A 56,447-nucleotide genomic window follows, 5' to 3' on the forward strand; every position below is an offset into this window, starting at 1 on the left:
GGCTCGGCGCTTCAACGCTGACGGACAGAAAACCGATGAAACATGCGACATCTGTATTTAGCTGGCGCTACGACATCTGAATCCGGGTATGACAGAATTGCGGTTCAGTGATGAGGCCCTAAAATTGGTTGTAAGGCCCATGTCGCACCATGTCCAACCCGGATGGAAATCCAGGATTTTTCGCGCCGTGTAAAGCGACCGGCCGCCGGGTGTCCGGCGCCGGACGCTGCGCTCGCTGCAACGGATCGAACGCCGGATTGTTGATTCCGCGCCGATACCGACCGCCGAAGGTTTGTGATGTTCCTAGCCGGATTCGAATACCCGCTGCCCAACCTTCCGCGACCCGCTCAAATCGCAACTTCCGGCGGTGCCTGGCGGAACAGGCGCGTAATCCAGCACAGATACACCAGCCCGAGCACGAACCACGCGACGCCGAGCACGAGTGCGGCCTTCTCGAGGCTCACGAGCAGCCAGAGATCGGAAACCGCGCCGATCGCGGGAAAAATGAGTCCGCCGATCACGCCAATCCGGCGTTCGCCTGACTGCCCCCGCAGGTACACGCGAATCACGCACAGATTGACCGCTGTAAAGGCAAGAAACGCGCCGAAGTTGATGAACGACGTGGACGTGGCGACATCCAGCTTCAGCGCGATCAACCCGACGCTGCCGGCCAGCACGATATTGATCGCGGGCGTCTTGAAACGCGGATGGATGAACCCGAAGATCCGCTTCGGCAGGATTTCGTCGCGGCCCATCGCATAGAGCAACCTGCCGACACTCGCTTGCGCGGAGATGCCCGACGCGAACTGAGCGAGGATCAGGCCGGCGAGGAACACCGTGACGAACAGATCGCCGCCGATCATCTTCGCCACTTCGAACGCGGCCGAATCCGTATCCTTGAATTCGACTCCCGGGTGCGCGAGCTGCATCGTGTACGCCGCGATCACGAAGATCGCTCCGCCGATCAGTGCGATCAGCAGGATCGCGCGCGGCATGTTCTTTTTCGGATCGATCGTCTCTTCAGTCAGCGTCGAGACCGCGTCGAAGCCGAGGTACGAATAGGCGGCAATCGCGGCGCCTGCCATCGTCGCGCCGAACGGCACGTGCGGCTTGAAGAGCGGCTGCGCCATGGCAATACCGCCCGCGCCTGCCGCAGCCGACGCATAGTGCACGCACAGCACGACGAACATCGCGACGACCGCCAGTTGCACGACCATCAGCACGATGTTGAACCGCGCGGCCAGATCGATGCCGACGATGTTCAGGCCGCTCGTCGATACGATGAACGCCACGATCCAGATCCAGGTCGGCACGTGCGGAAATGCCGCGTTCAGATACGCCGCGCCGATCAGCCAGATGACCATCGGCAGAAAGAAGTAATCGAGCAGCGTTGCCCAGCCGATCATGAAACCCAGATGCGGGTTGAACGTCTTGCGCGTGTACGTATAAGCCGAGCCCGCGGCCGGATGGAGCCGCGCGAGCTTGCCGTAGCTGAGCGCGGTGAAGGCGATGGCGACCAGCGCGAGCAGATAGGCCAGCGCGGCCGTGTCGTCGCTGGCCTTGGCCAGCACGCCGTAAGTACCGTAGACGATCAGCGGTGCCATGTAGGCGAGCCCGAACAGCAGCACGGACGGCAGGCCGAGTGTCCGCTTCAGGCGTGCGGGTTCATGGGGTGATGATGACGCTTGCATGTTGTCTCCTGGGCCTCGGCGGCCGATACGAATGGCTGTATGCCGTCTGGCCGGCATTTCAATGGGAGGGGCGAGCACGTGCAGGGCATTGCGCCCTGCCCCATGCGTCGAATGGACCGTGGATTCCGGCTATTCGGTGCGAGGACGGCGCGGTTCGATCGTGACCGCGCGGTTCCCGCCCGCCCGTTCGACGGGCGACAGACCGAGCGCCACACGGGCATCGTGCAGATAGTTGTAGTGCTCGCGACTCGCTTCGAGACGCGTCGGATCGACGCTCGCATGCACGACCGCCTCGTCCCGGCCCAGTTCGATCACCGTGTCGCCAAAGGGATCGACGAGCGTGGAAAGGCCGGCGAACGTCAGGTTGTCGTCGCCGGCACCGCAGCGGTTCACCATGACCGCGAACATCTGGTTTTCCATCGCGCGCGCGGCGATCGCACGGCGATGCACCGGACCGAACGGGTCCATGTTGCCGTTCGTGACGATCAGCAGATCGGCATCGAGCGCACCGACGGCGCGTGCCGTCTCGGGGAATTCGATGTCGTAGCAGATCAGCAGGCCGACCGTCAGACCGTTCCAGCGGCAGGTCGCGAAGCGGTCGCCCGGTGTGAAGACACCGACATCCGACGCCCAAAGATGCGTCTTGCGATAGCGCAGCACGATATCGCCCTGCTCGTCGACGAGCACCGTGGTGTTGTAGAACTGCCCGCCGTCGCGTTCGGCGAGGCCCACGGCCACGGCAACGCCCTTTTGCCGCGCCGCGTCGCGCACCGCGGACAATGCCGGGCCATCGAGCGGCTGCGCGACGTCGGCGACCGTGTCCCGCGTCGGAAAGCCGGACAGCGTCGTTTCGGGGAACACGATCAGCCGGGTACCGCCTGCGCTGTCGACGTGTTCGATCGTATCGATCACCTTGCGCGTGTTGTGCACGACGTCGCCGTCGACGAGCGTCAGTTGCGCGAGTTCCACCTGCATGAAGTCATCTCCTTCCAATCGCCTTTCAGTTGCACGTCTGATGCCACGCGCGCCGAGCAAAGCGCCGCATGGTCTGCTGCGTGACGAAGTGAGGCTGATTATCAGGTTATTATTTTTGACCTGAAATTCCCCGCCAGGGTTACCCTCACCGGAGGACACGATGGACTTCGAATGGCGAGATCTCGCTTTTCACCGGGAGATTGGTTCGGCCATCGATGCCCTCGATGGCCCGCATTTCTGGGCGCGCCTCACGCGGGTGCTCGAACGGCACGTCGCTTTCGACAACTGGGTCGCGCTGTGTTTCGCGCGCGACGCCGCCCCACTCGTGCTCGCCGAACAGGCGATGCCCGACGGCAAGATCGACCTGATGTTTCAGGACTATCTGGCCGCGCTCTATCAGCTCGATCCGTTCTATCTCGCCGCGTTCGAAACGCAGGCGCCCGGCTTCTATACCCTTGCCGACGTCGCGCCGGACAACTTCCGGATGACCGAGTACTACGAGCGGTACTTCAAGAAGAATATCGTCGGCGACGAAGTGCATTTCAACGTCGTGATCGATCGCGATCACACGCTCGGCTTCTCGCTCGGCAAGACGAGCAAGTACGACGAGCGTGAGATGGCACTGCTCACGCTGTACACACCATGGGTGCTGTCGCTGATGCAGCAGCGCTTGCGGTTCGAAACGTTCGCGGTCAAAGGCGCGTCGCGCCCGGCGGAAATCGACGCGCCCGATCCGCATGCGCGCTTCGGCATGCTGACCGGAAAGAACGGGCGCGGCGCATTGACGACGCGCGAAATCGAAGTCGCAATGCTGTCGTTGAGCGGATTCTCGTCACGCGCGATCGGGGAGAAGCTGTCGATCTCGTTCGAGACCGTGCGTGCGCATAAAAAGCACATCTACGCGAAGCTCGGCGTCGGATCGCAATCCGAGCTGTTTGCCATGTTCTACGATCGGGCGCGAACGGACGAGCGCGGGTGATGTCCGTTGTGGCGGTCGGGGACGGGCGATACGTGTGAACCGGGGCCGGTGATCGTCAACCCCCTGCTGCTCCGTTACTACAGAATGGCCGGCATTCAGATCCGGGCGGTGGTTTGTCTCCGGCGCTGCCCCGAGATTGGCGAACCGCGTAAGTCTGGCTGACCGCACCAGCGCGGATCGTCGCGGTCGCCGCCACTGTCCGTCGGCGGCCGACGAGAATTCACCAGATCGACGCAGACCGTCACGGGTGTTATCGCCGGATCTGCGGTCCTGCGAATCCCACGCGGGCCGACAGTCGTTGGCCCCGAAACTACCACTACTGCCAGTACCTCCGCTGTCCGTGCCCACTTAATCTTGTCGGCATCGCAGGCGCGCCATCGAAGGCTGCGCCGACTCGATCGGAGACAAGACAGATGCCATTCGACTGGACGCAGGAACAGCACGCGACGCTCGCGCGCTTTCGCGAAATCGGCGCGGAAATCGCAGCCGCCGCGGATCGCGACGGCCACGCGCCCGCCGGATTCGACGATGCCGGGTGGGCACGACTCGGACAGGAAGGACTGTGGGACATGATCGTGCCGGAAACGTACGGCGGCGACGGCCATGGCTGGTGGCACTTTTCCGCTGCGCTCGAGGGGCTCGCATCGGCGGTCCGCCGCCCGGCGCTGCTGTTGTCGGTGATCGCGCAGGCCGGCATGGTCCGCGCGCTCGAACGATACGGCAGCGCTAGGCAGCAGGACCGCTATTTCGGCGCAATCCTGCGTGGCGAGCTGAGTGCGACTGCGATTGCCGAGCCGGGCACCGGCACCGACGTGCGCAGCATCGCGACGAAGCTGGTCGAGCACGGTAACGGCTATCTGCTGGCCGGCAGCAAATTCAATATCGCGCATGCGCCGCTCGCGCGCTTCGTCCTGGTCGTCACGCGCATCGAAACGCAGGACCGGCGCAATACCGCGCTCGTGATCGTCGATCACGACCAGCCGGGCATGACCATCGCCGCGCCCGACCGCAAGCTCGGCCTGGACGACCTGCCGACCGGCGCGCTGCATTTCGACGACTGCCCGATTGCGCGCGACCAGCTGCTCGGCGACCCCGGTGCGGGGCTCGGCAACCTGATCGACATCATTTCGCTCGGCCGCCTCTACTACGGCCTCGTCGCCGCACAGGTGACGGTGCCGTATCTGCGCGACGCGATCGGCTACTGCCGCAACCGGCGCAGCTTCGACAGCACGATCGATGCTCACCAGTACGTGCAACGGCGTCTCGTCGACCTGCAGATTGGTATCGAACGCGGTACGTGGCTCGCGCGCGGCGCCCTCGCGCAATTGCTGACGAATCACCCGCAAGCTCTGATGACGTGCTCGATCGCGAAGCTGGTCGGCGCACAGGATCTCGTCGACGGCGCGCTCGGCCTCGTGCGGTTGTACGGCAGCCTCGGCTATCAGGCCGGGCCGGTGGCGGCTTTTGCATCGGATGCGCTGGGTTTCATGAGCGTCGGCGGAACCGAGGAAATGCACCGCAAGAACATCTTCAACCAGATGATGCGTGCCGGCTGAACGCCCGCGTCATCGATATGCGCACCACGCGCGTTACAGGAAATCCAGCATGACATCGACGAACCGACGCCCTTCCCGCTTGCGCCGCTCCTGGCTATTCCTCGCCGGTGCGGATCACGACGCGCTCGTTGCCGGTGCCGCGAGCGGCGCAGACGTCCTGATCCAGGAGCTCGAAACCTTCACGCCGCCCGAGCGCCGTCCGGCCGCGCGCGAGCTCAGCGAACGCGTGCTGGCCGGCTGGCGCGACGCCGGCGTGCTGGCGGCCGTGCGCGTGAATCCGCTCGATGCGGGCGGAATCGATGACTTGCGTGCCGCGATGCGCGGCCGCCCGGACATCGTGATGATGTCCTACGTTGCGACACCCGAGCAGGCCGCCGCGCTCGACGAAGCGGTGACGCGTTTCGAGCACGAATATGAGATCGCGCCCGGCTCGACTGAACTGGTGCCGAACGTCGAGACGACGCTCGGTCTCGTGAACACGATGGCGATCGCCCGTTCGAGCCCGCGCGTGTCGGCCGTGCTCGTCGCGACCGAGGACATGGTGGCCGACATGAGTGCCGAACGCACGCGCGCGGGCCGCGAACTCGACTACGTTCGCTCGCGCTTTCGCGTCGAGTGTGCGGCGGTCGGCGTCACCGCGATCGACTGCCCGTACAGTTATGCCGACAACGAGGGCGCGGAACGCGACATGCATGTATCGCGCGGCCTCGGTTACCAGGCGAAAGCGATCGTCAACGCGCAGTTCGTGCCGGTCGTCAATCGTGTGCTCACGCCGACGTCCGACGAAGTCGCCCTCGCCCGCCGCGTGATTGACGCGTTCGATACCGCTCGGCGCGAAGCCGGCGGGCGCCGCGTTGCAGCGGCCGTCGTCGACGGCTTTCTCGCGGAAGTTCCCGACTATCTCGCCGCGCATCGGCTGATTGCCCGCGCAACGCAATTCGGTATCGCATGAGCCACGCCATGGACACGATCGCAATGCGTCTGAAGGCGCTGAAAACACTCGCACATGCCGCGCCCCATGTTGCCCCGCACGACTGGCCCGACACGCCGCATGCGCAATTCGAGCGCTGGCTCGGCGAGGCCGTGACGGCAGGCGCGCTTGAACCGCAGGTGATGACGCTGTCGACGGTCCGCCCAGACGGGCGGCCCGATGCGCGCGCCGTCGTGCTGCTGAACGTCGATGTGCGCGGCTGGCATTTCGCGGCGAATGCACGCAGTCCCAAGGGGTGTCAACTCGAACACCGGCCGTACGCCGCGCTGACGTTCTACTGGCCGGCGATCGCCAGTCAGGTCCGGCTCAGCGGCCCGGTCGAGCGGCTACCGGCCGCGGCCGGCCGAGCCGATTTCGCAAGCCGCCCGGAACGCTCGCGCGCGAGCATTCTGGCCGGCCGGCAAAGCGAACGGCTCGATGATCCGGCCGACCTCACGCGCGCAATCGATGCGCAGCTGGCGCGGCTGGCCGCCGATCCGGATCTGGCATCGGACGACTGGCACCTGTACGCGCTCGCGCCGGACGAAGCCGAATTCTGGCGTGCCGACAGTGCGCGGCGTTTTGCGCGGCAGGCATACCGCCGCGCCGGCCAGCGCTGGGACCGGTGCGCGCTATGGCCGTGACGCCTGCCAAACGCCGATCGCAGCCGTGCGACGATCTGTACGGCGGGATGCACGACGACACGCAACTCGTGCATGCGGGCCGCGACAGCGCGGCATGGCACGGCTTCGTGAACCCGCCCGTCTACCACGCGTCGACCGTGCTCAGCCCGACCGTGTCGGATCTGCTGAACCGCACGCAACCATATATCTACGGCCGGCGCGGCACGCCGACTACGGAAGCGCTCGAGCAGGCGATAACGAGTCTCGAAGGTGGCGCCGGTACGGTGCTGTGTCCGTCCGGGTTGTCCGCGTGCACGCTCGCGCTGCTATCGTGTCTGAAACCGGGAGACCACCTGCTGATGACCGCATCGGTGTATGGTCCGGTGCGCCACGCATGCGAAGGCGTGCTCGCGCGGCTCGGCGTCGAGACGAGCTGGTACGACGCCGATACGCCCGTTGCGGCCGCATTCCGGCCGAACACGCGCGCGGTGTATGTCGAAGTTCCGGGATCCTACACGTTCGACATGCACGATGTGCGTGCACTCGTCCGGCTCGCGCACGCGCACGGTGCGCTGGTCATCGCGGACAACAGCTGGGCGACGCCGCTGTTCTTCCGGCCGCATGCACTCGGTATCGATCTGTCGATCCAGGCCGGCACGAAGTATCTGGTCGGGCATTCCGACGCGATGCTCGGCGTCGTCTCGGCGAACGAGCGCGCGTGGTCCGCGTTGAAGCAATTGCATGGCGACCTCGGGCTATGTGTCGGCCCGGACGACGTCTATCTCGCGCTGCGCGGCTTGCGCACGCTGGGCGTGCGGTTGCGGCAGCACCAGCGCAATGCGCTCGCGGTCGCGACCTGGCTGACGACGCGCGCGCAAGTGCAGCGCGTGTTGTATCCCGCGTTGCCCGGCGATGATGGACACGCACTGTGGCGCCGCGATTTCCGCGGCGCGTCCGGGCTGTTCTCGATCGTGTTGCAGCCCGCACCGCGGCAGGCGGTCGACGCGTTTCTCGATCACTTGACGCTGTTCGGGCTCGGCTACTCGTGGGGCGGCTACGAGAGCCTCGCACTGCCCTTCGACCTGGATGCGCATCGTCTCGCGCAGCGCTGGCCACCGGGCAGCCGCGGCGTGCGGCTGCATATCGGACTCGAGGATGCGGACGACCTGATCGCCGATCTGGCCGCCGGCCTCGACCGCTACGCTGCATTCGCGCGCACCGGTAGCTGCGAGGATGCCGCGCGATGCTGACCGTCTGGGGGCGCCGCACGTCGTTCAACGTGCAGAAGGTGCTATGGCTCGTCGGCGAGCTGCGACTGCCGTACCGGCACATCCCGGCCGGCGGCGAATACGGTTCGCTGCAGACGCCCGCATTCGCGGCGCTGAATCCTGCCTGCCGGATTCCGGTGATCGACTGGGACGGCGACGTCGTATGGGAATCGCACACGATCCTGCGTTATCTCGCCGCGCGCGTGCCGAACAATCCGTTCTGGTGCCGCGACACGTTCGCCCGTTCGCGCGCAGAGCGCTGGATGGACTGGTCGCAGACCGCGCTCGAACCCGATGTGATGACCGGGCTATTCTGGGCGTTGGTCCGAACGCCGTCGGCACAACGCGACGATGCGATCGTGCGGGACAAAACCGCACGCTGCGCCATGCATTACCGGCTGCTCGACCGGTTGCTGTCGACGCAGCCGTTTCTCGGTGGCGCGACGCCGGGCCTGGCCGACATTCCGGCCGGTGCGACGCTGTTCCGCTATTTCTCGCTCGACGTCGAGCGGCCGCGGTTGCCGCATGTCGAGGCCTGGTACGCTCGCCTATGCCGTCGATCCGCCTATCGCGAACACGTGATGGTGTCGTTCGACGCGCTGCGCGGCCAGCCGGGTTGATCCTCCATCCGTCCACACAAGATGACGCACTCCACACTTCGCCCGATCCTGATCGTGCTGCATCGCGAACAATCGAGCCCCGGCCGGATCGGGCGCCTGCTGGCCGCGCGTGGTCATCCGCTCGACATTCGCCGTCCGCCGCTCGGAGATCCGTTGCCGGCGACGCTCGCCGGGCATGCCGGTGCCGTGGTGTTCGGCGGGCCGATGAGCGCCAACGACGACGATCTGTGGATTCGCGACGAGATCGACTGGATCGGCGTGCCGCTGCGCGAACGCGCGCCGTTTCTCGGTGTGTGCCTCGGCGCGCAGATGATGATTCGCCATCTGGGTGGCCGCGTGAGCGCGCATCGGGACGGGCGCGCGGAAATCGGCTATTGGCCGATTGCCGCGACACCCGCCGGGCGGCGGCTCGGTTCATGGCCGTCGCATGTCTATCAATGGCATCGCGAGGGCTTCGAACGTGTCGCGGGGCTCGAGGTCCTCGCGACCGGCGAGCATTTCGAGAACCAGGCGGTTCGCTACGGACCGTGCGCATATGGCGTCCAGTTTCATCCGGAAGTGAGCTATCCGATGATGCGACGCTGGAGCACGGCCGCCGCACACAAGCTGTCGGCACCCGGCGCGCAGGATCTCGCGACGCAGAATCGCGAGGGTCGGCGGCACGATCGCGCGACGGCAGCGTGGCTCAGCGCGTTTCTGGACCGCTGGGTCGCTGGTGAGCCCGCTGCGGCACTAGCCGGGCACCGTCACGTCGGAGATGCTGATCAGCCCCCACTCGACCGCGCGCAGCACGGCTTCGTGTCGACGTGACACGTTGAACTTGCGACGGATGTTCATGAAGTGGAAATTGATGCACGACTCGGTCACATTCAGGATGTGGCCGATCTCCCACGAGGTCTTGCCGGCCGCATGCCATCGCAGGCATTCGACTTCCCGTCGGCTGAGCCGCGGCACGCTGTCGGGCGGGGCATGGCAGGGCGTGCCGGCAATCGCTTCGCACGCGACGTCGCGCAGCAGCGTCAGCACCGCCAGATGGCGGTTACAGCGCGCACGCGTCGTGGTGATGTCGTCCACGCTCGCGCACGACAGCATGCCGACCTCCCCTTTCGCGCCGCGTGCCGGCAGCACGACCCCCGTACGCATGCCGTACGCGGACGCCGCTTCGTAACACCGCCGCTGCTCAGGCAGCGCGAACAGCTCGCCGTCCCATACGAGCGGCAGCGCCGAACGAAAGCAATGCCGCAGCATCGGGTCGACGCGGTCGAACTGGCGCTGTCGGTACAGTGCCGTCCAGCCGGGCACACCGCTGCTCCATTTACGCGCGAGATCGAACGATGCGCCGGCAAACGGCAAGACGATCAGCACGACCTTGTCGAACCCCATTCCGGCGGCCGCGTCGGTCATCCGCTGCCATGACGCGTTCGTGTCGCCGGGTACCAACCAATTCAGACATTCCAGTCCATTCATACAAGCCACCCCGTTTATTCGTTGGAATCTGCATTCAGGCGGACTTGCGCAACCGGTTCGAGGCGTTGCGCGCGCACGGCCCGCGCTAGACCGCCTCAGTCAGGCGTCGCCGGCCTGCCTGCCTTGCATCGTCGAGCGAAGCCGCCACGTCGAACGGAACGCCGAATGCCTTTTCGATTCCAGCCCCGTTTGCGACGGCCGCGTCACGTTCCTTCGGGTCCGGTTCGACGGTGATCAGTGCACGGCAGACCGTGGCGAGCGCGGCACGGTTCTCCTTGAGCCACTTGCCGCGTTGCTTGCGATCGTCGTGCGCTTCGTCCGGGCGGGCCGGCGGAAAGATCATGACAAACGGCTCGCCGTGCCGCAGCAGCACATCCATGTCGTCGAGCCAGCGCTGCGCATAGCCGTCGGAAGCGATCGCGTCGTTGCGTACGACGACGAGCGGAAAGTCGGTGACATCGAATACGGCGAGCGTCGCCAGTGCGGACGACATCTTTCCAGCGTGTTGGGTATGCATCAGGTCGATCTCCTTCGAGTTGAACAGCATGGGTCGAAACGGGCCGCGCGGCGCCCGTTTCATCGTTTCGCGCCGGCACGGGGGCCGAACGGCGGGCGGGCGAGCCATACCACCGCCATCACGGCGAGATAGACGCAGCCGAGCGCGAATGAAACGTCGTTGAACGAAATCTGATAGGCCTGCGCGTCGACCAGATTGCCCAGTAGCGCGGCGGCCCGTTGCGGGTCGCCGCCGCCGAGCCGCGCGACCTCGGCGCGCACGGCCGGATCGAACGCGCTCAGGTGCTCGCTGAGTTGCGCGTGGTGCACGACGGCGCGCCGATCCCACAGGAACGACGTGATCGATACCGCGAAGCTCGCGCCGAGCGTGCGCAGGAAGGTCGACAGGCCGGACCCGGCGGCGATCTCGTCGGGTTTCAGGTCGGACAGCAGGATGCTGTTGATCGGCATGATGAACAGCGCGAGGCCGAGCCCCTGCAGCAGCTGGATCAGCGCGATGTGCGTGAAGTCGACGTCGGGCACGAAGCCTGCGCGCAGGAAGGACGACGCACCGAGGATCGCGAATGCGCAGCACACGAGCGCGCGCATGTTGAAGCGCGGCGCGTACTTGCCCATGAACGGCGTCGTCAGCACCGGAATCACGCCCATCGGTGCGACGGCAAGCCCGGCCCAGAACGCCGTGTAGCCGAGCGTGCGCTGCAACCATTGCGGGACGATCACGTTGACCGCGAAGAACGCCGAGTATGCGAGCACGAGCGTCAGCGTGCCTGCCGCGAAGTTGCGATGGGCGAAGAGCCGCAGGTTCACGATCGGATTCGGTTCGTTGAGTTCCCAGATCAGGAACAGCGCGATGCCGAATGCGGCGACCACCGACATCACGACGATGAACGTGGAGTTGAACCAGTCGGCCTCGTTGCCCTTGTCGAGCACGATCTGCAGTGCGCCGACGCCGACCACGAGCGCGGCGAGGCCGACATAGTCGACGCGCGCGGCGACGGTCGTTTCGACGCGCGCACGCATCTGCGCGAAGATGCAGAGCGCGGCGAACACGCCGATCGGCAGATTGATCAGGAACGCCCAGCGCCACGAGTAATGCTCGGTGATCCAGCCGCCGAATACGGGGCCCGCGATCGGCGCGACGACGGTGACCATCGCGATCATCGACAGCGCGAAGCCGCGTCGCTGCGGCGGATAGATCGACAGCATCAACGCTTGCGTGGTGGGGATCATCGGCCCGGCTACCAGGCCCTGCAGCGCGCGAAACGCGACGAGCTGCGGCAGGTTTTGCGCGAGGCCGCACAGGAGCGACGCGAACGTGAAGGCGAGCGTGGCCCACACGAACAGCCGGACCTGCCCGATGCGCTTGACGAGAAACCCGGTCAGCGGCAGCGCGATTGCATTGCTGACCGAGAACGTGGTGACGACCCATGCGCTCTGCGTCGTGCTCACGCCGAAATTGCCGGCGATCGTCGGCAGCGATACGTTCGCGACAGTGCCGTCGAGCACCTGCATGAAGACCGCGAGCGCGAGACCGAACGTCGTCAGCGCGACGCTCGGCGGGCGAAAGCCGCCATCGGCGGCCGGCATCGGCCCGCTCATCGCACACGCTCCGCGCGCGCCGTCGCGGGCAGGTTTGCATGCAGGACATCGGCGATCAGCCCGTCGGCGCGCGCGAGCTCCTCACGGTATACATCGGTGCGGAACACGGGATCTCGCTGCGCGCGTTGCGACAGCATTGCGCCGCTGCGATCGTGCTGATCGACGCTTGCGTGCATCGACAGGCCGATGCGCAGCGGATGCGCGTCGAGCTGTGCCGGGTCCGTCAATTCGATACGAACCGGCAGCCGCTGCACGATCTTGATCCAGTTGCCGGTCGCATTCTGGGCGGGCAGCAGCGAGAATGCGCTGCCGGTGCCCACCCCGAGGCTCTGCACGCGGCCGCTGTAACGTACGTTGCTGCCGTATAGGTCGGCCGTCAGTTCGACAGGCTGGCCGATCCGCATGTGGTCGAGCTGCTTCTCGGTGAAGTTGGCATCGACCCACAACTCGCGCAACGGCACGACCGCGAGCAGCGGCACACCCGGCGAGACGCGCTGGCCGACCTGTACCGTGCGCTTCGCGACATAGCCGGTAACGGGGGCGACGATATCGGTGCGAGTGCGCGCCAGGTAGGCGGCACGCAGGCGTGACGCCGCGGCCTGAACGTCGGGATGAGAGGCGACGGCGGTGTCGTCGACCAGTGCCTTGCTCGTCTGATGCTGTTCGCTCAACGTGGCGAGCGCACTTTGTGCGGCTGCATACGCGCTTTGCGCGGATGTCAATGTATCGCGTGCATGAGCGAGCTCCTCGTGCGAAATCGCGCCGGAGCGGCCGAGATCCTCGCGGCGCCGGTAGTCGGCCTTCGCCTTGTCGAGCGCGGTGCGGCGCGCGGCGAGTTCGGCGCGCGCGCCGTCAATGCTGTTCGCGAGCCCGCGCTCGTTGCTGTACAGGCCGCGCACCTTCCGCACCGTTGCCGCGAGATCGGCCTGTGCGGCCGCGAGCGCGACCTGCGCGTCGCTCGGGTCGAGGCGCACAAGCGGCGTGCCTGCATGCACGAGGTCGCCGTCGTCCGCGTCGATCGACACGACGGTGCCCGTCACCTGCGGCGTCAGCTCGACGACGTTGCCTTGCGCGTACGCGTTGTCGGTCGTTTCGTACCACCGGCCGACGAGCGCATACCAGGCGCCCCACCCGGCAATACCGAACGCGAACACGGCGACGAGCGCGCGCACCAGATGCTTGCGTCGCGCGGGCGGTGCCGCGGGTACCGTCCCGCCCGCTCCCGGTTGTGCGCGGGGAGCGGTGTCGGCCGGCGAGCGCGATCCGCCCGGATGATCGCCGACGGGATGCTGGCGCGCGCTGGCCGGATCGGCGGCCGCGGGTCGAGGAGGAGTCTGCAGGGTGTTGTCGCTGCTCATGGTTCGATCTCAGGGACGGTGGGAAGGCGTGACGGCGAGTGCGACGTCGTCGGGTTCGGCGCGGAAGCCGCCGCCCAGTGCCGCGACGAGCTGCAGCGATTGATCCGCGCGCTGGGCGCGCAGCGCGGCGACTTCGCGGCTCGCGACCAGTAGCTGCTGGCGCACGACGAGCGCATCGAGGTAGCTGCCGACTCCGGCCCGGTAGCGCGCGTCCGCGAGTCGCCACGCGTCGGTGGCGGAATCGAGCGCACGCTGCTGCGCGTCGGCCTGCAGGGCGAGCGAATCAAGCCGGTGCAGATCGTCGGCCACTTCGCCGATCGCACCGATCAGCGTCTTGTTGTAGCCGGCGACCGCCAGGTCGTATTGCGCGTCGCGCTTGCGCAGCACGCCGCGCCGCTCGCCGCCGTCGAAAATCGGCAGGCTCACGGCCGGACCGATGTTGTAGGTGCGCGACGCGGCCTGGAACAACGATGCGCCGCCGCGTGTCGCCAGCCCGATCAGCGCGGTCAGGCTCACGTTGGGCAGGAAGTCCGCGCGGGCGGCGACGACGTTGCGGCTCGCCGCCTCGACCCGCCAGCGCGCGGCGACGATGTCGGCGCGCCGGCCGAGCAACGCCGCGGGCAGATCGGCCGGCACTGCGAGCGCCGCGATCGGCAATGGCGCGGGACGCGCGAGCGCAAGGCCGCGGTCGGGGCCCGCGCCGAGCAGGATCGCGACGGCGATGCGCGCGCTGCCGATCGCCTGAGCCGCGCGTGCCTGCTCGCGCGCGGCGGCCGCGACCTCGCTTTCCGCCTGGCGCTGTTGCGCGACGTTGTCGATGCCTTTGGCCACACGCTGGCGGGTCAGTGTCAGCGCTTCGTCGGCACGCTCGTATTCGGCACGCGCGACGTCCTGCTGATCGAACGCATACGCGAGGTTCACGTATGCGCGTGCGACGTTGACGGACAGCATGATGCGTGCGGCCCGCGCGTCGACCCGCGCGGCACGCGCTTCGCCGAGCGCGGCTTCCCATGCGGCACGGCGGCCGCCCCACAGATCGAGATCCCAGCTGAAGCCGAGATTCATCTCGCGCGTGTGGCTGAAGAAACCGCCGCCTTCGCCGGGCGAGAACTGCGTGCCGGACGGGCGCTCGCCCTTCGCGCTCGCGCGGCCGACGATGTGCGGCACGCGCGCGGCCTGCGCCTCGATCACCAGCGCCTGCGCTTCACGTGCGCGCGCATCGGCGGTGGCGAGATCGGGATTGCCGGCGAGCGCCTCGTCGATCAGCGCGTTCAGCTCCGGATCGTGCAGCGCACGCCACCAGTCGGCGGCCGGCCAGTCGGCGATCGATGCGTGGGCGAGGCTGCGCGTCGCAGCGAGCGACTCGGCGCCGAGCAGCGTGCCGGCCGGCGTGAGCCCGTCGCGGCTCGCGCACGCGCCGAGCATCGCGAGCGCTGCCGCGATCGCCATTCGCGACACGACGCGCCGCGCGCTGGCATCGTCCGTCCTGGGAGCAAGTGCTGCATGCATCGCATTCCTCTGCTTCGATTCGGTTTGAACACGACATGCATTGTTGGACGCCCAGGGACAAAGCTGATAATGTTGTTTAGACAAAAAATAATGAATTCCGGCCATGCCCATCCGTGAAGCTTCTCCGTCGCGCGCCGTGCAGCGCGCCGACGCCGATCCGAGTGAACGCGAGGACGGTCCGTCGCTGATCGCCGTGTGGGGTGAAGACGACGGCAGGAACGCGTATCAACTCGGCACGCGCGAAGTCGACTGGCACAGCCATTTGCGCGGTCAGGTGTTCTGCGTGGAGAGCGGGTTCGCGCACGTGCGCACGCCGCACGGCTCATGGCTGCTGCCACCGCATCGCGCAGGCTGGATTCCGCCGGGTGAGCAGCACAAGGTCAGCATCAGCGGTGCGTTGAGCGGCTGGAGCGTCGTGATCGCACCGGCCGCGAGCCGGCGGATGCCGGACCGGCCCTGCGTGATTGCGATCACCGAGCTGATGCGCGCGCTCGTGCGTCGTGCCGTGTCCTGGGCCGACCAGGACAGGCTCGATACCGAGCAGGCGCGCATGAGCATCGTGCTGCTCGAGGAGATGCGCCGCGCGCCGCATGAACCGCTGCATTTGCCGATGCCGCGCGATCGCCGGCTGCTGCGGATCGCCAATGCGATCCTCGGCCAGCCGCACGACAGCCGCACGCTCGACGCGTGGGCCGAATGGGCCGGGTTGTCCGCCCGCACGCTGACCAGGCTGTTCGTCGCCGAGACCGGCACGAGCTTCGCGCAATGGCGACAGCAGGCGCGGCTCACGCACGCGCTCGAACGTCTCGCGAACGGCGACAGCGTCGCCAATATCGCGGATGCGCTCGGCTATGCGACGCCGAGCAATTTCATCGCGATGTTTCGCCGTGCATTCGGCGATTCGCCCGCGCATTACTTCGCGAAGCGCAAACAGCCCTAGCAGCACAGGCGCGACGCGGCCCGGTGCGCTTCCCTATCCCCCTGTCAGTCGTGCGCGAGCATCGGTGCGGCTATAGTCGCCGTGTCGCCGGCGATCGGTCGCTCGATGCGTTTTCTGGAAGGGGCCGATGTCGAATGCCGTCGGATCGTTACAACCCGCCGATCGTCTCCGAGCAGCATCTTGTCGCCCGCTGCAAGCCCGCCGGGCTATTCAGGATAGGGGCCGAGCATGAAAAGTTCGTCGCCGCCTGTTACGACGGGCCCTCCGACATCGCTGCCGTGCGCTATCCGTTCTGATAGTGGCGCTCCGATACGTGTTCGATTAATTTTTCGGGTACCTGACTGTAAAGCAGGTTCGAATATATAAATCAACCCAGCCATTCCGGAGAGACATCATGACCAAGCGACATTACGAAACGCCGATTCACGTGAAGTATCGCGATACGGATTCGATGGGGCACGTGAGCAGTCCTGTCTATTACGACTATCTGCAGCATTCTTACCTCTGTTATATGTTCGATCTGCTCGGCCTGCCGCGCAGCGAGAAACTGCCGCACATCATGGTGAAGACGCAGTGCGAATACCTCGCGCCTGCGCAGTTCGGCGACAACCTGACGATCCGGTCGAGCATCGTGCGCTTCGGCAGCAAGAGCTTCGACCTCGAACATCTGATGGAGCGCGATGACCGGACTATCGTTGCGCGCGGCGCGTCGACGCACGTGATGTTCGATTACGCGAGCAATACGACGCTGGCCGTTCCGGACGACTTCAAGGCGCGCGTGCTCGAATTCCAGGGTTCGCTGTAACGCGCACAGGCCGCAGCGGGGGGCGCACGCGAATGCGGCGGTGACGCGCGCACGGCGTCGGATCGATGCGATCGTGGAGCGGCGCGACGATCGCCCCGATCACGCGATCATCATCGTGCGGCTGGGGGACGCGGGCGCCGCCGTTCCGCTCGATGCGGCGCCGCTCGCTCACGATGCGTCGTTGCTCGAGGTTGCAAGCTGGACTAGGCGCTGCGCTATGCCCCGCTTCGTCGCGCCGCGCCGCGAGGATGCCGTGCAGAGCGCGGCGCTGGTCGGCAGTCTCGCCGTCCGTTGGTGCGACCTGCGCCCACGCCCCGGCGACCGAAGTCCCCGTCAGACGCATTCTGGAACGAGCGAGTTCGTGTTTTTAATCGACCTATTGTGATAAGAAAAGTTATCCAGATAGCGTCGATAAATTGGCGAAGTGCCCGCCGTGTTGCGAACAAACCAGCGCCCGGCGTTCGCCTCGTTTGACCGCGCAAACCTCCGCATTCACGACGATTCGACGCGCGTCGTCATCCGATTGCCGGCGCATTGACAATCACGTCGATCCACTTGCGCGAACACCACCGCCGCACCGATCGCCGCTGCAGGCGCCCCGCATTTGTTCCCGCGACGCAAGACTGTTGCTCCATGGTGGGTGTTCGAACTCCGGCCCGACACGCCTAGAGTCTGGTCCATCGGATTCATCGATCCGGTCGGCACTGAAGCCGAAAACCAGTCACCTGTCGAGGCATATCATGAGCACGTCCAAAGTCATCATCGTCACCGGCGCATCGCAAGGCATCGGTGCTGAAACGGTCAACGCATTCCGCGCCCAGGGCCATCGGGTGGTCGCGACGTCCCGTTCGATCGGGCCGTCGAACGATCCCGATCTCGTCACCGTCGCGGGCGACATCGGCGATCCGGCGGTCGCGCGGCGCGTGGTCGACACCGCAATCGAGCGCTTCGGGCAGGTCGACACGCTCGTCAACAACGCCGGCGTGTTCATCGCGAAGCCGTTCACGCAATACACGGCGGACGACTATGCGGCCATCACCCGCGTGAACCTGGACGGCTTCTTCCACGTCACGCAGCGCGCGATCGCGGCGATGCAGCGGCATGGCGGCGGACACGTGGTCAGCATCACGACGAGCCTCGTCGACCACGCGAACAGCAACGTGCCATCGGTACTCGCATCGCTGACGAAAGGCGGGCTCAATGCGGCGACGAAGTCGCTCGCGATCGAGTATGCGAAGGCCGGCATCCGCGTGAACGCGGTGTCGCCCGGCATCATCAACTCGCCGATGCATGCGCCCGACACGCATGCAACGCTCGCAGCGCTGCATCCGGTCGGCCGGATGGGCGAGATGAGCGACATCGTCGGCGCGATCCTGTATCTCGATTCGGCGCCGTTCGTCACCGGCGAGATCCTGCACGTGGACGGCGGCCAGAGCGCCGGGCACTGAGCGGCAAAGTAGTGAGAACGGCCGGCGCGGATGGCGCGCGCCGGCCCGCTACCGGCTCAGCCGCGCCGTCCGCGCACCGGCCGCACGCGGCTAGCGCTTGCGCTTGTCGGGCGCCTGCTCGAGATGTTCGACGAGAAAGTCGACGAAGACGCGCACGCGTGACGACAGATAGCGTGCATGTGGATACAGCAGCATGAACGGCCGCGACCGCCCGCCCTGACCGGACAGCACCTCCGCGAGCGTGCCCTCCCGCAGATCCCGTTCGACGATGAAGCGGTAGGTCTGGAACAGGCCCGCACCGCTGCGCGCGAGCGTGACGCCTGCGAGGACGTCGCCCGACGTGCCGTAACCGCCGGTCGTCGCGATTTCGATTTCTGCCGCGCCGTCGTTGAACAGCCACGGAATCGGCCGGCCGCTGCTCGGGAGCTCGAACTGGATGCATTCGTGCGCGTGCAGATCGTCGACGGCGCGCGGCACGCCGGCGCGCTTCAGGTAGCCGGGCGTCGCAACGACGACGAGTTCGGCGTCCTCGAGCTTGCGCGCGACGAGGCTCGAATCCGCCGGCGCACGGCCGCGGATCGCAAGGTCGAAACCCTCCTCGGCGAAGTCGATGTTGCGGTTGCTCAGGTGCGTTTCGACGCGGACGTCCGGGTAGCGCTCGCGAAACGCGGGCAGCAGCGGCAGCACCCGATAGTGTCCGTACGGCGTCGGCATGCTGATGCGCAGCACGCCCGCCGGCGTTGCCTGCTGGCCCGTTGCCTCGCGCTCCGCGTCGACGAGCTGAGACAGCGCATCACGGCATTGCTCGAAGTAGCGCCGTCCGGAATCGGTCAGGCGGATTTGCCGCGTCGTCCGGACGAACAGGCGTACGCCGAGACGCTCCTCGAGCCGCGCGACCGACCGGCTGACGGCGGCCGGCGTGACGCTCGCGGCCGTCGCGGCGAGCGTGAAGCTGCCGAGTTCGGCTGCCAGGCAGAACAGCTCGATGCTGCCGAGCAGGAGGTCGTCGAATTTTCGTTGCATGAAGCGGCTCCAGCGGTGTCCGGTGCTTGTGTCGCGGGATGTCGAAGCAACGAGTGTGCATGAATCCCCGGCGGCGAACCAGCGAACCAGCGAACACGGCGGGCGGCACCGGGCCGCTTTGCCGGCACGCGTTCGCGCCGTTCGATGCCGCGCGCGATTCGTTACATCGTGTGCCAAATCAATTGCGCGAACGATATTTACCGGCGCCGACCGCCTCACTAGAGTGACTGACAGACCCGTCAATCATCCCCGAAGGAGAACGCGATGACGATCGAACAGAAACTGGCCGGACTCGGCTTTTCGCTACCCGAACCGCCGCAACCGCTCGGCAGCTATACGGCCGTCAGCGAAGCCGGCAACCTGTTGTTCGTGTCCGGGCAACTGCCGCTCGTCGACGGCAAGGTGGCCTATACGGGCCGCGTCGGCGAACAATTGAACGTCGATGACGGTCGGCACGCGGCGCAGCTCGCGGCGCTGAATGTGCTCGCGCAGATCGGCAAGCACCTGGGCGGGTTCGACCGACTGCATCACATCGTGCGGGTCGAGGGCCACGTCGCGTCGGCCGACGGCTTCTACGGCCAGCCGGCCGTGATCGACGGTGCCTCCGACCTGTTCGCCGCGGTGCTGGGCGACAAGGCCGGACACGCTCGCTCGGCCTTTTCCCAGCGCCAGTTGCCTGCGGACGCTGCCGTGATCCTGGTCGTGATCGCCGAAATCCGTCCAGCGTAACGGGGTTTCCGCTGCCAAGTCGATGGCCATTGAGACGCGTGTCTGCCCTGCCCGCCGGCGAATTTTCCCTTCGCATCGCCTTTTCAATATAAGGGATTGATCGCCGAAAAGCCTTGCCCCGCAAGGCCCGAAACGATTCAGATACATTGAAATACAAAATATCGCACGCGATTTAATCGAATCCGCTTGACGTGAGTCGGCGTCTCGACGAAACTGCATCGCATGCGATCGAATCGCATCTGAAAAGACCTTCAAACCTGACGGAGTGAATGATGAGCAAGATCGAAAAAGTGCTGTACACGGGCAAGACGCACACGACTTCCGGCGGCCGCGACGGCGCGGCGCGCAGTTCCGACGGCCGCCTGGACATCCAGCTGTCGTCGCCGGGCAGCGCCGGCACCGGCACCAACCCGGAACAACTGTTCGCGGCCGGCTGGTCGGCCTGCTTCATCGGCGCGATGCAGCTTGCGGCGCGCGAGGCGAAGGTGACGCTGCCGGCCGATCTCGCGGTGGACACCGAAGTGGACCTCGGCATGGGCGGCAACGCGTACTTTCTGCAGGCTCGCCTGAACGTGAGCGTGCCGGGGCTCGATCGCGACGTCGTGCAGCACATCGTCGATACCGCGCATCAGACCTGCCCGTATTCGAAGGCGACGCGCGGCAACATCGATGTCGAGATCCGCATCGTCTGAGCATTGGATCGGGCGGCCAGGCGCCGCCTTCACGAATCACCCACCCTATTCTTGTCGAGGTAAATGATGAAAACCCAACTGATCACTGCCCTTCTCGTTGCCGTGTCCGCCGCCGTTGCCGCTCCGGCCTTTGCCAGTGAAGCCGTCGTGACGCGTGCGCAAGTGCGTGCCGAGCTCGTCCAGTTGCAGCAGGCTGGCTATGCGCCGGGCCGCGCGAACGATCCGCACTATCCGGACGACCTGCAGGCCGCGCTGACGCGTATCCACGCCAACGACGCCGTCGCGGCCGATACGGCGACGTCCGGTTATGGCAGCGACGCCGCAGCCGTCACGCAGTCGGGCAGCCGTTCCGTCACGCGTGTCGCCGAGCGTTCGATCTACTTCGGCCATTGAACGAAACCGCGACCGACATTGATTGCCGGCGTGCCCGGACAACCCTGAATACGCTATTTTCTATCGAGGTGAATGATGAAGACTAAACTGATTGCAGCCCTGCTCGTCGCCGTGTCGGCTTCCGTTGCCGCACCGGTGTTCGCCGCTGAAACCACCGTGACGCGCGCGCAGGTGCGGGCGGAGCTGGCCGCGCTCCAGCAGGCCGGCTATCTGCCGAACCGCCCGAACGATCCGAACTACCCGGACAACCTGCAGGCCGCGCTGAAGCGGGTTCGCGACAATGGCGCGACGGCGGCCGACACGCAGGCAGCCGGTTATGGCAGCAACGCCGACGGCGCGACGCAATCCGGCGGTCGCAGCACGATTCGCATGGCCGAGCGCTCGATCTATTTCGGTCATTGAACGTCACGACGAAATCGGCGATACCGCCCGTCAAATAAAGCGCATGCGATGTAATCGCGTGCGCTTTTGTTCGTCTGCAACCTGCGTGACCGATCGCGTCTATGCTGTGCGGCGGACAGCGTTCAATCAAGGAGCACGCGATGCGGGAAGCAACGGCGGGACACGAAGAAGACGGATCGCACCCGCTCGACAACGCCGTTTGGCATGCGCTCGCCGGCGAGCAGCACCGTTTTGCGCTCGGCGATGCGCGTGCGCGGCGGTTTCCGCCGGCCCTCGCGCCATTTGCCGGCATGGCCGATCGCAGCCCGGCCGCGTTCGACGCGTTGCGCGGAGTGATCGACGCATACGGGCCGGCGGCACTGTTTTCACCGGACGAGATACCGACGCCGGCCGGCCTTTCGGTGGTCCGGCGCGCGACGCTGCATCAGATGATCTGGCAGGGAACGCTCGACGACATGGATCCTTCCGAGCATGTGCCGCTGACCGAAGCCGACGTGCCGGAGATGCTCGCGCTGATCGCGGCGACGGAACCCGGCCCGTTCGGCCCGCGCACGATCGAATTCGGCGGCTATATCGGCGTGCGCAGGCAGGGCCGGCTCGTCGCGATGACCGGTCAGCGGCTGCGGGCCAGCGGTCATGCGGAGATCAGCGCCGTGTGCGTGGATCCGGCGTTTCGGGGCCAGGGGCTCGCGGCCGGACTGATCCGCTCATTGATCGCGACCATCCGTGCGCGGGAGGAAACGCCGTTTCTGCACGTGCTCACGTCGAATCACGTCGCGATCGAGCGCTATCGGGCACTCGGCTTCGTGACGCGCCGCGACATGCATTTGCTGGTGCTTGAGCGTGCGCAGACCCGGACGGGTTAGCAGGAAAGGAGCCGGCCTTGCCTGGTTGCGGCGGTGCGTCGGCCGCGATCGCGGGAGGTGTTCGGAAATTGCGGAAATTTCCGCAATGGCCGGCGGCAGGTGCGCCGCCGGCTCGTGTCTATTCGTGTCTATTCGTCGATCGAATCGATCAGATTGCCGCGCAGCGTGACGATCGCCTTCTGCATCTTCGCGAATTCGTCGGGCTTCAACCCGGTGGCTTCGACGAGATCCATGTCGAGCCCCTTCTCGCGCACGCGGCGGCCGCTTTTCGTCAGGCTCACGAGCACCTGGCGCTCGTCCGACGGATCGCGGTGTCGCTCCAGATAGCCCATCGCCTCGAGTTTCTTCAGGATCGGCGTCAACGTGTTCGATTCGAGGAACAGCTTTTCGCCGAGCTGCCCGACCGTCTGGTTGTCCTCCTCCCATAGCGCAATGATCGTGATGTATTGCGTGTACGTGAGGCCGAGCTCTTCCAGGATCGGCTTGTATGCCTTGCCGAACGCGAGGTTCGTCGAGTAGATCGCAAAGCACAGGAACTCGGACAGTTTCGGCGTGGCTGGCGATGGTGCGTCGGTCGGTTTCATGAGCGTCCTCCCTCGACACGGGATCGTGTCGCAGATGAACCGATTATATATCGCGTGCGATCTTATCGGAAGCATGATTATCGTTTCCGATTGACAGCATGCGATACGCGCCGCGCCCGCCCCGCACTTGTATGTTCAGTACGGGCCGTCGTTCCGACCCCGGCGGGTGCCGACCCGCTGCCGGCTAATCGACAGCAGCGAACACTGCACCGGATGGGCGATTTCGGTCGCGAGGCCGCCCGCGGCGAATAGGAGGATCATCAGCCAGCGTTTCATGCGTCCTCCACGACCGAAAGGCTCGCACCGTTGGCGACCGTGGCTTCGAGCGCGTACGGATCGACACCCTCGAGGCAGCCGAGATTGACGCGCCAGCACGCGGGATCCTTGCGCGTCTGGTGGAACGGGTAGATCCCGCACCGGCTGCAGAAAAAGTGGTGGGCCGTGTGCGTGTTGAACCGGTAGCTGGTCAACGCGCTCTCGCCTGCGACGATCTTCAGTTCGCTTGCATCGAACATCGGGCTCATCAGCGCGCCGCGACGGCGGCAGAGGCTGCAGTTGCAGCGGGTCGCCGGCGCAAGCGCCGTCCGGACTTCGAATTTCACCGCGCCGCAATGGCAGGATCCGTTGAACCATGTTGCAGACATGTCGTGCTCCTCAGGAGGTCATGCCTGCTTTATAGCGGGCCGGGGCCCATGCTTTGTATCGCGTTGTATCCGCGCGGCGCTCGGATACAGAACATTGCAATTTTGTGGCCGGCGCCGTGCGTTGCGTATTGCGCGTTGCGGTGGCATCGCTGCGCATTCGCCCAGCCCGCTGCGCGCGGCGCGGGCCCTGGAATCAGTCCAGCACGTGCTGCAACCGCGCGATGGCCGCTCGCGTCTCGCGCTCGAGCGTCGCGAACAGTTCGGCCGCGGGCAGCGACCGGACGAGGGGCGCCGCCTGCCCGGCCCACTGCGCACCGTAGCCGAACTCGCCTTTCGCCTTCGCGGCCGCATGCAGTGCCTTACCGGCGTCGTACGCGATCGGATAGGCCGGGGTGGCCGGTGCGTGCGGATCGTCGCCGAGCGCGGTCAGCCGGTTCGCGATGCCGCGCGCGAGCCGGCCGGAGATCGCGCTCGTGAACGTCGTGCGGCGCGCCGCGTCGCCGAAGATCGCGTGGCGATAGCCGTCGTCGATCGATGTCTCCGGGCATGCGACGAAGGCGGTGCCGAGCTGCGCGGCCTGCGCGCCGAGCGCGAGCGCCGCGGCGATGCCGTCGCCGTCCATGATGCCGCCGGCGGCGATCACCGGCAGCGCGCATTCGCGCACGATCAGGCGCGTGAGCGCGAACGTGCCGAGCCGATCGTCGTGCGCCGTCGAGTCGAACACGCCCCGGTGCCCGCCGGCCTCGATGCCCTGCGCGACGATCGCATCGATGCCGGCCGCGGCGATCTGCCGGGCTTCGTCGGGATTCGTCGCGGTCGCGAACAGCGTGACGCCCGCGCGCTTCAACATCGCGATTGCCTCGTCGGACGGCAACCCGAAATGAAAGCTCACGACGGCCGGTTTTTCTTCGACCAGCATCGCGAGCATCGCATCGTCCTCGACGAAGCTCGTATAGATCTCCGACAGCGACGCCGGCGGCGTCGCGCCGTGTTCGCGGAATGCGGGCGCGAGCCAGTCGAGCCACGCGCGTTCGACGGCTGCGTCGGCACGGGCCGGCTGGTGGCAGAACAGGTTGATGTTGAACGGCCGGTCGGTCAGCGCGCGCGTGTCGTGGATCATCTTGCGCGCGCCGTCGGCGTTCGTCGCGCCGACGCCGAGCGAGCCGAGCCCGCCCGCGTTCGACACGGCTGCCGCCAGCGCGGGCGTGCTGACGCCGGCCATCGGCGCCTGGATGATTGGGGTGCGGATGCCGAGCGTGCGCAACAGCGTCCGGTTGTCGGTCGAGGGAATCATGTCGTGCGTCTCCTGTGGGCGGCGCGAACACAAACGGGAAGCATGCCGGCGGGCATGCGGGGCGGCCGGCGGGCCGGGGTTTCAGAAATCCAGCGCTCAGGATAGCGGACCTGGAAACCGCCTCCAAGTTGGCCGAACGGCAGATGCCACGTCGCGCCGCTTCGTGAAATACTGCGGCCACGCGTCCTTCCGGAACCCCGAGATGACCGACCTGCCTGCCGTACCCTCGTTCCTTTGCCTGGTCACGCGTTGCGCGCGGACGTTCATCGCCGCGCTGCTGATCGCCGGGCCGGCGACGGCCGCGTTTGCCGCGGACGTGCCGGGCGCGCCCGCGCCGGCGGCCCGCGCGCCGCAGCGCATCCTGTTCGTCGGCGACAGCCTCACACACGGCCGTTACGCGCCCGTGCGTTCGTACGGCGCAATGCGCGCCGGCAGCCAGGGCGTCGCCGGCACCGCGCAGGTCGTCGACGAAAACTTCGGGCGGACCGATGCCCGCGCGGAACGCGAGCCGGGCCCGTGGGGCGGAATTCCGGGTATCTTCGCGCGCCTTGCCGTCGAAGCCGGGCTCGACTACGACGTGCACCTCGAGGCGATGTCGGCGACGAGTCTCGCGAAACATGCCCGCGTGGCATCGGACGTGATCGATCGGCCCACGTGGGATGCGGTCGTTCTGCAGGAGCTGAGCGTCAAGCCGCTGCCGTTCGCGCTCACGCACAGCCGCGCGAGCGATCCGGCCGGTTTCTGTGCGAGCGTCGCAAAGCTGGCCCGCGGCATTCGTGCGGCGGCGCCGCAGGCGCGTGTCTATCTGTATGAAACCTGGCCGCGCGCCGATCTCGCGAAAGCGCTCGCGGGCGAGCCGGGCAGCGATGGTTTTCACGCACGCTACGTCGAGCGTCTCGCCGACATCGTCGCAGCGTATCGCGATGCATTCGATCGCGCGCGCCGCACCGATCCGTCGATCGCCGCGGTCGCGCCGGTCGGCCGCGCGTGGCAGCGTGCATGGGCGACCGGTGTTGCCGATCCCGACCCGTATGTGCCGTCCGGCGCGCCGCTGCTGTGGTACGGCATGCACGCGCGGAACGACCCGCCGATCTCGCGGCCCGATTATCTGCATCCGGGCGTGTCGGGCGCTTATCTGAGCGCGCTCGTGTTGTTCCAGCAGATCGCCGGTGTCGACGTCCGAACCTTCGGCCCGCGCGAGCAAACAGCCGCGCAACTCGGCATCGCGCCCGACCTGGCGGCAAGGTTGCAGGCTGTTGCGTCCGATACGGTCCGGGGTGAACGGGGCGACGCCGGAGGCGATGCTGGCGGCAGTGCCGGTGCGGATGTCAGTGCCGCTGCCGCTCCCGGTGCCGATGCTGATGCTGATGCTGATGCTGATGCGACCGCGACGGCCGGGCGTTCCGATCCGTGCGCGTCGCCATGAGCGGCAACGATGCGCGCCCTATGCGCCCTATGCGCCCTATGCGCCCGGTCGATCGCCGGACGCTGGACGCCGACGAACGCGGGAAACCGAGTTCGCAGCTCTGTTGTGCGCCGCCAGGCCAACCGAGCCGATATCGAACCGCGCGCTACGGCATCACGAAGCGCCAAACACGCGCCACACCACCGATGGTTTTCCCTGCCCTCGTGTTCCCGCAGCGGCCGCCGCACCGTCCGACGCCCGTCCCGCAGCCTTTCTGCGCAGGAAAGGATGCTTGAGGCATCCGCAATTATCGCGCCGCGCAAATTCGCCCACCATGTTTCGGACGATCGGCGCCCCCCGCGCATCCGGACTTTCACGGGCTTGGCGGGCACGTGCGTCGCGTCGTGCGAGCGGGCCCACAGGGCCGGCCGCGAACGGCCGGGCGTCGCGCCACGGCAAATCGATAATCAGGAGACACGATGAACAGCCAATCCCTCGACCTTGGCGGCACCGCGGGTGGACCCGCGTCCGCCGTACCGCCCACGGCCCGGGCCGGTACCGATGCGACGGCCCTGCCCGCCCGCGCCATCACGCTCGGCGAATTCATGGACGACCTGCCGGTCGGTGCGCTGCACCGGTTCGTCGTCTGGGTGATCGGCATCGGGCTGTTCTTCGACATGTACGAGATCTTCCTCGTCAGCACGATCGGTTCCGCGTTGCAGAACGAATACGGGCTGAGCCGGCAAAGCGCCGATTTCAAGCTGCTGCTGGCATCGGCATTCATCGGGATGTTCGTCGGCGCGATGTGTCTCGGCAGCCTCGCGGACCGCATCGGACGGCGCAAGGCGTTCCTGATGACGCTCGTCTGGTACAGCGCGTTTTCGCTGATCGGCGCGTTCTCGGTCAATGCCGACATGCTGGTGGCATGCCGGTTCCTGACGGGCATCGGTGTCGGCGCGATCTACCCGGTCGCCGACAGCTTCCTGTCGGAAATCCTGCCGAAGGAAAAGCGCGGGCGGCTCGCCGCGTGGGCCTATACGACCTCATACGTCGCGGTGCCGCTGGTCGGCTTCCTCGCGCTATGGCTGAACCCGCTTCACGTCGCGGGCGTGGCCGGCTGGCGCATCATCCTCGCGATCGGCAGCCTCGGTGCAGTCTACGTGCTGCTGATCCAGCACCGGCTGCCGGAGAGCCCGCGCTGGCTGCTCGCGCAGGGCCGCACGGCGGAAGCGCATGCCGCGGCGCGGCGCTTCGCGGAGAGCGCCGGCGTGCGCGTGCCCGAGCAGTTCGCGGCGTCGGTCGAACCGCAGCGGCCGCTGAGTCTCGGCGAGCGCATCGCGCTGCTGCGCCACCGGCCCTACGGCGCGCGCTACCTGATGCTCGCGGTGTTCCACCTGCTCCAGGGCTTCGGCTATTACGGCTTCGGCACACTCGCGGGCACGGTCGTCAAGAGCCGCGGTTTCGACGTGACGGACAGCACGCTGTTCATTGCGCTGTCGTTCATCGGTTATCCGATCGGCTCGCTGCTGTCGATTCCGCTGCTGAACTGGATCGAGCGACGCACGCTCGTGATCGTGTCGATCCTGTCGATCGCAGCGTTCGGGCTGTGCTTCGCGTATTCGGGCAATACGGCGCTGATCGTCTGCTTCGGTTTCCTGACGACCTGCGCGTCGAACGTGTTCAGCAACGCCTATCACGTGTACCAGGCGGAGATTTTCCCGGCGCGCGTACGGTCGACTGCGATCGGCAGCACGTACGCCCTGTCGCGCATCGTCAGCGGCGCGCTGCCGTTCGTGCTGCTGCCGGTGCTGGTCGCACACGGCGCGGGTGCGATGTTCGGCGTGATCTCGGTTGCGCTCGGCATCGTCGCCGTCACGTTGCGCGTGCTTGGGCCGCTGACCACGCGGCGCAGCCAGGACGACATCAACCCGGTATGACGCGGTGCGCTGCGCCGGGGCGTGCGCATGCGCGCCCGGGTGCTTCGCGTGCGGCGAGTTCCGCTCGTTCAGCGTGCCGACATGAAATCGAACAGCTTTGCGATGTCGGTGGTCAGCACGGTGCCGGCCTTTACGCCGACCCACAGCGTGCGCGTCGCCCACGCGTCGTCGAGCTTCACGACCCCGAGCCGAGCCGCGCGCTCGCCGGTCACCGCGTCGCGCGGCAGCACGCCGATCCCGAGCCCGGCCTCGATCATCCGGCTCACGCCGTCGAAATTCGATACCTGGATGCGCAGCTTCAGCGAGCGCTCGGCCGCGAACGCGGCGTCGGTCATCCGCGCGAGCAGCGAGCTGCCGTCGCTCAGGCCGACGTAGTCTTCATCGAGTGTATCCGCGAAGCGGATGCTGTCGTGCGCGGCAAAGCGATGCCCGCGCGGCACGAGCAGCACGAGCTCGTCGCGCCGGTACAGCCGCCGTTCGATGCCGGGTGCGGGCACGTTGTCCGCGAACACGCCGAGATCGGCCTTGCCGGAGCCGAGCGCGTCGACGATCTCGTGGCTCAGCCGCTCCTCGAGGCTGACCTTGATGCCGGGGTTGTCGGTGAGGAACGCGGCGAGATCGGCCGGCAGGAACTGGACGATGGCCGACGTGTTGGTCCACACGTGAATGTGGCCGCGCACGCCGGCGACGTAGTCGCTCATCTCGTGCGCCATCCGGTTGACCTGCTCGATGACCTTCGCCGCATGCTCGAGCAGCGCGCGGCCCGCGGGTGTCAGCTCGACGCCGCGCGCATGCCGAACGAACAGCGCGCTGCCGGTCACGCTCTCGAGCTCGGCGATTCGCTTGCTGACCGCGGACAGCGTGAGCTGGCCGTGTTCGGCCGCCTTGGTCAGGCTGCCGTGCTCGGCGACGAGCGCGAACACGCGCAGCGACTGCAGATCGAAATGAAGCGGGTTCACCATGATGAGGTCCTGGGAAAAGCCATGCGGCGCGGACGAACGGCACCGGCCCGGCCGGCCCGATGCCGATCATACGCCCCGCCCCGCGCGGCGCGAACCGGTGCGAACCGGTGTGACTCGGGGGCGAATCCGTGCGGATTCGTACGAATTGGCGCAATACGTCGCGCTCAGCGCGGCGCGATCGCCTGCAACGCGGCGAGCATCGCGCTGTCGGGTGTCGCGAGATCGTCGAGCACCGTGAAATGCTGCATGCCGGGCAGCCACGCGCGCGCGATGCGCTCGCCGGCCGCCTCGCATGCGTGCGCATATTCGTGGGCGTGGCGTACGAGTTCCGGCAACTCGGCCGCGCCGACCGCGACGACGGTCGGCGCGCCGGGCCCGATATGACGCAGCGGGCTGTAAGCGGCGATTTCGTGCGCGGTGAGCTGCAGCCTGTCGTCGAGCACGCACAGCGAGATCGGTTCGAGATCGACGAGCGGGCTGATCGCAAGCGCCGACACGACGGCAGGATGCGCGCGATGCACGGCCGTCAGGTGGCCGCCCGCCGAATGACCGCTCAGGTGGATCGGCCGTCGCGCGGTGCCTATGCCGTCGGGGTCGATCGACAGGTAGTCGAGCAACGCGCCGATCTCGCCGACGATGTCGGTCATCGACGCGGCCGGGGCAAGCGTGTATTCCGCGAACACGACGTCGAAGCCGCGCGCGAGCGGCCCGGCGGCCGCGTACGCGAAATCCTCTTTCGCGCAGTGCTGCCAGTAGCCGCCGTGAATGAACACGAACAGCGGCGCGTCGGGCCGGCCGCAGCGCAGCCAGTCGAAGCGCTGCGCCGGGCGTGCGCCGTAATGGAGGTCGCGGTGCCCGGGCGTCGCGTCGTACAGCGCCCGGCTGCGTGCCTGGCACGATGCGAGCACGGCCGGAAAATCGGCAATGGCTTTCGTGTTGAGGTAGGCGGCGTCGAGCGCCGCGCGGTCCATGCCGCGATAGAGGATCGTCATTCGGAAAGTGTCCGGTCGGATAGGCGGATACGCGGATAGGCGGATAGGCGGATGGCGCGGGACATTCGCGGGGCCCGCGGCGAAGGCACCGGACGGGCCGGCGCCGTTGCACCATTATCCGCAGCGCGACCGGGGCCGGCTATCCGGAATCGGCGGCTGCGGCGTGCGCCTGTCCGCTTTCGGCGGAGGACTGCCGCGCGGCTGGCACGTCGTGCCGCCGCGCGAGCAAGCGAGCAAGCGAGCAAGCCGAGCAAACCGAGCAAACGAGCAAACGAGCAATCGGGCGGACCGGCACGACAAAGCAAACGACCAACCGCCCGACGAGCCCCTCAAATCAATTCAGAGATCTCGATCAAGTTCAAATCCGGGTCGCGCACGTACACCGACCGGATCTTCCGCGTCGCCCCGGTGCGTTCGACGGGCCCTTCGACGATCGGCCATTCGACGCGTCGCAGATGCGCGATCACGTCGTCGAGCGGCACCGACGCGATGAAGCACAGGTCGAGCGCGCCGGGCACCGGCACGTGCGCCTTCGGCTCGAACTCCGCGCCGCGCACGTGCAGGTTGATCTTCTGGTTGCCGAAGCGGAACGCGAGCCGGCCCGCGCCGAAGGTTTCGAGCTGCATCTGCAGCACTTCGGTATAGAAATGCTTCGTCCGCTCCGGATCGACGCAAGTCAGGACGAGATGGTCGAGGTGATCGATCAGCGCCATGTGATTCGCTCCTGTTGACGACTGTTCACGAAAAAGCCCGCTGGGCCGGCATGTCGCCGGCTTCGGCGCGCGGCGCCGGATGCAGATCCGAGCGGCGCCCGGCCTTCAGGATCTGGCTCGGCACGTCATGCCCGATCAGCGCGGGCAGCCGTGCGGCCGCGGCGAGCACGGCCGCGAGGTCGATGCCGGTATCGTAGCCGTCGAGCGCGAGCATGTGCACGAGCTCCTCGGTGCATGCGTTGCCGGAGGCGCCCGGCGCGTACGGACAGCCGCCGAGCCCGCCGAGCGACGCGTCGAAGCGGTCGATGCCGGCGTCGAGCGCGGCGAGCGTGTTCGCGAGCGCCATCCCGCGCGTATTGTGAAAATGCAGCGTGAGCTGCAGCGCGCCGAAGCGTTCGCGCGCGCGTTCGGCCAGCGCGCGCACCTGCGACGGATACGCCATGCCGGTCGTGTCGCACAGCGTGAAACCGTGCACGCCGAGATCCGCGAAGCGCTGCATCCACGCGAGCACGGTTTCGTCGCGCACGTCGCCTTCCATCGGACACCCCATCGCGGTCGACAGCGACACGTTGATCGCGACGCCGGTGCCGCGCACCGCGTCGATCACGTCGCGCAGCTGGGCGAACGACTGCTCGCGGGTCATCCGCAGGTTCGCGCGGTTGTGGCTCTCGCTCATCGACATCACGAGGTTCACCTCGTCGACGCCGCACGACAGCGCGCGCTGCGCGCCGCGCACGTTCGGCACGAGCACCGTATAGACGACGCCCGGCGCGCGCACGATGCCGTGCATCACGGCCTCCGCGTCGCGCAGCGCGGGGATCGCCTTCGGCGACGTGAACGACGTGACCTCGATCTTCGCGTAACCGCAGGCGCTCAATGCGTCGACGAGCGCGATCTTGTCGTCGGTGTCGACGAAAGCCGCTTCATTCTGGAAGCCGTCGCGTGTCGCGACTTCTTGGATATAGAGTCGTTGGGGGTGCTGGCTCATGTCGTCGCTCCGCTGGCCGGTTCAGATCACGCCGCGCGTGCGCCACGCGTCGCGCGTCGCGCCATCGATGCCGATCGATTCGAGTACCGTGTCGGTATCGGCGCCGAGCGCGGGCGCGGGACGCTCGATGCGCCCCGGCGTCGCGCCGAGCTTCGGCACGATGCCCGGCACGAGCACGGGCGTGCCGTCGGGCAGCGCGGCGTCGACGATCATGTCGCGGGCGCGGTAATGCGGATCGGCCGCGATGTCCGCGACGTCGTAGATGCGCCCGGACGGGATGCGCGCGTCGTTCAGCGCGGCGAGCACGTCGTCGAGGTCGTGCCGCGCGCTCCATTCGCCGATCGCCGCGTCGATGCGCGCGACCTGCGCGACGCGCCCGTCGTTGTGCGCGAGCGCCGGATCGCCGCCGAGGTCGGGGCGCCCGATCAGCTCCATCAGGCGCCGGAAGATGCTGTCACCGTTGCCGGCGATCAGTGCGTACTTGCCGTCGCGGCAACGGTACGCGTTGGTCGGCGCGATGCCGGGCAGGCTGCTGCCGGCCGCCTCGCGCACCGCGCCGAAGGCCGAGTATTCGGGCAGCAGGCTTTCCATCATGTTGAAGACGGATTCGTACAGCGCGACGTCGACGACCTGCCCGCTGCCGCCCTGCTGCTCGCGATGCCGCAGCGCGAGCAGGATGCCGATCACGCCGTGCAGCGCCGACAGCGAATCGCCGAGCGACACGCCGACGCGCACCGGCGTGCGGCCTGGCTCACCAGTGAGGTGGCGCAGGCCGCCCATCGCCTCGGCGATCACGCCGAAGCCGGGCCGGTCGCGATACGGGCCGGTCTGCCCGAAGCCCGACACGCGCAGCATCACGAGCCCGGGGTTGATCGCGGACAGCGTCTCCCAACCGAGCCCCCAGCCTTCGAGCGTGCCGGGCCGGAAGTTCTCGATCAGCACGTCGGTCTCGGCGACGAGACGGCGCACGACGTCCTGCCCTTCCGGCGTGCGCAGGTCGAGCGTGAGCGACGTCTTGTTGCGCGACTGCGCGGCCCACCAGACCGACGTGCCGTCGTGCAGCAGCCGCCATTTGCGCAGCGGGTCGCCGACGCCGGGCGGCTCGACCTTGATCACGTCCGCGCCGAATTCGGCGAGCATCCGGCCCGCGAACGGCCCGGCGATCAGTTGGCCGAGTTCCAGCGCGCGGATACCGTCCAGGGGTCGCGTCATGACTGTCTCCGATGAAATCGTGTTGTCGATGACGTTGATCATGACGGCGTTCGCGCCCGGCGAAAATCGATCGATGCTCAACCAGCCTTTCCCGAACGGAAAGGCATGCACGGCGGAGAACCGGCAGAACGCCGCGCCGCCTTTCCGCGCGGGAAAGTGCGCTCGCGCAATGCGCAAGCCCGACGCGCGCCTGGCGTCGGCAGCGACGCGCCGGCTCGGGGGACATCAAGACAGGAAGACAGAAAGACGCAACGCCGCGTTGCGGACAACTCACCGCAGCGGGATAGGCCAATCGGGGAGACGGTATTCAGCCGACGCGCAACCCGAACCGGTGGCGCGGATGCGCGATGCGCGCCGCCGACGCGTGTCGGCCATCGGCCGCGCGTCAGCGGGAATCAGTATGGAGCGGCCAGCAGACGGCCGGGCTTCAGTAAGCGGACATCTCGACGCAAGGATCGACCTTGGACGGCGAGCAGATGACCGAATACTTGGCGCTTTCGCGCATCAGCGCTTCGCCTTCGTGCAGCGCGATCTTGATCTCGGGATGACGCTCGTACGCCAGGAAGGCGGAGCAGACCACCGCGGACATCACGACCAGTGAAAACACAAATTTTTCAAGGGGTTGGAAACGTTCTGGCATGGTTCGACCTTTCTTCTAGGCCGACATTATAACGAAGAATAAGGGTTTTCCCTATATTCGCGGCGGCATACCGAACATCCCCCAGTCGTACCCCTTTTATCGGTCAACCCACCCGCCGCCGCTCAAGTCCGCCCAGGCGCTTGCGCCACGTCGACGGTCCTGACCGGAGACGGATGAATGCCGAGATGGCCCGCGCCGAGGCCCACCCGGCTCTGCAGCGAGCTGTGCTCGAACCGCTGGAACGACTCCGCAATATGCTTGCGCAGCAGCGCGACATCCCACGGCTTGATCAGCAATTTCTGGACGGAGCCGTTGTCGGCCGCATCGGCGAGCGAGTCCCCTTCCCCTTCCCCATAGCCCGACAGCAGGATGCGCACGATGTCCGGGTACAGCGCCTTCACGCGCTGCAGCAGGTCGATGCCGGACAGGCTCGGCATGCGGAAATCAGACACGATCACGCCGACGCGATGCTGCGCGAGCAGGACAAGCGCTTCGTCGGGATCCGTGGTGTCGAGAATCTCGTAGCCGTCGCGGCCGAGCGCCCGCCGGAGCCTGCGCAGCACCTCGCGGTCGTCGTCCACCAGCAGCAGCGTCCGGTGCAGCAGTTCGCGCTGCCGGCAGTGCTCGGGAAGCTGCGAGCCGGCGGACAGCATGTCGGCGATTTCATCGCCGGTGACCGGATGGCTGAAGTAGTAGCCCTGCATCGCATGGCAGCGATGCCGGTTCAGGAACGACAGCTGCGCTTCGGTCTCCACGCCCTCGGCCACCGTCTCCATGTGCAGCGACTCGGCCATCGCGATGATCGAGCGCGTCAGCGAAGCGCCTTCGGCGCTGGTGGTAACGTCGTCGAGGAACGACCGGTCGATCTTCACGACATCGATCGGCAAGTCCTTCAGGTACGACAGGCTCGAATAGCCGGTGCCGAAGTCGTCGAGCGACAGCACGACGCCGAGCGCCTTCAGTTCGCGCAGCGTGTGCGCGATCGCTTCGGTGTCCTGCATCAGCACGCTTTCGGTGAGTTCGAGTTCGAGCGAGTCCGGCGCCAGCCCGGTTTCCTCGAGCGTCGTGCGCACCATGGCGGCCACGTCCTGCTGCCGGAACTGGCGCGCCGACAGGTTGACGGCGATCCGGATCGGCGGATGGCCTTCCCGGCGCCATGCGACGGCCTGCATGCACGCGGTGCGCAACACCCACTCGCCGATCGGCAAGATCAGCCCGCAGTCTTCGGCGATCGGGATGAAGCGGTCGGGCGGAATCACGCCGATCCCCGGCCGCCGCCAGCGAATCAGCGCCTCGACGCCGCTGATCTGGCCGGTCTTGAGATCCACCTTCGGCTGGTAGTACAGCTCGAGCTCGTGGTTCGCGACGGCCTGATGCAGCGCGTTCTCGAGGATCGTCTGCTCCTCGACGCGTGCACCCAGCTCGCGCGTATAGAAGCGGTAGCAGTTGCGCCCGTGTTCCTTCGCCGCATACAGCGCGGCGTCGGCCGTTTTCAGCAGCGTTTCGGCGTTGGTGCCGTCGGTCGGGCACAGGCTCACGCCGACGCTGGTCGTCACGTGCAGGTCGTGTTCGTCGAGCGTGAACGGCTCGATGAAGGTGTCGAGGATCTTGCGGGCGATCACGTCCGCGTCCGCTTGCGTCGCGAGGTTGACCAGCATCACGACGAACTCGTCGCCGCCGAGCCGCGCGACCGTGTCGCCGTCGCGCACGGAGCGCTTCAGCCGCGCGGCGACGACGCGCAGCAGCCCGTCGCCGACCGAGTGGCCGAAGCTGTCGTTGATGTGCTTGAAGCGGTCCAGGTCGAGCACCATCACCGCGACGAGCTGCCCGGTGCGGCGCGCCTGCGACATCGCCTGCTCCATCCGGTCGCTCAGCAGGTTGCGATTGGGCAGCCCGGTGAGGGCATCGTGGTTGGCAAGATATTCGATGCGGCCCTGCTGCATCTTGCGCTCGGTGATGTCCTGCACGATGCCGCGCAGGATGATCGCGTGATTCGGATCGCGCCCCGACTCCGCCTGATGCAGCACGCAGCGCTCGGTGCCGTCCGCGTGAACGAGCCGATGCTCGAGCGAGAACGGCACGCCTTCGGTGCGCAGGCTCGTGAACGACTGCACGAGCAACGGCTGTTCGTCGGCCGGCACGGCCTGCAGCAGCCGCTCGAACGTCGGCGGCGCGAGCGCCGCGTCGAGCCCGAGGATCCGGTACAGCTCCGGCGACCAGTAGCCGTCCGTGCGGCCAGCCTGGAATTCCCAGTTGCCGACATGCGCGAGCGCTTGCGCGTGCGTGAGGCTGACCTCGGTGGTCGCCAGCTTTTCGACCGCCGCGGCCGCGCGCAGCAGATACCGGATCCGGTAGCCGAGCAGCTTCCAGCGCATCGGCTTCGATACGAAATCGGTCGCGCCGGCGTCGAACGCGCTGGCGATCGATGCGTCGTCGTCGTTGCCGGTGAGCATCACGATCGGCACGCGGCGGCCTTCCGGCAACGCGCGCAGCGCGCGGCAACAGTCGAAGCCGTCGCCGCCGGGCATCTCGACATCGAGCAGCACGACGGCGGGACGATGACGCAGGAACGCTTCGATGCCTTCCTGCGGCCCGGTCGCCTCCTCGACGCGAAAACCATCGGGCTCCAGCGTTTCCACGACCAGCATCCGCGTCATCGCGTCGTCATCGATGATCAGAATCGCCGGCAAATCGGCATGTTCGTGGTTCACGACCGTCCTCCTGTTCCTGTATCTGTCGCTTCGCGATCGCGGTGGCGATCGGCCGGCGGCCAGTCAACTTTCGACGCGCTCCGCGACCAGCGCGGCGTGCGCCTGTTCGAATTCCGCATCCGTGCCGGCGACGAGCTCGACGGCCGCGTTCACGTCGGCGGCGCGCGCCAGCCGCTCGATCTCGCGGCAGCGGGCCGACAGCAGATGCGCGCCGACGTTCGCGCTGCTCGACTTCAGCGTATGGGCGGCAAGCTTCAGCGCATCGGCATCGCCCGCTTCGACCGCGGCGTGCATGTCGCGGATCAGCCGCGGCGCGTCCATCGTGAATTGATCGATGATCCGGGTCAGCACGTCCGGGCGGCCGGGCCGCTGGAGCGCGCGCAATGCATCGAGCGCCTTGCGGTCGATCACGTTCGCGTCCTCGTCCGGATCGGCGGCCGCCGCCGCGCTCGTTGCCGCGCTCGTTGCGGGACGCGTTTCGATGCTTGCTTCGAGGTTCGTTTCGATACCGGTCCGGGCCACCGCTTCCGCGTTTTCGCTCGCGGCAGCTGGCACGTGTGCGCCGCCGCGAACATGGCGTGCGAGCGTCTGCAGCAGCGCATCCCGGCGGAACGGCTTGCCGAGATAGTCGTCCATGCCGGCGGCCAGGCAGCGCTCGCGGTCGCCGCTGAGCGCATTGGCCGTCAGGGCGATGACCGGCAGGCGCGGCGCGCCGGCTTCGGCTTCGCGCCGACGCAGCCGCCGCGTCGCCTCGAAGCCGTCCAGCACCGGCATCTGACAGTCCATCAGCACCACGTCGAAAGCGTCTTGCTCGAGCATCTTCAATGCCTGCTCGCCGTCGTCGGCCACGGCGACCCGATAGTCGGTGTCTTCGAGCATCGCGAGCGCGATCTGCTGATTCACCGCGTTGTCCTCCACCAGCAGCACGCGCGCGGCGATCTCGTCGAGCGGCCTGCCCGAGTCCGGCCCGGCTTCATCCGACACCGGCGCGGCCGACGCCAGCCGAGGCGGCATCACGTGCACCGCGGCCGCGATCGCCGTATAGAGATCGTTGCCATGGAGCGGCTTCGTCAGCCGGGCGGCGATGTCGAGTTCGTGCGCGACCTGGATGCTGTCCATCATCTCGAACGCGGTCAGCGTGATGATCCGAAGCGCACGCAGCGCCGGATCGCGGCGGATGTGCTGCACGAGCGAGATGCCGTCCATGCCCGGCATCCGCACGTCGATGATCGCGAGGTCGAACGGCGCACCGTCGGCGACGGCGGCCCGCAACTGCGACAGCGCATCGTCGCCGCCGATCGCCGAGGCGACGCACAGGTGCCATTCGATCGCATGTTCGAGCAGCACGCTGCGATCGGTCTCGCTGTCGTCCACGATCAGCACCCGCAGGCCGGCGAGCGACGGCCTTCCGTGTGCCGCGACGCCGACCTCGCCGGACGCCGGCTCGAACGGCGTCGTCACGGTGAATACCGAGCCCTTGCCGGGCGTCGAGTCGAGCGCGAGCGTGCCGCCCATCATCTCGGCGAGCTGGCGGGAAATCACGAGCCCGAGGCCGGTTCCGCCGTATTTGCGCGCGGTCGAACTGTCGGCCTGCTGGAACGGCCGGAACAACTGCGCGGCGACATCGGGTGCGATGCCGATGCCGCTGTCGGCGATCTGGAACACGATGCGCCCGTCGTCCGAATACGCGGCGCTGAGCCCGACGTGCCCGTGCTCGGTGAACTTGATCGCGTTGCCGAGCAGGTTCGTCAGGATCTGGCGCAGGCGGACCGGGTCGCCGCGCATGCGCTGCGGAACGGAATCGGCACGCTGGTACACGAGCTCGAGCTCCTTGCGTTGGGCATTGGGCTCCATCAGCGCGACGACGTCGTCGAGCAATTGATGCAGGTTGAAATCGATGCGCTCCAGCGTCAGCTTGCCCGCCTCGATCTTCGAAAAATCGAGAATGTCGTCGATGATGACGAGCAGCGTCTGGCCGGACCGATACACAGTGTCGACAAACTTGCGTTGCTTCGACGTCAACCGTGTGCGCTGCAGCAGCTCGGTCATGCCGAGCACGCCATTCATCGGCGTGCGGATCTCGTGGCTCATCCTCGCGAGAAAATCCGATTTCGCGGAATTCGCGGCTTCGGCCGTCGCGATCGCGGCCTGCAGATCGACGTCGCGCCGCTCGATTTCATCGAGCATCATGTTGAAGCCGGCGATCAGCGCCGCGATTTCGTCGCGGCCCTTGTGGGACATGCGCAGCGACAGGTCGCTGCCGCTGCGGATGCGCGCCATCGTGCGCGTCAGGCTCGACAGCGGGCGCGCGATCGACGTGCCGAGCCGATGACTGATTACGAACCCGCCGATCGCGAGCAGGAACGAGACCACCACGATCATCAGGAACGCGCTCGTCACGGCGCGGTACACGTCCGACACGATGCCGCGCTGTTGCAGATCGACGCGCACCGCCTGCTGTTCCGTGTAGGCCGCGAGGCGATTGGCGGTGGTGTCGACGTCCGCGACGATGCGCTGCATCGCCACGTCGTTGGCAAGCATGTCCGACTTCACCGCGACGATGCGGCGCGCGGCGCCGGCGAGTTCCGTGGTGAGCGCAACCACCGCCTGCGCGCGGTTCGCGTTGCCCTGCCCGTCCGTGACGAGGGCGTCGCGCAGGGCGCTCGCGGACTGCGCGAGCGCGCCGGCAAGCTTGTGCAGTTCGGTGTCGGCGTGCTGCAGACGCTCGGCCGTCTCGCTTTGCGCGACCATGCGCAGGTGGAACGCCAGTGCGTTGATGCCGCCGTTCACCGCCGCCGACAGCGACGCAATCCGCGCGGCGCGGCCCCGGAACGCGATCGCTTCGTCGAGGCGCTGGCGCGCAGCGACGATCCGCAACGCGAACGGATCGGCGATTTCCGCGAGCTTCACATCCAGCGCGTCGAGCGCGCGCAGCACCTGGTCCTCTTTCGCGCGGTAGCGCGTCGTGACGGCCGGTTGCGCGAACATGCCGGCGCGCAGCGCGACGAGCCCGTCGTTGCCGTCGAAGATGTCGGCCGCCACGCGCCCGAGCGCGCTCGTGACGCCCTGCGCGGTCGCGGCATCGAGGTTCGGCGCCGCGAGCGCGAGCCCGTTGCGCGCGCCGTCGATGGATGCCTGCATGCGTTCGCGCAGCGGCGCGAGCCGATATCGGTTCGGCGCGACGTCGACGCGGCTGGCGACGGTCGTGACGTCCTTGACGTTCGTCCGGACCTGATCGAGCGCATGAATCGTCCGGTTGTAGGCGTTATTGGCCGCGAGCGCGTCGTTCACGCGGGCATCGGCGTCGGCGCCCAGCCGATCGGTTTCCTTGCCGATCTCGCTCAGCAGCGTGGTGCCGCGTGCCTGCACGCGTTCGATCAGCTGGCGTTCGGCGACGAGTTGCGCGTCGCCCCGCAGGCGCTTGTCGACGCCTTCGTTCATCGATCCGAGCATCGTGCGCAGATCGGCGGACGGCGCGTCGATGCCGCCGTGCCCGTCGATCGCGCGCACGGCCGCCGTGATGCGCGCGATGCGCTGCAATTGCGTGTCGATCTCCGACGATGACTGCTCGCGCTCCGATGCGTCCCGCGCCCGCTCGAGCTGGCCGAAATTCACCGCGAGTTCCGCGTACGCGCGCTGCAGCTCGTTGCTGTGCATCTGCAGCGGCAGCGATTCCGTCGTCAGCGTGCGCACGCCGGATGCGATACCGTGCACGGCGATCAGGCTGGTCATGGCAATCGCCACCGCGCCGAGCAGCATCAGGCTGGTGCTGGTGACGAGCTTCGCCTTGATGTCCATGCAGCCCTCCAGGGTCGGGATGGCCAATCGGACGGCCAGCGCGCGGCCGTCCGGCCGGTTATCTGGCCGATGCGTCGAGCGGCGTGACGCGGCCGTGTGCGATTTCAGTGAGGAACACGTCGTCGAACGCCTGATGATCGTCGGCATTCAGGTCGGCCACCAGGCCGCCCAGGTCGACATGCCGGATCGATTCGAGCGCCTGCTTCAGCGTGGCGCGGGTCGGCGCCGGACCCGCGCGCTCCAGCCCGATCAGCGCGATCTTCGCGTCGAGGCAGCCCTCGATGTGCACCACACCTGCCCGTTCGCCCGGAAAGCGTTGCTCGAACAGCCGGACGCAGTCGCGGATGACGGGGCGCTCATTCTGCGGAAGCGGCACGACCTGCGAGATCAGCGTGCCGTTTCCTTCTTCGCCGAGCAGGCGCAGCAAGTCGTCGGTGCCGACGAACGACACCGCCGCGAGCCGCGCGTTCAGCCCTTCGCGGTGCGCCGCGCGAATGAACGCGGCCACCGGCGTATACGGGCCGACCATGATCACGACGTCCGGCCGCCCCTCGAGCACGGCCGCCAGGCCGGTGTCGACGGCCGTGGTGCCGCGCCGGAACGTTCCTGTCGCGACGACGTCGAGGCCATGGCGCTGCAGCGCGAGCCGTGTGCCCGCCAGCACCGCGAGCCCGAAGCCGTCGTCCTGGTAGAACACCGCGAAACGCTTGGCGTGGTCGTGCGCGCGCAAACGCTCGACCAGGGCGCGCGTTTCGTCTTCGTAGCTGGCGCGGATGTTGAATACCTCCGGCGTGACCGGCCGGCGCAGCGCCATCGCGCCGCTGAACGTGCCGACGAGCGGAATGCCGGCGTCCCGGATGATCGGCAGCACCGCGGTGGTCGTCGGCGTGCCCACATAGCCGAACAGCGCCAGCACGTTGCGCCGCTCGATCATCTCCAGCGTGTCGTCGACGGTCCGCTCGGGCTCGTAGCGATCGTCGGCGACCACGAGCTCGATCTTCCTGCCGTGCACGCCGCCGTGCGCGTTCACATCGTCGAAGACGGCCTGCGCGCCCATCAGCAGCCCGCGTCCGAGCCCGGCGGAATTACCCGACTGCGCGTTGACCATGCCCAGGCGGATCGTGTCGTCGCTCACGCCGGGCTCCGCCGCGATGCACATGGCGTGGCCGGCCATCGCGGCGCAGCATGCGATGAGGGCAAGCGTGCGTCGGTAGCTTGGGCGGGCAAGCTTGTGCAACACGTTCGAAGACGAGGTACCCGAACACATCCGTGCGACAGACTCGCTCTCGTCCATGCTGGGTTCCCCTTCGGCACCCGGTTTTGTCGATTTGATGGTGCGCCGCGCCGTTGCCGTGGTACGCGTCAATTAGTCATATATATAGATTGCATCTATTAGGACTGCAAGGCGACGAGCGAACGATGGGGTTCGTGGCGGGCCTTGCACTGCAGCAATCGAACGCGACCAAGCGGCCGCGGCGGCGCCGGATCGCGCTGGCGGAATTTCGATACGGTCGTCAATGCGGGGCGTTGTTGCCGGAAACGGTTCGAGCGGGCCGGCGCCCGTCGCGGCGGCGAATTGGAAAATTCGGGAGATGGTGCGAGAAGATGCGACCGGGCGCGATGGACGACTTACCGCGGCGCCGATGCGCCGCTGGCCGCATTGCCGGGCCATGCGTTGCCGATCTTGTCGATCAGCGATTTGGCGGCGCCGGTCGCGATGGCGGCGTCGACCCCCGAGGTCTGCCACGCCCCATCGGCGGCCTGCACGAAGGTCAGGTTCGCTCGCGATGGCGCGTAATCGGTGTTGCGCCACGTGACCACGACATCGCACGTGTAAGTGCGCTCGCGGATCTTCCTGCAGTCGCCGTCGGGCTTCGCGGAAATCACGTCGGCAGACACGGGCAGCGGCTGGCCGAACAGCGCGTTCAGGCCGCCGTGGTTTTCCGCTTCGAGCGCGCGTCGCACCGCGGCGTCGACGTCGCTCGAGGCGGGGCCATCGTGGAGCAGGTTGCAGGCGGCGAGCAGCGTGGCCGCACAGCCGAGCGTCAGCAGCGTTGGAAACTTCATGGAACTCCGTGAGTCGGGTGAGCGTCGGGTGGCATGCGGCGATGCCAGTGAACGCATCGCCGGGCCGGTACGCTGCGTAGTCTGCAACGTCGGCGCGTCGTTCGCGGTATCCATTTGTAACGAATTGCACGCAGGCATGCGCAAGCACGGACAGCGCCGCACGGTGCGTCCCGCTGCTTCCTTAGCGTTTACTGCCGCTCCTGCTTCACGCGGCTGACGAGTTGCGTCGGGCTCACGAACTGCAGCGCGATCACGACCCAGATCAACGTGATGGCCATGTAGATCATCGCCATCGCGTCGATCGACTGCGGCGCGCGCACGCCGGTCGAGAACACCGCGTAATACAGCGCGACGACGAGCGTCTGCGTGCTCGGGCCGGCGGTGAAGAAAGTCAGCTCGAACATCCCGATCGTGCGCACCAGCACGAGCAGCGCGGCCGCGAGCATGCCGGGCACCAGCAGCGGCAGCAGCACGTAGCGGAAATAGCGCCATGTGTTCGCGCCGAAGATGCGCGCGGCGGCCTCGAGATTCGGGTCGATCTGCTCGATGAACGGCGTCATCACGAGGATCACGAACGGCAGCGCCGGCACGAGGTTCGCGAGGATCACGCCCGACAGCGTGCCGGCGAGCCCCACCTTGTACATCACGGTCGCCATCGGGATCCCGTAGGTGACGGGCGGCACCATCAGCGGCAGCAGGAACACCAGCAGCGCGAAGCGCTTGCCGCGAAACCGCACGCGCGCGAGCCCATAGGCGGCCGGCACGCCAAGCGCGACCGACAGCAGCACGACCGCGCCGACCACCTCGACCGTCACCCACAGCACGCTCGCGAGCTGGAAGTCTTCCCACGCCTTCGCGTACCAGTGCAGCGTGAAGCCCTGCGGCAGCGGCGTGCCGAACCAGCGCGTCGCCACAGAGTTCACCGCGACAGTCGCGATCAGCAGCATCACGTTCAGCAGGAAGAACGCCATCAGCCCCCACACGAGGGCCTTCCATGCCCGGCCGGCGAGGTTGCTTCTCATCTTCTGCGGTGTCCTCGCGTTGACGGGGCGCGCATCGGGCGCGCCCTGCTTCGGCGGCCAGGCCGGCGCGGCATGATTGTCGGTCGCCATCAGCCCTTGCCCCCTGTCACCGGCCCCGTATAGAAGAAGCGGCGCGCGCCGAGCATCGATGCGACCACCAGCAGCTGCACGAAGCCCATCACGATCGCGATCGCCGACGCGAGCGAATAGTCGTAGCTCTCGAACGCGGCTTCGGCGGCCGCGATCGAGATCACGCGCGTCGGCCCGGCCGGCGCGCCGAGCAGCACGGCCGACGGGAACACCGAAAACGCCTGCACGAACGACAGGCACGCGGCCATCGTGAGCCCCGGCACGAGCAGCGGCAGGTAGATCTGCCGGAATTGCTGCCACGGGTTCGCGCCGAGCGTGGCCGCGGCGCGCGCGAGCGTCGGGTCGATGCCGCTGATGTACGACAGCATCAGCAGGAACGCGAACGGAAAGCCCGATACGATCAGCGACAGCAGCACGCCCCAGTAGTTGTGCGTGAGGCGCACTTCGTCCGTGTACAGGTGCAGCCCCTGCAGCGCTTGCGGGAACCAGCCGTTCGGGCCGAAGTACGTGAGCATCCCGTCGGCGACGAGCACCGTGCCGAGCGTGATTGGAATCACGAGCAGCGTGGTGACGAACTTCTGGTACGGCGAGTTGCGGCGCAGCGCGAACGCGACCGGCACCGAGATGCCGACGTTGATCAGCGTCGCCGGCACCGCGAGCTTCAGCGTGACGAGCACGGTCGGCCACATCGCGGTGTCGGTGAAGAACTGCACGTAGTTCGCAAGCGCGCCGCCGCCGTTCATCGGCTGGAATGACAGCACGAGGCCGTAGGCGAACGGGTAGATGAACAGCGCGACGATGAACGCGAGCGCGGGCGTGACGAGCCACGCCTTCGCGTCGCGCGGCGTGGCGCCGGTCGTGAGCGTGCTCATGCGGCCTCCCGCCGGCGCATTGCCGCGCATGCGGCGCGGCGGCCGTTCATCGCGCGTCTCCCGCATAGACGAGCGTGCGCTCTGGCGGCACCCGAAGCCGCAGCCGCTCGCCTTCCACGAATTCGCCGGCGACCCGCGCCCAGATCGAGCCGAACGGCGTGATCGCACGGATCAGCGAATCGCGGCCGCCGTACTCGACCGTTTCGACGGTCGCGTCGAACGCGTTGTCGGCGCCGGCTTCCGCGCGCTCGATGTCGTCGGGGCGCAGCGCGACCACGACGTCCTTGCCGTCGAAGCCGGCCATTGGCACGCCGGTGATGCGCACGCCGGCGGCGGCGACGTTCACGTAGTCGCCGGCCATCCCTTCGAGCGTAAATGGCAGCACGTTGCGATAGCCCATGAAGCGTGCAACGTGCAGGTTGTGCGGGCGCGTGTATACATCCTTCGGCGACGCGACCTGCTGCACGACGCCCTCCTTCATCACGACGATCCGGTCGGCCATCGACAGCGCCTCGTCCTGGTCGTGCGTCACGTAGATCGTCGCGCGTTCGAGCTGCGTATGGATGCGGCGGATCTCGGCGCGCATCTCGATGCGCAGCTTCGTGTCGAGGTTCGACAGCGGCTCGTCCATCAGCACCAGCGGCGGCTCGATGACGATCGCGCGCGCGATCGCGACGCGTTGCTGCTGCCCGCCCGACAGCTGTCCGGGCAGCTTGCCCTCGTGGCCGACGAGCTGCACGAGTTCGAGCGCCTGCTGCGCGCGCCGCCGCGTTTCCTGCTTCGGCACGCCGCGCATCTTCAGCCCGAAGCCGACGTTATCGAGCACCGACATGTGCGGAAACAGCGCGTAGTTCTGGAACACCATCCCGAAGCCGCGGCGCTCGGGCGGCAGCACGTCGATGCGCGTGTCGTCGAGCCAGATGCCGCCGCGCGTGAGCGGCTGCAGCCCGGCGATGCAGTTCAGCGCGGTCGACTTGCCGCAGCCCGACGGGCCGAGCAGCGCGATGAACTCGCCGCGCCGGATGTCGAGATCGAGCCCGTCCAGTGCGGCGACCTGCGCCCCTTCCGCATTCGTGAAGCTGCGGCACACGCCGTCGAGCCGCAACCGTTCGAAACTGTGCTTCATTACGCGAACTCCGTCGGCGCGGGCGCCGCAGCGCCCGCGGGTTCATGCGTCATTTCGACTTCTGCGAACCGATCTCGCGGTCCCACTTCTGGAATGCGGCGACCATCGCCTGCGCATTGAGCGGCTGCACGTGCGGACGATCCGCGAGCAGCTTCGCGTACTCGGGGCGGCCGAACTTCCTGATCACCTCCTGGCTGTGCGCGGGCGCCATCTCGAGCGTCACGCCCTTCACCGCCGGGCCCGGATAGAAGTAACCGTCGTCGTAGGTCATCGCCTGCTGCGCCGGTTCGAGCAGGAAGTTCATCAGCTTGAACAGCGCGTCGAGCTTCTCCTTCGGCACGCCCTTCGGGATCACCATGTAGTGTGCGTCGTTGACCCACGTCATGCCGTCGAACGCCTGGATCCGGAAGTCGGCCGGCACGATGCCGAGCGCGCGCGGGTTGAGGTCCCAGCCGGTGACGGTCACGGTCATGTCGCGCGTGCCCTCGCCGAGCTCCTTCATCACGGCCGACGTGCCGCCCGGGTAATACGGGATGCAGTCGTTGAGCTGCTTGAGGAACGCCCAGGTCTTGTCCCAGCCGTTGATCGGATCCTGCGGGTTCTTGTCGCCCAGCACGTAAGGCAGCCCCATCAGGAACGTGCGGCCGGGGCCCGAATTCGCCGGGCGCGCGTAGATCAGCTTGTTCGGATGGGCCTTGCACCACGCGAGCAGTTGGGCGGGTGTCTTCGGCGGATCGCTGACCTTCGCCGGGTTGTATTCGAGCAGCGGGCCGGCCGGCATGTAGGTGACTTCGAGGCCGAAGCCCTGCGCGACATCCTGCATCTTGCGCGGACCGGGCGCGTACTTGTCGAGCACGCCGGGGAAGGCGCCCGCGTTGTCGGGCAGCAGCTTCATCCACAGGTTCTGCTCGATGCCGGCGGCGAGCGCGTCGGTGCCCGTCAGCACGAGGTCGATGTCGGAGCGCCCCGCCGCCTGCATCGCCTTGATTTTGCCCGGCAGTTGCGGCGCGGGCGCGTTCGTGAACGTGACGTTCGATACGAGGTTCGGGTTCTTCTCCTTGAACGCCTCGATGGCGCCGCGCGTGAGCTGCAGGTTGCCCGCGACGTCGACGACATTCAGCGAAACGGGGGCCGCGACGGCGGCTGCGCCCGACAGCATGAGGCCCAGCGCCAGGGTGATCCGGCGGACACGGCGCGCGATCGTGGTGGTGTTCATGTCTCCTCGCTTCGGTCGGTGGATGGGACCTTTCTTTCGGGGAATCATGACGGCGTTATACGATGTCGGTCAACAAAAAACCGAGCGGCGCGGGGCGGGAATTTCCCTAACAAAAACCTTCCGTTCGCCAATGATTGGCTGATTGACCGATTTCGCGGCGCGACCGGTGCAACGGCCAAGCCGCGTGTTAGGACGTCGTATATCAATCGATGCGGAAATGGAATCGGTTCACGGGGACGCGCAGGCATGAAATCCTGCGCGCCGTGTTGCGATACGTTGAGCGCGCTCAGGCCACTCAGGCCGCACGGAGCGCAATCACCTCCCCGATCAACCGCTCCGCGTCATGCCACACGCCATACCCCGACGCCGGGTTCAAATGCCCGACCTCGCCGAGATCGACGAGCTTGCTGCCCCACCCCGCCGCGAACGCCTCGGCGCGTTCGAAGCGCGCAAGCGGATCGTTGCGGCTCGCGGCCACGATGCTCGGAAACGGCAGCCGCTGCGTTGGCACCGGCGTCCAGCCGTGCGCGTCGAGCGCATCGGGTGTCGGATAGCCTGCGGGCATCGGCGTATCGAGATCGGCCGGCGCGGCGAGCAGCGCGCCGTCGATCGCACGCGTGGCCTGCCGCGCCCAATGCGCGACGATCATCACGCCCGCGCTGTGCGCGACGAGCATCACGGGGCCGTCGATCGCGGCCAGCGCCGCATCGAGCGCCGCGACGCGCGCGGCGCGGCTCAGCTTGTCGGCTTCCAGCGGCGCGACGGCGCGCGCGTTCGGCAGGCGGCGTTGCAGATGCGTTTGCCAGTGGTCTTCGACGTGATCGCGCAAGCCGGGCACGATCAGGATGGTGGGCGCGGTCGCCAGGGTCATGCAGCCTCCGGGAGAATTCGGTTCAGGAAGGTTCAGGAAAGACGGGATGCGCGCCGTTCGCGTTCGACGCGCGCGATATCGGCCGAGTAGCTCGCGCGTCCGATCGCGAACAGCACGGCGGCCGCGAGCGGCACGGCGGGAATCCATTGCAATGCGCCGACGAGACCGGCGCGATCGGCGACCCACCCGGTCAGCAGCGGGCCCGGCGCCATGCCGAGCAGGTTGTTGGCGAGCGTGAGCGTCGCGAACGCCGACGCATGGATCGCGGCCGGCGTCAGGTTCGCGACCATCGCGCCCGACGCGCCGGACGCCCCCGCGCCGACCAGCATGCCCGCGCAGATCAGCGCAAGCTGCAGCGGTCCGGGCGGCAGCCGGAACGCGATCGCGAGGCACACGCCCGTCAGCACGCAATACGCGATCGCGGTCAGCCATTTGTGCGTGCCGTCGGCACGCCCGACGCGATCGGTGACGATCCCGCAGCCAACCATCCCGACGCCCGACAGCAACACGAAGCCGGCTGCGAGCACGGCGGCGCGGTCGGGCGCCATCGCGTAATAGCGGTTCAGGTAGCTCGGCAGCCACGCGAACAGCGCGCCGGGCACGAACAGGTGCAGCCCGCTGCCGACGTACGCGCAGATCACCGAACGCGACGCGAACAACCCCGACATCAGCACGCGCACGCTGCCGCGCAGGTCGCGCGGCGCATCGGGATGGGGCCGGCACGGTTCGACGCGGCACGCCGCGAGCCTCCGTTCGGTCACCACGCCGCGATACGCAATCAGCAGCACGATGCCGAGCGCGGCCATCACGCCGAACGCCCAGCGCCAGCCGAGATGCGCGCCGACCAGCCCGCCGAGCGCCATCCCGAACACCGAGCCGAAGGCGCCGCCGGCCATGAACGCGCCAGTCAGCGTCGCGCGCAGGCGGGCCGGAAAGATGCTGAGGATCAACGCAACGCCGACGCTGCCGTACGCGGCTTCACCGAGCCCGACGAGCCCGCGCGCGACGAGCATCTCGGCGTAATTGGTGGACAGCGCGCAGCCGAGCGTCGCGACGCTCCACAGCGCGGCCATCAGCACGATGCTGCGCACGCGCCCGAAGCGGTCGGCGAGCACCGACAACGGAAACGTCAGCAGCCCGACCAGCAGCGCGACGACGCCGGACAGCGAGCCGAGCTGCGTGTCCGACAGCCCCCACGCGTGCTTGAGCAGCGGAAACACGGCGTTGAGCACCTGCCGCGACATATAGTCCGACAGCAGCAGGCCCACGGTCAGCCCGAACACGAGCCAGGCATAGGCCGGTGCGCGCCGGCCGGTGGCGGCCGCCTCCTGCAGCGACGGCTCGACGTGATGAATCAGCATGCGTGTCTCCTCCGGCACCGGAGCGGTCGTGCTCCGGCGCGGCTTGCGTGGCCCCGCTCCGTTGACCGGAGTCAGCCCCCGCGCCGTGCGCAGGGGTAGGTGCCACGCCACAACGATCGGCGGGCGGCGGCCACCAAGGCCGCTACCCGGATGCGCGGCGCGTCAAGCCGCGCGCAGCGGCACGCTCGCCTGGCCCGGCCGGCGGTTCGGCGCCATCCCGAGCTGCACGAGCGTCTCGTCGACGCCGTCGTACTGCACGCCGATCTTGTAGATCGCCTTCGCTTCCTTGCCGGTCGCGATGTCGCGGCCGAGTTCGCGCGCGATCCGCACGCACTGCTCGACCTGCTGCACGGACGTCATCCGGTTGCCCTTCTGGTCGATGATCGTGTCCTCGATCCCGCAGCGCGGATGCAGGCCCAGCGCCATCGCGACCGTGTTGATCGGCAGCACGTTCTTCATCAGCGATTCGAGCGTGATGCACGCGCCGTCCGGGCAGCGCCGCACGAATTCCATGAAGTTGTACGGATTCGGGCCGTCGAAGCCGCCGCCGATGCCGACCCACGTGACGTTCAGCGGGCCGCGATAGACGCCGCGGCGGATGATCCGTTCGAGCGTCTCGAGCGCGTGCATGCCGGTGAGCTGGAAATGCGGCTGGATCCCGGCCGCCTGCAGGCGGCGCAGGTGTTCGTCGACCCAGCCGGGGCCGGCCGGCACCGTCATCTCGCGGTACGCATCCCACAGCGCGGCTTCGTTCAGCGAGGTGCCGGCGATGTCCTTGCGGTTCATCAGCTCGGTGATGTTCATCTGCACGGTGTTGATCGCGACCGTCACCTGGTCGGGCTTCGGCGTCAGTTCGGCGAGCATGTGACGTGTGTCGTCGGACAGCCATTTCGCGTCCGCGCCATCGCCTTCCGGCGCGAACGAGATCGAGCCGCCCACCTGCAGGATCATGTCGGGCACGGCCTCGCGCAGCCGGCCGAGCAGCTCGTTGAACTTCGACAGTCGCTTGCTGCCCTTCCCGTCGAGTTCGCGCACATGCATGTGCAGCACCGTCGCGCCCGCGTTGTAGCAGTCGACGGCCTTCTGCACGTGCTCGTCCATCGTCACCGGAATGTCTTCCGGGAAATCGGCGGGCATCCATTCGGGGCCGTACGGCGCGACCGTGATGACTACCTTGTCCTGGTTTTCCGGGTGCAGCGAATCGTCGAAAAATTGCATGTCGTCCTCCAGTGGAAATCGTTGTGTTCGGGCGTACGGGCGTGCGTATCCCGCCGTGCCGGGCGGCGAGCCCGGCGCGTTGTATCGGTCGTGGATCGGTTACGGTGCGCGCGTGCTCAGAACGGCACGTCGCCGACGATGCCCGCGCGCTCCATCCGGCGCACGCACGGCGGGTAGTCCATCACCGCGTAATGCTGGGTGGCGCGGTTGTCCCAGATCGCGACGCTGTTCTTCTTCCAGCGCCAGCGCACCTGGTATTCGGGGATCATCGCCTGGCTGATCAGGTAGTGCAGAAGTTGTCCGGCGCCGGGGTTCGCGTCCTGCCCGACGCGCACGCGTCCTGGTGTGTGGAAGTTGGTGAAATGCGTGGTGAACGCATTTACGTACAGCACCTTCTCGCCCGTTTCGGGATGCGTGCGCACGACCGGATGCTCGGCGTCCGGATACTGCGCCTTCAACGCGAGGCGCTTGTCGATCGGCATCGCCGCGCCGAAGCTCGCCTCGATGCTGTGGCGTGCGCGCAAGTCCGCGATTTGCTGCTTCACGTGGTCCGGCAGGTTCTCGTATGCGAGCACCATGTTCGCCCACATCGTGTCGCCGCCAACCGGCGGACCGTCGATGCAGCGCAGCACACAGCCGAACGGCGGCGCCACGCGCCAGCTCGCATCGCTGTGCCACGCATTCTCGTAGCGGTCGTTCGGCTGGTCGGGCGACTTGTAGATCCGCACGAGCCCGGGGTGCTCAGGGTCGCTGCCGGCGACCGGGTGATCCTCGAGTTCTCCGAAGCGGCGCGCGAATGCGACGTGCTCGGCACGCGTGATGTCCTGGTCGCGCAGGAACAGCACGCGATGGCGCAGCAACTGCGTGCGGATCTCGGCGAACAGGCCGTCGTCGTGCACGGCGTCGGCAAGGTTCACGCCAAGTAGTTCCGCGCCGATCGCACAGGTCAGGGGTTCGACTCGCATGCGCGTCTCCTCAGACGATGAATACCGACGAGCCGGTCGTCTTGCGCGACTCGAGATCGCGGTGCGCCTGCGCCGCGTCCTGCAGCGCATAGCGCTGGTTGATTTCGATCCGGATGCGGCCCGCCGCGACGTGCGCGAACAGTTCGCCGGCGAGATCGTTCTTCTCGGCCGGATCGGCGATGTAGTCGGCCAGCGCCGGGCGCGTCAGGTACAGCGAGCCCTTCATCGCGAGGCGCTGCGGATCGAACGGCGGGATCGGGCCCGACGCGGTGCCGACGCAGACCATCAGCCCGCGCCGCTTCAGCGAATCGAGCGAGCCTTCGAAGGTGTCCTTGCCGACGCTGTCGAACACGACGTCGACGCCCGCGCCGCCGGTCAGTTCGCGCACGCGCTTCGCGACATCCTCGCGGCTGTAGTCGATCGTGTGGTCGCAGCCGTGCGCGCGGGCGACCGCCGCCTTGCGTTCGCTCGACACGGTGCCGATCACCGTGAGCCCGAGCAGCTTCGCCCATTGCGACACGATCAGCCCGACGCCGCCCGCTGCCGCATGCAGCAGGATCGTGTCGCCCGGCGCGAACGCATGGATGCGGCGCAGCAGGTAGGCCGACGTGAGCCCGCGCATCGTCATCGCCGCCGCCGTTTCGCATCCGATGCCGGCCGGCAGCCTGACGAGCGGCGCGGCCGCGATCAGCCGCTCGGTGCTGTACGCGCCGAGCGTATTCAGGAAGCCGGTGTAGGTCACGCGGTCGCCCACGGCGACGTTCGTCACGCCGGGACCGACGGCCTCGACCACGCCGGCCGCCTCGACGCCGATGCCGGCCGGCAGCGCGACCGGATACAGGCCGCTGCGGAAATACGTATCGGCGAAGTTCAGGCCGACCGCCTCGTGCCGCAGGCGCACCTGGCCGGGGCCCGGATCGCCGACGTCGACTTCTTCCCAGCGCAGCACGTCGGGGCCGCCGGTTTCGTGGAATCGCACTGCATGTGCCATCTTGTTCTCCGTAGGTATTCAGTCGGATGCGCGTCACGCATCGTCGGGTTCGTCCGCGCCCGGTGGCGTCGCGGTGGCGCCGCTCGCCGGGGGCGCGTCCAGTTCGGTCCAGTCGGCGTCGGCCAGATAGCGCCGCGCGGCCGGGAAAATCACGCCTTCCATGCGTCCCATCTGCTCGAATGCGCCGCGCGCATAGACGGCGAGCGCGGCAGCGAACGCGCTCGACGGCAACCCGTCGGCAGCGAGCCGCGCCAGCGCGTCGAGCGCGTGCGCATCGCGGCGCCGCTGGCGATCGAGCTCGTCGAGTTCGGCCGCGGTGCTCTGCGCCCGGATGCGCAATGCCGAGCAGAGACGGGCTTCGGCGCCGGTGCCGAAGCGTGCGTGCTGCAACGCCGCGAGCGAGGCCAGTGCGGCCAGCGTGCCGCGTGCGTCGGCCGTCGGGTGCTCGGCAGCGTCGGGGCCTTCGCTCGCCATCATCAGCGCCTCCAACCGCTCGCCGAGCGCACGATGCGCGGCGAGACAGCGAGCCATCACGCGCGCCTCGGCCGGCCCATGCCGCGCCGGGCATACGAGCACCGGCACGATGCTGGTCGCGAGCAGTTCAAGCCGTTGCGCGGCTGCCGCGGCATCGGCGTCGTGCGGCAGCGCCGCCACGCCGATCAGGTCGCAGCTGAGCGCGCCGGCGAGCATGGCGGGCGACGTGTCGCCGGCCGCCGGATGGCCGGCGCCCGGTTGGCCGGCCACCGGTTGGCCGGCCCCCGCGATCACATGGGACAGGCCCTGCGCGCGCGCGGCGGCTTCCACTTTCGCATCGTGTCGCGGCATCCGCGCTCCGGATAAACGCGAGTCGGGCACGGCGCCCGACAGCACGAACGTGACCCGCGCGCCGACCGCACGCGCCAACTCGAGCGCATGGCCGATCGCGTCGATGCCGCCGGGCGCGCCGTCGACCATCACGAGCAGATGGCGATACATCTTGCCGCTCCGCTTATCCGGCGCTCGGCACGCTGGGTCGCGCGCCGGTCGATACGATGTTCATGGTCCACTCCTCGTTGCATGGGTAAATTGCATTCGTCAGTTGCATGGGTCGGTTGCGTTCGTCATGCTTCGGAACCCATGCTATCGACCGCGCGGCGCCGGGGCCCCACTCGTCGCGGGGGGGATTGACGCGCGAGCGCGGTTCGACCGATCCTTCCCCCCACGCCCACCCCGGACGCTGGCCCGCACGGCATCGCCGGAATCCCACTGCTGCCCCGATGGCCCACCCACCCGATCGCGCCGACGCGCCCCCGACCGAACTCGTGCTGAAGACGACCGCGCCGCGCGTGCCGGCGCAGTTGCTCGCGCGTGCGCGGCTGAGCCTCGCCGCGCCGGCGTTCGACGCCCGGCCCGTGATGCTCGTGCAGGCGCCGGCCGGCTACGGCAAGACGTCGCTGCTCGCGCAATGGCGCCGCGAATCGCTCGCGCTCGGCCGCGCGGTCGTGTGGCTGTCCGCCGACGAGCGCGACGACGCGCCGCGCCTGCTGCAGGGGCTCGTGCAGGCGGTGCGCACCGGTTGCGCGCGGCCCGGCTTCGGGCGCCTGATCGCGGGCGGCGCGGCGCGCGCGCTGGAGGGGCTGACCGCGTGGCTGGCCGAAGTCGCGCAACTGTCGATCGACGCGCTGTTGATCGTCGACGACGCGGAGCGGCTGCCGGCCGCCGGCCTCGACGCGCTGACCTATGTGCTGCACAACGCGCCGCAGAACCTGCGGGTGATCGTCGCGGGCCGGCGCGGGCTCGATCGCGCGGCCGGCGACCTGCTCGCCGGCGGCCAATGCACGCTCGCGGGGCCCGAGTGGCTGCGCTTCACGCTCGACGAGACGATCGCGCTGGTCGGTGCGCGCTTCGCGCAGCGGGTCGACGCCGATGCGTGCGCGCGGCTGTTCGAGCGCGTCGACGGCTGGCCGCTCGGGTTGCAGCTTGCCATGGCCGCGATGGCGCGCTCGGCCGATCCGCGCCAGGCCGTCGACGCGCTCGCCGCGCGCATGGACGGCACGCGCGACCGGCTCGTCGAGCTGCTGCTCGCGAACCTGTCCGCCGACGACACCGCGTTCCTGACGCGCACGAGCATCGCCGACCGCCTGCATCCGTCGCTGTGCGCCGCGCTGCTCGACGATGCGGATGCGCCCCACCGGCTTGCGCGGCTCGCGCGCGATACGCCGCTGTTCATCGCATCGGATGACTCCGACTGGTGCCGGCTGCATCCGCTCGTGCGCGATACGCTGCGCGACCGGCTGGCGGCGGGCCCGGCCGCGGCGCGCGGCGCGCTGCATGGACGCGCGGCCGCATGGCTCGATGCGCACGGGATGACGGAGGAAGCCGCACGTCACGCGTATGCGGCCGGCCAGGTCGAGACCGCGTACGCGCTCGCGCAGCGCTGCCTCGAGGATGCGATCAAGCAGGGCCGAATCAACGACGTGCTCGACTGGCTCGCGCTGCTGCCCGATGCGGAGCTCGACAAGCGGCCGACGCTGCGGATCGCGGTGGCCTGGGCGCTGGCGCTGGGCGAGCGCCATGTGGAGGCGCAGCGCCAGATCGCCGGCATCCTCGCCGACGCCGCCACGCCGGCCGCGATGCGCTACGAATGTGCGCTGATCCTCAGCGCGGCGGCCTATTACGCGGACGAGATCGACCGCTTCGTCGAGCTGTTCGAGCCGTGGGCCGACTTCACGCCGCCCGCGGCGACGTGGCTCGCGCAGATGCATGCGAACCGCCTGTCGGCACGCGCGATCATCGTCGGCGAACCGGCGCAGGCGCGCCGCTACCAGCAGGCCGCGCCGCGCGGCGGCACTGCTGCCGGGTTCGGCTACGTCGCACGCTGGGGCGAGCTGATCACCGGCCTGAGCTACCTGTGCGAAGGCCAGATCCGGCTCGCGGATGACGCGTTGTCGCCGGCCCTCGCGCGCGCGGAAGCCGACCTCGGGCGCCGCCATCCGCTGACCTGCATGTTGGCGGCGATGTGCGCGGCGATCGCATACGAGGCCGATCGCGTCGACCAGGCCGCCGCGCTGCTCGCGAACCGGCTCGACGTGCTCGAGCACGCGGGCACGCCCGACACCGTGCTGCTCGGCTATCGGACGGCCGCGCGCGTCGCGTTGCTGCGCGGTGTCGAGCATCGCGCGATCGACCTGCTCGAGGCGCTCGACGCGCTGGGCGTCGCGCGCCGGCTGCCGCGGCTGTCGGTGGCGAGTCTCGCCGAGCAGGTGCGCATTCACGCGGCGCGCTATCGCGAGGCGACCTGCCATGCGCTCGTCGAGCGGATCGATGCGATCGCCGCGGCCGAGTTTCCGTCGCATGGCCCGCTGTGGCGGCGTCCCGTCGTGCTGCTGCAGGCGATCGCGCATGCGGGCGCCGCGCTTGCCGCGCGCCGCTGGGACGATGCGTGCGCGGCGCTCGACGAAGCAGCCGTGCTGGCCCGCGAGATGAGTCTCGGGGGCGCGCGCATCGAGATCATGGCGCTCGGCGCGTTCGCGCTCGAACAGTCGGGGCACGGCGGCCGCGCGCGGCTCGACGAGGCGATGAACCTCGCGGACATGTTCGGCCTCACGCGCACGCTCGCCGATACGCATCCGGCCGTCGCCGACTGGGCGCGCCGCATCGGCGACGAGGCGATCGAGCGCGATGCTCCGGCGAGGTCCGCGCAACCGCAGCCGCGCATCGTGCCGCCCGCGCCGCGCAGCACGGCGAGCCCGCGCGCGGTGCCGAGCGTCGTGCTGACGCCCAAGGAGCGCGCGATTCTCGAGCTGCTCGCGCGCAGCCTGTCGAACAAGGAGATCGCGGTGGCGCTCGCCGTCGGCGAGGAAACCGTGAAGTGGCACCTGAAGAACCTGTTCGGCAAGCTCGACGCCAGCTCGCGCAAGCACGTCGTGCGCCGCGCGCTGGTGCTCGGGTTGCTCGAAAGCGCGCCTTGATCGCTGCGTGTGCCGGCTGTTGCGCCTGTTGCACCGGTAGCGGCTGTTGACGGCGGCATCCTCGCCGCTTCCCCTTCGATTCTCCGCAACCCTGCCCCCCGCGCATGGGGGGGAGCGGCCGCGCGCCGTTGCGTAGTCTTTCCGCACGGCTTGCACCGGCGTCGCCTCGCGCGCGTTCCCGCCTGCCTCGATGCTGCCCCGCTTCACCCGCTTCACCCGCCCGGGATCGATCCCGTGCGGTCCATTACGATCCTGGAGACTTCGATGAAGACGAAACTGGCCGCGCTCGCGGTGCTTGCCGGCTGTTCGGCGCTCGCGCAGGCGCAATCCTCCGTCACGCTGTACGGCGTGGTCGACACGGGCCTGCTGTACCAGAGCACGTCGGCCGC

Annotated in this window: 53 protein-coding genes (1 of these 53 running past the window's edge); 21 read left to right on the plus strand and 32 right to left on the minus strand. The window is 67.8% G+C overall.

Going from position 1 to position 56,447, the window contains the following annotated elements; translation table 11 throughout:
* Positions 1-347: 347 nt before the first annotated feature.
* On the minus strand, positions 348-1,691 hold the full coding sequence (locus tag ABIC50_RS33000; RefSeq protein WP_354168963.1) for an APC family permease: 1,344 nt from the start codon (positions 1,689-1,691) through the stop codon (positions 348-350).
* A gap of 129 nt (positions 1,692-1,820) precedes the next feature.
* The gene (locus tag ABIC50_RS33005) at positions 1,821-2,666 is read right to left on the minus strand and encodes a carbon-nitrogen hydrolase family protein (RefSeq protein WP_354169118.1); all 846 of its coding nucleotides are present in this window, start codon (positions 2,664-2,666) and stop codon (positions 1,821-1,823) included.
* A gap of 160 nt (positions 2,667-2,826) precedes the next feature.
* On the opposite strand from ABIC50_RS33005, the gene ABIC50_RS33010 reads away from it, so the two are divergent.
* The 7 genes from ABIC50_RS33010 (at position 2,827) to ABIC50_RS33040 (ending at position 9,492) form a co-directional block, all read left to right on the plus strand.
* Complete coding sequence (locus ABIC50_RS33010; protein WP_175665241.1) at positions 2,827-3,645, plus strand: response regulator transcription factor; 819 nt, start codon at positions 2,827-2,829, stop codon at positions 3,643-3,645.
* 413 nt (positions 3,646-4,058) lie between these two features.
* The gene (locus ABIC50_RS33015) at positions 4,059-5,201 is read left to right on the plus strand and encodes an acyl-CoA dehydrogenase family protein (RefSeq protein WP_354168966.1); all 1,143 of its coding nucleotides are present in this window, start codon (positions 4,059-4,061) and stop codon (positions 5,199-5,201) included.
* 49 nt (positions 5,202-5,250) lie between these two features.
* Positions 5,251-6,153 (plus strand): HpcH/HpaI aldolase/citrate lyase family protein, encoded by a 903-nt coding sequence (locus tag ABIC50_RS33020; RefSeq protein WP_354168968.1) that lies wholly within the window; start codon positions 5,251-5,253, stop codon positions 6,151-6,153.
* 8 nt (positions 6,154-6,161) lie between these two features.
* Positions 6,162-6,815, plus strand: coding sequence for a pyridoxine/pyridoxamine 5'-phosphate oxidase (locus ABIC50_RS33025; protein ID WP_354168971.1), 654 nt, complete (start codon positions 6,162-6,164; stop codon positions 6,813-6,815).
* A 47-nt stretch (positions 6,816-6,862) separates the two neighbouring features.
* Positions 6,863-8,044 carry a cystathionine beta-lyase gene (gene metC / locus ABIC50_RS33030; RefSeq protein WP_471686043.1) on the plus strand — a complete coding sequence of 394 codons (1,182 nt, stop codon included), beginning with the start codon at positions 6,863-6,865 and terminating at the stop codon, positions 8,042-8,044.
* A complete protein-coding gene (locus tag ABIC50_RS33035) occupies positions 8,038-8,682 on the plus strand; it encodes a glutathione S-transferase family protein (RefSeq protein ID WP_354168976.1) in 645 nt (214 codons plus the stop codon). The genes metC and ABIC50_RS33035 overlap by 7 nt, the downstream gene beginning before the upstream one ends.
* Before the next feature lie 21 nt (positions 8,683-8,703).
* A complete protein-coding gene (locus ABIC50_RS33040; RefSeq protein ID WP_175660824.1) occupies positions 8,704-9,492 on the plus strand; it encodes a glutamine amidotransferase in 789 nt (262 codons plus the stop codon).
* On the opposite strand, the gene ABIC50_RS33045 is transcribed toward ABIC50_RS33040, so the two are convergent.
* The 5 genes from ABIC50_RS33045 to ABIC50_RS33065 form a co-directional block, all read right to left on the minus strand.
* Positions 9,415-10,149 carry an autoinducer binding domain-containing protein gene (locus ABIC50_RS33045; protein ID WP_175697293.1) on the minus strand — a complete coding sequence of 245 codons (735 nt, stop codon included), beginning with the start codon at positions 10,147-10,149 and terminating at the stop codon, positions 9,415-9,417. The genes ABIC50_RS33040 and ABIC50_RS33045 overlap by 78 nt on opposite strands.
* A gap of 85 nt (positions 10,150-10,234) precedes the next feature.
* Positions 10,235-10,666 (minus strand): hypothetical protein, encoded by a 432-nt coding sequence (locus ABIC50_RS33050; protein WP_354168978.1) that lies wholly within the window; start codon positions 10,664-10,666, stop codon positions 10,235-10,237.
* A 59-nt stretch (positions 10,667-10,725) separates the two neighbouring features.
* Positions 10,726-12,264, minus strand: coding sequence for a DHA2 family efflux MFS transporter permease subunit (locus ABIC50_RS33055; protein WP_354168979.1), 1,539 nt, complete (start codon positions 12,262-12,264; stop codon positions 10,726-10,728).
* Entirely contained in the window at positions 12,261-13,622 is a 1,362-nt protein-coding gene (locus ABIC50_RS33060; protein ID WP_354168982.1) for an HlyD family secretion protein, read from the minus strand. Before ABIC50_RS33060 ends, ABIC50_RS33055 begins: the two co-directional genes overlap by 4 nt.
* Before the next feature lie 9 nt (positions 13,623-13,631).
* On the minus strand, positions 13,632-15,131 hold the full coding sequence (locus ABIC50_RS33065; protein ID WP_354168985.1) for an efflux transporter outer membrane subunit: 1,500 nt from the start codon (positions 15,129-15,131) through the stop codon (positions 13,632-13,634).
* A 103-nt stretch (positions 15,132-15,234) separates the two neighbouring features.
* Between ABIC50_RS33065 and ABIC50_RS33070 the strand changes: the two genes are divergently transcribed.
* From ABIC50_RS33070 to ABIC50_RS33090, 5 genes are all read left to right on the plus strand, one after another.
* Complete coding sequence (locus tag ABIC50_RS33070; RefSeq protein ID WP_354168987.1) at positions 15,235-16,071, plus strand: AraC family transcriptional regulator; 837 nt, start codon at positions 15,235-15,237, stop codon at positions 16,069-16,071.
* Positions 16,072-16,205: 134 nt separating this feature from the next.
* On the plus strand, positions 16,206-16,367 hold the full coding sequence (locus ABIC50_RS33075; protein WP_354168990.1) for a hypothetical protein: 162 nt from the start codon (positions 16,206-16,208) through the stop codon (positions 16,365-16,367).
* Positions 16,368-16,465: 98 nt separating this feature from the next.
* Positions 16,466-16,876 carry an acyl-CoA thioesterase gene (locus ABIC50_RS33080; RefSeq protein WP_105834432.1) on the plus strand — a complete coding sequence of 137 codons (411 nt, stop codon included), beginning with the start codon at positions 16,466-16,468 and terminating at the stop codon, positions 16,874-16,876.
* Positions 16,877-16,916: 40 nt separating this feature from the next.
* Complete coding sequence (locus ABIC50_RS33085; RefSeq protein WP_354168993.1) at positions 16,917-17,261, plus strand: hypothetical protein; 345 nt, start codon at positions 16,917-16,919, stop codon at positions 17,259-17,261.
* 355 nt (positions 17,262-17,616) lie between these two features.
* A complete protein-coding gene (locus tag ABIC50_RS33090) occupies positions 17,617-18,324 on the plus strand; it encodes an SDR family NAD(P)-dependent oxidoreductase (protein WP_175706955.1) in 708 nt (235 codons plus the stop codon).
* 90 nt (positions 18,325-18,414) lie between these two features.
* Here the strand turns inward: ABIC50_RS33090 and ABIC50_RS33095 are convergent, their stop codons facing one another.
* Complete coding sequence (locus tag ABIC50_RS33095) at positions 18,415-19,347, minus strand: LysR family transcriptional regulator (protein ID WP_175660816.1); 933 nt, start codon at positions 19,345-19,347, stop codon at positions 18,415-18,417.
* Positions 19,348-19,611: 264 nt separating this feature from the next.
* On the opposite strand from ABIC50_RS33095, the gene ABIC50_RS33100 reads away from it, so the two are divergent.
* The 5 genes from ABIC50_RS33100 (at position 19,612) to ABIC50_RS33120 (ending at position 22,429) form a co-directional block, all read left to right on the plus strand.
* Entirely contained in the window at positions 19,612-20,076 is a 465-nt protein-coding gene (locus tag ABIC50_RS33100) for a RidA family protein (RefSeq protein ID WP_354168996.1), read from the plus strand.
* A gap of 272 nt (positions 20,077-20,348) precedes the next feature.
* Entirely contained in the window at positions 20,349-20,768 is a 420-nt protein-coding gene (locus tag ABIC50_RS33105; RefSeq protein ID WP_354168999.1) for an organic hydroperoxide resistance protein, read from the plus strand.
* A gap of 66 nt (positions 20,769-20,834) precedes the next feature.
* Positions 20,835-21,161 carry a DUF4148 domain-containing protein gene (locus ABIC50_RS33110; protein ID WP_354169002.1) on the plus strand — a complete coding sequence of 109 codons (327 nt, stop codon included), beginning with the start codon at positions 20,835-20,837 and terminating at the stop codon, positions 21,159-21,161.
* A 72-nt stretch (positions 21,162-21,233) separates the two neighbouring features.
* Positions 21,234-21,563 carry a DUF4148 domain-containing protein gene (locus ABIC50_RS33115; protein ID WP_354169005.1) on the plus strand — a complete coding sequence of 110 codons (330 nt, stop codon included), beginning with the start codon at positions 21,234-21,236 and terminating at the stop codon, positions 21,561-21,563.
* Between the two features lie 140 nt (positions 21,564-21,703).
* Entirely contained in the window at positions 21,704-22,429 is a 726-nt protein-coding gene (locus ABIC50_RS33120) for a GNAT family N-acetyltransferase (RefSeq protein WP_354169007.1), read from the plus strand.
* A 128-nt stretch (positions 22,430-22,557) separates the two neighbouring features.
* Here ABIC50_RS33120 and ABIC50_RS33125 read toward each other — a convergent pair whose 3' ends face one another.
* From ABIC50_RS33125 to ABIC50_RS33140, 4 genes are all read right to left on the minus strand, one after another.
* Positions 22,558-23,013: a MarR family winged helix-turn-helix transcriptional regulator gene (locus ABIC50_RS33125; protein ID WP_165751435.1), complete on the minus strand. Its 456-nt coding sequence runs from the start codon at positions 23,011-23,013 to the stop codon at positions 22,558-22,560.
* A gap of 135 nt (positions 23,014-23,148) precedes the next feature.
* The gene (locus tag ABIC50_RS33130; RefSeq protein ID WP_175655705.1) at positions 23,149-23,289 is read right to left on the minus strand and encodes a hypothetical protein; all 141 of its coding nucleotides are present in this window, start codon (positions 23,287-23,289) and stop codon (positions 23,149-23,151) included.
* The gene (locus ABIC50_RS33135) at positions 23,286-23,657 is read right to left on the minus strand and encodes a GFA family protein (RefSeq protein WP_165751433.1); all 372 of its coding nucleotides are present in this window, start codon (positions 23,655-23,657) and stop codon (positions 23,286-23,288) included. The genes ABIC50_RS33130 and ABIC50_RS33135 overlap by 4 nt, the downstream gene beginning before the upstream one ends.
* Positions 23,658-23,850: 193 nt before the next feature.
* Positions 23,851-24,951, minus strand: coding sequence for an NAD(P)H-dependent flavin oxidoreductase (locus ABIC50_RS33140; RefSeq protein WP_354169010.1), 1,101 nt, complete (start codon positions 24,949-24,951; stop codon positions 23,851-23,853).
* A gap of 202 nt (positions 24,952-25,153) precedes the next feature.
* Here ABIC50_RS33140 and ABIC50_RS33145 point away from each other — a divergent pair, with 202 nt between their 5' ends.
* Together ABIC50_RS33145 and ABIC50_RS33150 are read left to right on the plus strand one after the other, a co-directional pair.
* Positions 25,154-26,377: an SGNH/GDSL hydrolase family protein gene (locus tag ABIC50_RS33145; RefSeq protein ID WP_354169012.1), complete on the plus strand. Its 1,224-nt coding sequence runs from the start codon at positions 25,154-25,156 to the stop codon at positions 26,375-26,377.
* Between the two features lie 458 nt (positions 26,378-26,835).
* Positions 26,836-28,293: an MFS transporter gene (locus ABIC50_RS33150; protein ID WP_354169014.1), complete on the plus strand. Its 1,458-nt coding sequence runs from the start codon at positions 26,836-26,838 to the stop codon at positions 28,291-28,293.
* 68 nt (positions 28,294-28,361) lie between these two features.
* On the opposite strand, the gene ABIC50_RS33155 is transcribed toward ABIC50_RS33150, so the two are convergent.
* From ABIC50_RS33155 to ABIC50_RS33250, 20 genes are all read right to left on the minus strand, one after another.
* Positions 28,362-29,255, minus strand: coding sequence for a LysR family transcriptional regulator (locus ABIC50_RS33155; protein WP_011656889.1), 894 nt, complete (start codon positions 29,253-29,255; stop codon positions 28,362-28,364).
* Between the two features lie 164 nt (positions 29,256-29,419).
* Positions 29,420-30,247, minus strand: a complete 828-nt coding sequence (locus ABIC50_RS33160) for an alpha/beta hydrolase (protein WP_354169017.1) — start codon at positions 30,245-30,247, stop codon at positions 29,420-29,422.
* A gap of 329 nt (positions 30,248-30,576) precedes the next feature.
* Positions 30,577-30,960 (minus strand): VOC family protein, encoded by a 384-nt coding sequence (locus ABIC50_RS33165; RefSeq protein ID WP_138847695.1) that lies wholly within the window; start codon positions 30,958-30,960, stop codon positions 30,577-30,579.
* A gap of 25 nt (positions 30,961-30,985) precedes the next feature.
* Positions 30,986-31,948, minus strand: a complete 963-nt coding sequence (locus tag ABIC50_RS33170; RefSeq protein WP_354169019.1) for a hydroxymethylglutaryl-CoA lyase — start codon at positions 31,946-31,948, stop codon at positions 30,986-30,988.
* A gap of 21 nt (positions 31,949-31,969) precedes the next feature.
* Positions 31,970-33,160, minus strand: coding sequence for a CaiB/BaiF CoA transferase family protein (locus ABIC50_RS33175; protein WP_354169022.1), 1,191 nt, complete (start codon positions 33,158-33,160; stop codon positions 31,970-31,972).
* Positions 33,161-33,587: 427 nt separating this feature from the next.
* On the minus strand, positions 33,588-33,800 hold the full coding sequence (locus ABIC50_RS33180) for a hypothetical protein (protein ID WP_006753449.1): 213 nt from the start codon (positions 33,798-33,800) through the stop codon (positions 33,588-33,590).
* Between the two features lie 122 nt (positions 33,801-33,922).
* Positions 33,923-36,511 carry an EAL domain-containing protein gene (locus tag ABIC50_RS33185; RefSeq protein WP_354169025.1) on the minus strand — a complete coding sequence of 863 codons (2,589 nt, stop codon included), beginning with the start codon at positions 36,509-36,511 and terminating at the stop codon, positions 33,923-33,925.
* A 63-nt stretch (positions 36,512-36,574) separates the two neighbouring features.
* Positions 36,575-40,309, minus strand: a complete 3,735-nt coding sequence (locus ABIC50_RS33190) for a response regulator (RefSeq protein WP_354169028.1) — start codon at positions 40,307-40,309, stop codon at positions 36,575-36,577.
* A 58-nt stretch (positions 40,310-40,367) separates the two neighbouring features.
* A complete protein-coding gene (locus ABIC50_RS33195) occupies positions 40,368-41,444 on the minus strand; it encodes an ABC transporter substrate-binding protein (protein WP_354169031.1) in 1,077 nt (358 codons plus the stop codon).
* 494 nt (positions 41,445-41,938) lie between these two features.
* The gene (locus ABIC50_RS33200; protein ID WP_354169033.1) at positions 41,939-42,376 is read right to left on the minus strand and encodes a hypothetical protein; all 438 of its coding nucleotides are present in this window, start codon (positions 42,374-42,376) and stop codon (positions 41,939-41,941) included.
* 188 nt (positions 42,377-42,564) lie between these two features.
* Entirely contained in the window at positions 42,565-43,488 is a 924-nt protein-coding gene (locus ABIC50_RS33205; RefSeq protein ID WP_354169035.1) for an ABC transporter permease, read from the minus strand.
* Positions 43,488-44,360 (minus strand): ABC transporter permease, encoded by an 873-nt coding sequence (locus tag ABIC50_RS33210; RefSeq protein ID WP_011656879.1) that lies wholly within the window; start codon positions 44,358-44,360, stop codon positions 43,488-43,490. The genes ABIC50_RS33205 and ABIC50_RS33210 overlap by 1 nt, the downstream gene beginning before the upstream one ends.
* A 46-nt stretch (positions 44,361-44,406) precedes the next feature.
* Entirely contained in the window at positions 44,407-45,486 is a 1,080-nt protein-coding gene (locus tag ABIC50_RS33215) for an ABC transporter ATP-binding protein (protein ID WP_354169037.1), read from the minus strand.
* A 49-nt stretch (positions 45,487-45,535) separates the two neighbouring features.
* Complete coding sequence (locus ABIC50_RS33220; RefSeq protein WP_354169039.1) at positions 45,536-46,702, minus strand: ABC transporter substrate-binding protein; 1,167 nt, start codon at positions 46,700-46,702, stop codon at positions 45,536-45,538.
* Between the two features lie 295 nt (positions 46,703-46,997).
* On the minus strand, positions 46,998-47,573 hold the full coding sequence (locus ABIC50_RS33225; protein WP_354169042.1) for an RBBP9/YdeN family alpha/beta hydrolase: 576 nt from the start codon (positions 47,571-47,573) through the stop codon (positions 46,998-47,000).
* Positions 47,574-47,605: 32 nt separating this feature from the next.
* Complete coding sequence (locus tag ABIC50_RS33230; RefSeq protein ID WP_354169044.1) at positions 47,606-48,934, minus strand: MFS transporter; 1,329 nt, start codon at positions 48,932-48,934, stop codon at positions 47,606-47,608.
* Positions 48,935-49,096: 162 nt separating this feature from the next.
* Positions 49,097-50,152 (minus strand): beta-keto acid cleavage family enzyme, encoded by a 1,056-nt coding sequence (locus ABIC50_RS33235; RefSeq protein ID WP_354169047.1) that lies wholly within the window; start codon positions 50,150-50,152, stop codon positions 49,097-49,099.
* 116 nt (positions 50,153-50,268) lie between these two features.
* A complete protein-coding gene (locus ABIC50_RS33240; RefSeq protein ID WP_354169050.1) occupies positions 50,269-51,117 on the minus strand; it encodes a TauD/TfdA dioxygenase family protein in 849 nt (282 codons plus the stop codon).
* 10 nt (positions 51,118-51,127) lie between these two features.
* A complete protein-coding gene (locus tag ABIC50_RS33245; RefSeq protein WP_175665210.1) occupies positions 51,128-52,108 on the minus strand; it encodes a quinone oxidoreductase family protein in 981 nt (326 codons plus the stop codon).
* A gap of 33 nt (positions 52,109-52,141) precedes the next feature.
* Positions 52,142-53,083, minus strand: coding sequence for a universal stress protein (locus ABIC50_RS33250; protein WP_354169053.1), 942 nt, complete (start codon positions 53,081-53,083; stop codon positions 52,142-52,144).
* A 281-nt stretch (positions 53,084-53,364) separates the two neighbouring features.
* Between ABIC50_RS33250 and ABIC50_RS33255 the strand changes: the two genes are divergently transcribed.
* Both ABIC50_RS33255 and ABIC50_RS33260 read left to right on the plus strand, forming a co-directional pair.
* Positions 53,365-56,058 (plus strand): winged helix-turn-helix domain-containing protein, encoded by a 2,694-nt coding sequence (locus ABIC50_RS33255; protein WP_354169056.1) that lies wholly within the window; start codon positions 53,365-53,367, stop codon positions 56,056-56,058.
* A 264-nt stretch (positions 56,059-56,322) separates the two neighbouring features.
* Positions 56,323-56,447, plus strand: the 5' portion of a protein-coding gene (locus ABIC50_RS33260) for a porin (protein WP_354169059.1). 1,000 nt of this gene lie beyond the right edge of the window; 125 of the gene's 1,125 nt are visible here — the first part of the coding sequence; it begins with the start codon at positions 56,323-56,325; its stop codon lies off the right edge, out of view.

It is taken from the genome of Burkholderia sp. 567, assembly GCF_040545115.1.
Classification (GTDB): domain Bacteria; phylum Pseudomonadota; class Gammaproteobacteria; order Burkholderiales; family Burkholderiaceae; genus Burkholderia; species Burkholderia ambifaria.

Bases quoted from the DNA above. Each gene is read 5' to 3' on its own strand.
- ABIC50_RS33000 (WP_354168963.1), bottom strand. From the start codon at position 1,691: ATGCAAGCGTCATCATCACCCCATGAACCCGCACGCCTGAAGCGGACA.
- ABIC50_RS33005 (WP_354169118.1), bottom strand. From the start codon at position 2,666: ATGCAGGTGGAACTCGCGCAACTGACGCTCGTCGACGGCGACGTCGTG.
- ABIC50_RS33010 (WP_175665241.1), top strand. From the start codon at position 2,827: ATGGACTTCGAATGGCGAGATCTCGCTTTTCACCGGGAGATTGGTTCG.
- ABIC50_RS33015 (WP_354168966.1), top strand. From the start codon at position 4,059: ATGCCATTCGACTGGACGCAGGAACAGCACGCGACGCTCGCGCGCTTT.
- ABIC50_RS33020 (WP_354168968.1), top strand. From the start codon at position 5,251: ATGACATCGACGAACCGACGCCCTTCCCGCTTGCGCCGCTCCTGGCTA.
- ABIC50_RS33025 (WP_354168971.1), top strand. From the start codon at position 6,162: ATGGACACGATCGCAATGCGTCTGAAGGCGCTGAAAACACTCGCACAT.
- metC (WP_471686043.1), top strand. From the start codon at position 6,863: ATGCACGACGACACGCAACTCGTGCATGCGGGCCGCGACAGCGCGGCA.
- ABIC50_RS33035 (WP_354168976.1), top strand. From the start codon at position 8,038: ATGCTGACCGTCTGGGGGCGCCGCACGTCGTTCAACGTGCAGAAGGTG.
- ABIC50_RS33040 (WP_175660824.1), top strand. From the start codon at position 8,704: ATGACGCACTCCACACTTCGCCCGATCCTGATCGTGCTGCATCGCGAA.
- ABIC50_RS33045 (WP_175697293.1), bottom strand. From the start codon at position 10,149: ATGAATGGACTGGAATGTCTGAATTGGTTGGTACCCGGCGACACGAAC.
- ABIC50_RS33050 (WP_354168978.1), bottom strand. From the start codon at position 10,666: ATGCATACCCAACACGCTGGAAAGATGTCGTCCGCACTGGCGACGCTC.
- ABIC50_RS33055 (WP_354168979.1), bottom strand. From the start codon at position 12,264: ATGAGCGGGCCGATGCCGGCCGCCGATGGCGGCTTTCGCCCGCCGAGC.
- ABIC50_RS33060 (WP_354168982.1), bottom strand. From the start codon at position 13,622: ATGAGCAGCGACAACACCCTGCAGACTCCTCCTCGACCCGCGGCCGCC.
- ABIC50_RS33065 (WP_354168985.1), bottom strand. From the start codon at position 15,131: ATGCATGCAGCACTTGCTCCCAGGACGGACGATGCCAGCGCGCGGCGC.
- ABIC50_RS33070 (WP_354168987.1), top strand. From the start codon at position 15,235: ATGCCCATCCGTGAAGCTTCTCCGTCGCGCGCCGTGCAGCGCGCCGAC.
- ABIC50_RS33075 (WP_354168990.1), top strand. From the start codon at position 16,206: ATGCCGTCGGATCGTTACAACCCGCCGATCGTCTCCGAGCAGCATCTT.
- ABIC50_RS33080 (WP_105834432.1), top strand. From the start codon at position 16,466: ATGACCAAGCGACATTACGAAACGCCGATTCACGTGAAGTATCGCGAT.
- ABIC50_RS33090 (WP_175706955.1), top strand. From the start codon at position 17,617: ATGAGCACGTCCAAAGTCATCATCGTCACCGGCGCATCGCAAGGCATC.
- ABIC50_RS33095 (WP_175660816.1), bottom strand. From the start codon at position 19,347: ATGCAACGAAAATTCGACGACCTCCTGCTCGGCAGCATCGAGCTGTTC.
- ABIC50_RS33100 (WP_354168996.1), top strand. From the start codon at position 19,612: ATGACGATCGAACAGAAACTGGCCGGACTCGGCTTTTCGCTACCCGAA.
- ABIC50_RS33105 (WP_354168999.1), top strand. From the start codon at position 20,349: ATGAGCAAGATCGAAAAAGTGCTGTACACGGGCAAGACGCACACGACT.
- ABIC50_RS33110 (WP_354169002.1), top strand. From the start codon at position 20,835: ATGAAAACCCAACTGATCACTGCCCTTCTCGTTGCCGTGTCCGCCGCC.
- ABIC50_RS33115 (WP_354169005.1), top strand. From the start codon at position 21,234: ATGATGAAGACTAAACTGATTGCAGCCCTGCTCGTCGCCGTGTCGGCT.
- ABIC50_RS33120 (WP_354169007.1), top strand. From the start codon at position 21,704: ATGCGGGAAGCAACGGCGGGACACGAAGAAGACGGATCGCACCCGCTC.
- ABIC50_RS33125 (WP_165751435.1), bottom strand. From the start codon at position 23,013: ATGAAACCGACCGACGCACCATCGCCAGCCACGCCGAAACTGTCCGAG.
- ABIC50_RS33130 (WP_175655705.1), bottom strand. From the start codon at position 23,289: ATGAAACGCTGGCTGATGATCCTCCTATTCGCCGCGGGCGGCCTCGCG.
- ABIC50_RS33135 (WP_165751433.1), bottom strand. From the start codon at position 23,657: ATGTCTGCAACATGGTTCAACGGATCCTGCCATTGCGGCGCGGTGAAA.
- ABIC50_RS33140 (WP_354169010.1), bottom strand. From the start codon at position 24,951: ATGATTCCCTCGACCGACAACCGGACGCTGTTGCGCACGCTCGGCATC.
- ABIC50_RS33145 (WP_354169012.1), top strand. From the start codon at position 25,154: ATGACCGACCTGCCTGCCGTACCCTCGTTCCTTTGCCTGGTCACGCGT.
- ABIC50_RS33150 (WP_354169014.1), top strand. From the start codon at position 26,836: ATGAACAGCCAATCCCTCGACCTTGGCGGCACCGCGGGTGGACCCGCG.
- ABIC50_RS33155 (WP_011656889.1), bottom strand. From the start codon at position 29,255: ATGGTGAACCCGCTTCATTTCGATCTGCAGTCGCTGCGCGTGTTCGCG.
- ABIC50_RS33160 (WP_354169017.1), bottom strand. From the start codon at position 30,247: ATGACGATCCTCTATCGCGGCATGGACCGCGCGGCGCTCGACGCCGCC.
- ABIC50_RS33165 (WP_138847695.1), bottom strand. From the start codon at position 30,960: ATGGCGCTGATCGATCACCTCGACCATCTCGTCCTGACTTGCGTCGAT.
- ABIC50_RS33170 (WP_354169019.1), bottom strand. From the start codon at position 31,948: ATGAGCCAGCACCCCCAACGACTCTATATCCAAGAAGTCGCGACACGC.
- ABIC50_RS33175 (WP_354169022.1), bottom strand. From the start codon at position 33,160: ATGACGCGACCCCTGGACGGTATCCGCGCGCTGGAACTCGGCCAACTG.
- ABIC50_RS33180 (WP_006753449.1), bottom strand. From the start codon at position 33,800: ATGCCAGAACGTTTCCAACCCCTTGAAAAATTTGTGTTTTCACTGGTC.
- ABIC50_RS33190 (WP_354169028.1), bottom strand. From the start codon at position 40,309: ATGGACATCAAGGCGAAGCTCGTCACCAGCACCAGCCTGATGCTGCTC.
- ABIC50_RS33200 (WP_354169033.1), bottom strand. From the start codon at position 42,376: ATGAAGTTTCCAACGCTGCTGACGCTCGGCTGTGCGGCCACGCTGCTC.
- ABIC50_RS33205 (WP_354169035.1), bottom strand. From the start codon at position 43,488: ATGGCGACCGACAATCATGCCGCGCCGGCCTGGCCGCCGAAGCAGGGC.
- ABIC50_RS33210 (WP_011656879.1), bottom strand. From the start codon at position 44,360: ATGAGCACGCTCACGACCGGCGCCACGCCGCGCGACGCGAAGGCGTGG.
- ABIC50_RS33215 (WP_354169037.1), bottom strand. From the start codon at position 45,486: ATGAAGCACAGTTTCGAACGGTTGCGGCTCGACGGCGTGTGCCGCAGC.
- ABIC50_RS33220 (WP_354169039.1), bottom strand. From the start codon at position 46,702: ATGAACACCACCACGATCGCGCGCCGTGTCCGCCGGATCACCCTGGCG.
- ABIC50_RS33225 (WP_354169042.1), bottom strand. From the start codon at position 47,573: ATGACCCTGGCGACCGCGCCCACCATCCTGATCGTGCCCGGCTTGCGC.
- ABIC50_RS33230 (WP_354169044.1), bottom strand. From the start codon at position 48,934: ATGCTGATTCATCACGTCGAGCCGTCGCTGCAGGAGGCGGCCGCCACC.
- ABIC50_RS33235 (WP_354169047.1), bottom strand. From the start codon at position 50,152: ATGCAATTTTTCGACGATTCGCTGCACCCGGAAAACCAGGACAAGGTA.
- ABIC50_RS33240 (WP_354169050.1), bottom strand. From the start codon at position 51,117: ATGCGAGTCGAACCCCTGACCTGTGCGATCGGCGCGGAACTACTTGGC.
- ABIC50_RS33245 (WP_175665210.1), bottom strand. From the start codon at position 52,108: ATGGCACATGCAGTGCGATTCCACGAAACCGGCGGCCCCGACGTGCTG.
- ABIC50_RS33250 (WP_354169053.1), bottom strand. From the start codon at position 53,083: ATGTATCGCCATCTGCTCGTGATGGTCGACGGCGCGCCCGGCGGCATC.
- ABIC50_RS33255 (WP_354169056.1), top strand. From the start codon at position 53,365: ATGGCCCACCCACCCGATCGCGCCGACGCGCCCCCGACCGAACTCGTG.